Annotated in this window: 58 protein-coding genes (2 of these 58 cut by a window edge); 31 read left to right on the top strand and 27 right to left on the bottom strand. The window is 69.5% G+C overall.

Going from position 1 to position 54266, the window contains the following annotated elements:
* From ABZ803_RS26060 to ABZ803_RS26050, 3 genes are all read right to left on the bottom strand, one after another.
* Window positions 1–1697, bottom strand: the 5' portion of a protein-coding gene (locus tag ABZ803_RS26060) for an alpha-1,4-glucan--maltose-1-phosphate maltosyltransferase (RefSeq protein WP_357043103.1). Its footprint begins 307 nt before the window's first position; 1697 of the gene's 2004 nt are visible here — the first part of the coding sequence; its start codon is at window positions 1695–1697; the stop codon falls past the left edge of the window.
* A gap of 222 nt (window positions 1698–1919) precedes the next feature.
* A complete protein-coding gene (locus ABZ803_RS26055; RefSeq protein ID WP_357043101.1) occupies window positions 1920–2561 on the bottom strand; it encodes a LysE family translocator in 642 nt (213 codons plus the stop codon).
* Window positions 2562–2711: 150 nt separating this feature from the next.
* Entirely contained in the window at window positions 2712–3155 is a 444-nt protein-coding gene (locus tag ABZ803_RS26050; RefSeq protein ID WP_357043099.1) for a hypothetical protein, read from the bottom strand.
* Window positions 3156–3448: 293 nt separating this feature from the next.
* Here ABZ803_RS26050 and glgP point away from each other — a divergent pair, with 293 nt between their 5' ends.
* The 4 genes from glgP (at window position 3449) to ABZ803_RS26030 (ending at window position 8711) form a co-directional block, all read left to right on the top strand.
* A complete protein-coding gene (glgP, locus tag ABZ803_RS26045; protein ID WP_357043097.1) occupies window positions 3449–6022 on the top strand; it encodes an alpha-glucan family phosphorylase in 2574 nt (857 codons plus the stop codon).
* A gap of 109 nt (window positions 6023–6131) precedes the next feature.
* A complete protein-coding gene (locus ABZ803_RS26040) occupies window positions 6132–7493 on the top strand; it encodes an NCS2 family permease (protein ID WP_357043095.1) in 1362 nt (453 codons plus the stop codon).
* A gap of 160 nt (window positions 7494–7653) precedes the next feature.
* A complete protein-coding gene (locus ABZ803_RS26035; RefSeq protein ID WP_357043093.1) occupies window positions 7654–8187 on the top strand; it encodes a DoxX family protein in 534 nt (177 codons plus the stop codon).
* Window positions 8188–8318: 131 nt separating this feature from the next.
* Window positions 8319–8711, top strand: coding sequence for a Rid family hydrolase (locus ABZ803_RS26030; protein ID WP_357043091.1), 393 nt, complete (start codon window positions 8319–8321; stop codon window positions 8709–8711).
* A 62-nt stretch (window positions 8712–8773) separates the two neighbouring features.
* Here ABZ803_RS26030 and ABZ803_RS26025 read toward each other — a convergent pair whose 3' ends face one another.
* The 3 genes from ABZ803_RS26025 to ABZ803_RS26015 form a co-directional block, all read right to left on the bottom strand.
* A complete protein-coding gene (locus ABZ803_RS26025) occupies window positions 8774–10822 on the bottom strand; it encodes an ATP-dependent DNA helicase (RefSeq protein ID WP_357043089.1) in 2049 nt (682 codons plus the stop codon).
* 57 nt (window positions 10823–10879) lie between these two features.
* Window positions 10880–11446 (bottom strand): nicotinamidase, encoded by a 567-nt coding sequence (locus tag ABZ803_RS26020; protein WP_357043087.1) that lies wholly within the window; start codon window positions 11444–11446, stop codon window positions 10880–10882.
* A 129-nt stretch (window positions 11447–11575) separates the two neighbouring features.
* Window positions 11576–12886 carry a nicotinate phosphoribosyltransferase gene (locus tag ABZ803_RS26015; protein WP_357043085.1) on the bottom strand — a complete coding sequence of 437 codons (1311 nt, stop codon included), beginning with the start codon at window positions 12884–12886 and terminating at the stop codon, window positions 11576–11578.
* A gap of 123 nt (window positions 12887–13009) precedes the next feature.
* On the opposite strand from ABZ803_RS26015, the gene clpS reads away from it, so the two are divergent.
* The 10 genes from clpS to ABZ803_RS25965 all read left to right on the top strand — a co-directional run bounded on the left by clpS (window position 13010) and on the right by ABZ803_RS25965 (window position 20492).
* Window positions 13010–13360 (top strand): ATP-dependent Clp protease adapter ClpS, encoded by a 351-nt coding sequence (clpS, locus tag ABZ803_RS26010; protein ID WP_039796380.1) that lies wholly within the window; start codon window positions 13010–13012, stop codon window positions 13358–13360.
* A 22-nt stretch (window positions 13361–13382) separates the two neighbouring features.
* A complete protein-coding gene (locus tag ABZ803_RS26005; RefSeq protein ID WP_062971711.1) occupies window positions 13383–13952 on the top strand; it encodes a DUF2017 domain-containing protein in 570 nt (189 codons plus the stop codon).
* 61 nt (window positions 13953–14013) lie between these two features.
* On the top strand, window positions 14014–15078 hold the full coding sequence (locus ABZ803_RS26000; protein WP_357043083.1) for a P1 family peptidase: 1065 nt from the start codon (window positions 14014–14016) through the stop codon (window positions 15076–15078).
* A gap of 110 nt (window positions 15079–15188) precedes the next feature.
* Window positions 15189–15608, top strand: a complete 420-nt coding sequence (locus ABZ803_RS25995) for a M67 family metallopeptidase (protein ID WP_062971793.1) — start codon at window positions 15189–15191, stop codon at window positions 15606–15608.
* Between the two features lie 33 nt (window positions 15609–15641).
* Window positions 15642–15914: a MoaD/ThiS family protein gene (locus tag ABZ803_RS25990; protein WP_357043081.1), complete on the top strand. Its 273-nt coding sequence runs from the start codon at window positions 15642–15644 to the stop codon at window positions 15912–15914.
* A gap of 8 nt (window positions 15915–15922) precedes the next feature.
* A complete protein-coding gene (locus ABZ803_RS25985) occupies window positions 15923–16885 on the top strand; it encodes a cysteine synthase (protein ID WP_062971707.1) in 963 nt (320 codons plus the stop codon).
* A 58-nt stretch (window positions 16886–16943) separates the two neighbouring features.
* A complete protein-coding gene (locus ABZ803_RS25980; RefSeq protein ID WP_357043079.1) occupies window positions 16944–17645 on the top strand; it encodes a rhomboid family intramembrane serine protease in 702 nt (233 codons plus the stop codon).
* 69 nt (window positions 17646–17714) lie between these two features.
* A complete protein-coding gene (locus ABZ803_RS25975) occupies window positions 17715–18479 on the top strand; it encodes a cyclic nucleotide-degrading phosphodiesterase (RefSeq protein ID WP_357043077.1) in 765 nt (254 codons plus the stop codon).
* 631 nt (window positions 18480–19110) lie between these two features.
* Window positions 19111–19881, top strand: a complete 771-nt coding sequence (gene rph, locus ABZ803_RS25970; RefSeq protein WP_357043075.1) for a ribonuclease PH — start codon at window positions 19111–19113, stop codon at window positions 19879–19881.
* On the top strand, window positions 19881–20492 hold the full coding sequence (locus ABZ803_RS25965; RefSeq protein WP_357043073.1) for a non-canonical purine NTP pyrophosphatase: 612 nt from the start codon (window positions 19881–19883) through the stop codon (window positions 20490–20492). The genes rph and ABZ803_RS25965 overlap by 1 nt, the downstream gene beginning before the upstream one ends.
* 21 nt (window positions 20493–20513) lie before the next feature.
* On the opposite strand, the gene ABZ803_RS25960 is transcribed toward ABZ803_RS25965, so the two are convergent.
* The 4 genes from ABZ803_RS25960 to ABZ803_RS25945 all read right to left on the bottom strand — a co-directional run bounded on the left by ABZ803_RS25960 (window position 20514) and on the right by ABZ803_RS25945 (window position 23999).
* Window positions 20514–20801: a DUF3817 domain-containing protein gene (locus tag ABZ803_RS25960; RefSeq protein ID WP_247611426.1), complete on the bottom strand. Its 288-nt coding sequence runs from the start codon at window positions 20799–20801 to the stop codon at window positions 20514–20516.
* A 74-nt stretch (window positions 20802–20875) separates the two neighbouring features.
* On the bottom strand, window positions 20876–21343 hold the full coding sequence (locus ABZ803_RS25955; RefSeq protein ID WP_357043071.1) for a transcriptional regulator: 468 nt from the start codon (window positions 21341–21343) through the stop codon (window positions 20876–20878).
* Between the two features lie 253 nt (window positions 21344–21596).
* Complete coding sequence (locus ABZ803_RS25950) at window positions 21597–22472, bottom strand: oxidoreductase (protein ID WP_357043069.1); 876 nt, start codon at window positions 22470–22472, stop codon at window positions 21597–21599.
* 114 nt (window positions 22473–22586) lie between these two features.
* Window positions 22587–23999 (bottom strand): lipase family protein, encoded by a 1413-nt coding sequence (locus ABZ803_RS25945; RefSeq protein WP_357043067.1) that lies wholly within the window; start codon window positions 23997–23999, stop codon window positions 22587–22589.
* 161 nt (window positions 24000–24160) lie between these two features.
* Between ABZ803_RS25945 and ABZ803_RS25940 the strand changes: the two genes are divergently transcribed.
* The 4 genes from ABZ803_RS25940 (at window position 24161) to ABZ803_RS25925 (ending at window position 29000) form a co-directional block, all read left to right on the top strand.
* Window positions 24161–24823 (top strand): TetR/AcrR family transcriptional regulator, encoded by a 663-nt coding sequence (locus tag ABZ803_RS25940; RefSeq protein WP_357043065.1) that lies wholly within the window; start codon window positions 24161–24163, stop codon window positions 24821–24823.
* A gap of 55 nt (window positions 24824–24878) precedes the next feature.
* A complete protein-coding gene (locus tag ABZ803_RS25935; RefSeq protein ID WP_357043063.1) occupies window positions 24879–26912 on the top strand; it encodes an MDR family MFS transporter in 2034 nt (677 codons plus the stop codon).
* Between the two features lie 61 nt (window positions 26913–26973).
* Window positions 26974–27618: a PadR family transcriptional regulator gene (locus ABZ803_RS25930; protein WP_357043061.1), complete on the top strand. Its 645-nt coding sequence runs from the start codon at window positions 26974–26976 to the stop codon at window positions 27616–27618.
* 179 nt (window positions 27619–27797) lie between these two features.
* Window positions 27798–29000 carry an FAD-dependent monooxygenase gene (locus ABZ803_RS25925; protein ID WP_357043059.1) on the top strand — a complete coding sequence of 401 codons (1203 nt, stop codon included), beginning with the start codon at window positions 27798–27800 and terminating at the stop codon, window positions 28998–29000.
* A gap of 168 nt (window positions 29001–29168) precedes the next feature.
* Here the strand turns inward: ABZ803_RS25925 and ABZ803_RS25920 are convergent, their stop codons facing one another.
* Window positions 29169–29960: a helix-turn-helix transcriptional regulator gene (locus ABZ803_RS25920; protein WP_357043057.1), complete on the bottom strand. Its 792-nt coding sequence runs from the start codon at window positions 29958–29960 to the stop codon at window positions 29169–29171.
* Window positions 29961–30046: 86 nt separating this feature from the next.
* Between ABZ803_RS25920 and ABZ803_RS25915 the strand changes: the two genes are divergently transcribed.
* Entirely contained in the window at window positions 30047–30490 is a 444-nt protein-coding gene (locus ABZ803_RS25915) for a hypothetical protein (protein WP_357043055.1), read from the top strand.
* Entirely contained in the window at window positions 30487–31503 is a 1017-nt protein-coding gene (locus ABZ803_RS25910; protein WP_357043053.1) for an NAD(P)-dependent alcohol dehydrogenase, read from the top strand. Before ABZ803_RS25915 ends, ABZ803_RS25910 begins: the two co-directional genes overlap by 4 nt.
* Before the next feature lie 3 nt (window positions 31504–31506).
* On the opposite strand, the gene ABZ803_RS25905 is transcribed toward ABZ803_RS25910, so the two are convergent.
* Window positions 31507–32229 carry an HNH endonuclease family protein gene (locus tag ABZ803_RS25905; RefSeq protein WP_357043051.1) on the bottom strand — a complete coding sequence of 241 codons (723 nt, stop codon included), beginning with the start codon at window positions 32227–32229 and terminating at the stop codon, window positions 31507–31509.
* 683 nt (window positions 32230–32912) lie between these two features.
* Between ABZ803_RS25905 and ABZ803_RS25900 the strand changes: the two genes are divergently transcribed.
* Window positions 32913–33785 carry a haloalkane dehalogenase gene (locus ABZ803_RS25900; protein WP_357043049.1) on the top strand — a complete coding sequence of 291 codons (873 nt, stop codon included), beginning with the start codon at window positions 32913–32915 and terminating at the stop codon, window positions 33783–33785.
* A gap of 64 nt (window positions 33786–33849) precedes the next feature.
* Window positions 33850–34713: an RNA polymerase sigma factor gene (locus ABZ803_RS25895; protein WP_357043047.1), complete on the top strand. Its 864-nt coding sequence runs from the start codon at window positions 33850–33852 to the stop codon at window positions 34711–34713.
* 33 nt (window positions 34714–34746) lie between these two features.
* Here the strand turns inward: ABZ803_RS25895 and mmuM are convergent, their stop codons facing one another.
* Window positions 34747–35691, bottom strand: a complete 945-nt coding sequence (gene mmuM / locus ABZ803_RS25890; protein WP_357043126.1) for a homocysteine S-methyltransferase — start codon at window positions 35689–35691, stop codon at window positions 34747–34749.
* Between the two features lie 24 nt (window positions 35692–35715).
* Window positions 35716–36378 carry a PhoU domain-containing protein gene (locus tag ABZ803_RS25885; RefSeq protein WP_357043045.1) on the bottom strand — a complete coding sequence of 221 codons (663 nt, stop codon included), beginning with the start codon at window positions 36376–36378 and terminating at the stop codon, window positions 35716–35718.
* Window positions 36379–36925: 547 nt separating this feature from the next.
* Between ABZ803_RS25885 and ABZ803_RS25880 the strand changes: the two genes are divergently transcribed.
* Window positions 36926–37321: a nitroreductase/quinone reductase family protein gene (locus ABZ803_RS25880; protein WP_357043043.1), complete on the top strand. Its 396-nt coding sequence runs from the start codon at window positions 36926–36928 to the stop codon at window positions 37319–37321.
* A 70-nt stretch (window positions 37322–37391) separates the two neighbouring features.
* Window positions 37392–38483: an ionic transporter y4hA gene (locus ABZ803_RS25875; RefSeq protein ID WP_357043041.1), complete on the top strand. Its 1092-nt coding sequence runs from the start codon at window positions 37392–37394 to the stop codon at window positions 38481–38483.
* Window positions 38484–38521: 38 nt separating this feature from the next.
* Here ABZ803_RS25875 and ABZ803_RS25870 read toward each other — a convergent pair whose 3' ends face one another.
* A complete protein-coding gene (locus tag ABZ803_RS25870) occupies window positions 38522–38902 on the bottom strand; it encodes a DUF5313 family protein (RefSeq protein WP_357043039.1) in 381 nt (126 codons plus the stop codon).
* Entirely contained in the window at window positions 38902–39390 is a 489-nt protein-coding gene (locus ABZ803_RS25865) for a MarR family transcriptional regulator (RefSeq protein ID WP_357043037.1), read from the bottom strand. The genes ABZ803_RS25870 and ABZ803_RS25865 overlap by 1 nt, the downstream gene beginning before the upstream one ends.
* A gap of 118 nt (window positions 39391–39508) precedes the next feature.
* On the opposite strand from ABZ803_RS25865, the gene ABZ803_RS25860 reads away from it, so the two are divergent.
* A complete protein-coding gene (locus ABZ803_RS25860) occupies window positions 39509–40513 on the top strand; it encodes a DUF418 domain-containing protein (protein ID WP_357043035.1) in 1005 nt (334 codons plus the stop codon).
* Window positions 40514–40554: 41 nt separating this feature from the next.
* Here the strand turns inward: ABZ803_RS25860 and ABZ803_RS25855 are convergent, their stop codons facing one another.
* Window positions 40555–40995: a hypothetical protein gene (locus ABZ803_RS25855; RefSeq protein ID WP_357043033.1), complete on the bottom strand. Its 441-nt coding sequence runs from the start codon at window positions 40993–40995 to the stop codon at window positions 40555–40557.
* Window positions 40996–41721: 726 nt separating this feature from the next.
* Window positions 41722–41916, bottom strand: coding sequence for a heavy-metal-associated domain-containing protein (locus tag ABZ803_RS25850; protein ID WP_062971665.1), 195 nt, complete (start codon window positions 41914–41916; stop codon window positions 41722–41724).
* A gap of 113 nt (window positions 41917–42029) precedes the next feature.
* On the opposite strand from ABZ803_RS25850, the gene ABZ803_RS25845 reads away from it, so the two are divergent.
* Genes ABZ803_RS25845 through ABZ803_RS25835 form a run of 3 tightly spaced genes read left to right on the top strand, consistent with a single transcriptional unit; the run spans window position 42030 to window position 42832 of the window.
* Window positions 42030–42470 (top strand): hypothetical protein, encoded by a 441-nt coding sequence (locus tag ABZ803_RS25845; RefSeq protein ID WP_357043031.1) that lies wholly within the window; start codon window positions 42030–42032, stop codon window positions 42468–42470.
* Between the two features lie 23 nt (window positions 42471–42493).
* Window positions 42494–42649: a DUF6131 family protein gene (locus tag ABZ803_RS25840; protein ID WP_085994835.1), complete on the top strand. Its 156-nt coding sequence runs from the start codon at window positions 42494–42496 to the stop codon at window positions 42647–42649.
* A gap of 9 nt (window positions 42650–42658) precedes the next feature.
* Window positions 42659–42832 carry a CsbD family protein gene (locus tag ABZ803_RS25835; RefSeq protein ID WP_084498963.1) on the top strand — a complete coding sequence of 58 codons (174 nt, stop codon included), beginning with the start codon at window positions 42659–42661 and terminating at the stop codon, window positions 42830–42832.
* 84 nt (window positions 42833–42916) lie between these two features.
* Here the strand turns inward: ABZ803_RS25835 and ABZ803_RS25830 are convergent, their stop codons facing one another.
* The 4 genes from ABZ803_RS25830 to ABZ803_RS25815 all read right to left on the bottom strand — a co-directional run bounded on the left by ABZ803_RS25830 (window position 42917) and on the right by ABZ803_RS25815 (window position 47299).
* Window positions 42917–43645 (bottom strand): VIT family protein, encoded by a 729-nt coding sequence (locus ABZ803_RS25830; RefSeq protein ID WP_357043029.1) that lies wholly within the window; start codon window positions 43643–43645, stop codon window positions 42917–42919.
* Window positions 43646–43702: 57 nt separating this feature from the next.
* Complete coding sequence (locus tag ABZ803_RS25825; protein ID WP_040865226.1) at window positions 43703–44077, bottom strand: hypothetical protein; 375 nt, start codon at window positions 44075–44077, stop codon at window positions 43703–43705.
* Between the two features lie 107 nt (window positions 44078–44184).
* Window positions 44185–46125 carry a UvrD-helicase domain-containing protein gene (locus ABZ803_RS25820; protein ID WP_357043026.1) on the bottom strand — a complete coding sequence of 647 codons (1941 nt, stop codon included), beginning with the start codon at window positions 46123–46125 and terminating at the stop codon, window positions 44185–44187.
* 136 nt (window positions 46126–46261) lie between these two features.
* Window positions 46262–47299 (bottom strand): AraC family transcriptional regulator, encoded by a 1038-nt coding sequence (locus tag ABZ803_RS25815; protein WP_357043024.1) that lies wholly within the window; start codon window positions 47297–47299, stop codon window positions 46262–46264.
* 70 nt (window positions 47300–47369) lie between these two features.
* Between ABZ803_RS25815 and ABZ803_RS25810 the strand changes: the two genes are divergently transcribed.
* Window positions 47370–48875 (top strand): NAD(P)/FAD-dependent oxidoreductase, encoded by a 1506-nt coding sequence (locus ABZ803_RS25810; RefSeq protein ID WP_357043022.1) that lies wholly within the window; start codon window positions 47370–47372, stop codon window positions 48873–48875.
* A gap of 75 nt (window positions 48876–48950) precedes the next feature.
* Here ABZ803_RS25810 and ABZ803_RS25805 read toward each other — a convergent pair whose 3' ends face one another.
* On the bottom strand, window positions 48951–49760 hold the full coding sequence (locus ABZ803_RS25805) for a DUF1460 domain-containing protein (RefSeq protein ID WP_357043020.1): 810 nt from the start codon (window positions 49758–49760) through the stop codon (window positions 48951–48953).
* Window positions 49761–49937: 177 nt separating this feature from the next.
* Between ABZ803_RS25805 and ABZ803_RS25800 the strand changes: the two genes are divergently transcribed.
* Complete coding sequence (locus tag ABZ803_RS25800; RefSeq protein ID WP_357043018.1) at window positions 49938–50315, top strand: hemophore-related protein; 378 nt, start codon at window positions 49938–49940, stop codon at window positions 50313–50315.
* Between the two features lie 89 nt (window positions 50316–50404).
* On the opposite strand, the gene ABZ803_RS25795 is transcribed toward ABZ803_RS25800, so the two are convergent.
* Both ABZ803_RS25795 and ABZ803_RS25790 read right to left on the bottom strand, forming a co-directional pair.
* On the bottom strand, window positions 50405–51568 hold the full coding sequence (locus tag ABZ803_RS25795) for a HAMP domain-containing sensor histidine kinase (protein WP_357043016.1): 1164 nt from the start codon (window positions 51566–51568) through the stop codon (window positions 50405–50407).
* Window positions 51565–52221: a response regulator transcription factor gene (locus tag ABZ803_RS25790; RefSeq protein ID WP_174371785.1), complete on the bottom strand. Its 657-nt coding sequence runs from the start codon at window positions 52219–52221 to the stop codon at window positions 51565–51567. Before ABZ803_RS25790 ends, ABZ803_RS25795 begins: the two co-directional genes overlap by 4 nt.
* Window positions 52222–52334: 113 nt before the next feature.
* On the opposite strand from ABZ803_RS25790, the gene ABZ803_RS25785 reads away from it, so the two are divergent.
* Entirely contained in the window at window positions 52335–52745 is a 411-nt protein-coding gene (locus ABZ803_RS25785) for a nitroreductase family deazaflavin-dependent oxidoreductase (RefSeq protein WP_062971649.1), read from the top strand.
* A gap of 230 nt (window positions 52746–52975) precedes the next feature.
* Here the strand turns inward: ABZ803_RS25785 and ABZ803_RS25780 are convergent, their stop codons facing one another.
* Together ABZ803_RS25780 and ABZ803_RS25775 are read right to left on the bottom strand one after the other, a co-directional pair.
* Window positions 52976–53968: a hypothetical protein gene (locus ABZ803_RS25780; protein WP_357043014.1), complete on the bottom strand. Its 993-nt coding sequence runs from the start codon at window positions 53966–53968 to the stop codon at window positions 52976–52978.
* Window positions 53955–54266 carry the final stretch of a hypothetical protein gene (locus ABZ803_RS25775; protein ID WP_357043012.1) on the bottom strand. The gene runs 1002 nt beyond the window's last position, so the window shows 312 of its 1314 coding nt (coding positions 1003–1314); its start codon lies off the right edge, out of view; its stop codon occupies window positions 53955–53957. Before ABZ803_RS25775 ends, ABZ803_RS25780 begins: the two co-directional genes overlap by 14 nt.

Genomic DNA, 54266 nt, shown 5'->3' with positions numbered 1-54266 from the left:
ACGTGATGGAAATGCAGGCAGCGCAGCTGTTGCAAGGCGGGGTGCGCCCGGCGGATCTCGTTGAGCCGGGTGAGCCACGGCTCCAGCGATTCTCCGCGCGCGAGCGCCTCGGCGAAGGGGCGCGGGCGCAGTTCGTACTTCTCCGAGTCGAGGTACTCCTCGCTGTCGGGGCGCACCGCCTGATGCTCGAACAGTTCGAAGCCGGAGTAGACGCCCCAGGTGGGGGCGAGGGTGGCGGCCAGGACGGCGCGGATGGCGAACATCCCCGGTCCGCCGTGCTGGAGGCTCTCGTGCAGGATGTCCGGAGTGTTGACGAAGAGGTTCGGACGGGCCTCGTCGGCCTTCGCGGCCAATTCGTTGCCGAACTCGGTGAGTTCCCACTTGGCCACCCGCCAGGTGAAATACGTGTAGGACTGGCTGAACCCGCGCCGGGCGAGTCCGTAGAGCCTGGCGGGGCGGGTGAACGCCTCGGACAGGAAGATGACGTCCGGATCGGTGCGCCACACGTTGCCGATCAGCCACTCCCAGAAATCGGCGGGCTTGGTGTGCGGGTTGTCCACGCGGAAGATCTTGACGCCCAGGTCGATCCAGTGCCGGACCACCCGCAGCACCTCGGCGTAGAGGCCGTCGGGATCGTTGTCGAAATTGACCGGGTAGATGTCCTGGTACTTCTTCGGCGGGTTCTCCGCGTAGGCGATGGTTCCGTCGGGCAGCGTGGTGAACCACTCCGGGTGCGCCTGCACCCAGGGATGATCGGGCGCGCACTGCAAGGCGAGGTCGAGCGCCACCTCGAGGCCGAGTTCGCGGGCCGCCGCGACGAATTCGGCGAAATCGTCTTCGGTGCCCAGATCCGGATGCACGGCATCGTGACCGCCGTGCTTCGAGCCGATGGCCCACGGCGAGCCGACGTCACCCGGCTCGGCGGTGAGCGCGTTGTTGCGTCCCTTGCGGTTGATTTCGCCGATGGGGTGGATGGGTGGCAGGTACACCACGTCGAAACCCATGGCCGCGATACGCGGAAGCTCCCTCGCCGCGGTGGCGAAGGTGCCGTGCACGGGTTTGCCGCTGGCATCGCGGCCGCCGGTCGAGCGTGGGAAGAACTCGTACCAGGAGCCATAGAGCGCGCGGTGCCGCTCGACCTGGACGATGTGCTGCGGCCCCCGGGTGACCAGGTCGCGCAGCGGCGTGGCGCGCAGGATCTCGGCGACCTCCTCGGTGAAGGCCGGCGCCACCCGCGCGGGCAGTTGGTCGTCGCCGCGCAGCGCCGCCGCGACCGCGCGTAAGCGCTGGAACTGCTTCTTGGGTACGGCCTGGGCAGCGCGATCGAACAGGCGGGCACCCAATTCGAGGTCGTTGGCCAGATCGGCGGCGCTCTGCCCGACCGCCAGCTTCTCCTCGATCGCCGAGCGCCAGGTCGCGATCGGATCGCTCCAGCCTTCGATCCGGTAGGTCCACACGCCAGGAGTGTTGGGGGTGAAGGTCGCGTTGAAGACGTCGGGCTCGTAGTCCGGCGTCATGCGGATGCGGGAGGGCCGCGAGGCGCCGGGGCCGCGGACGACGAGCGTGGCGGCGACGGCGTCGTGCCCTTCTCGCCACACCACGGTGCGCACCGGGAATACTTCGCCGACCACCGCCTTGGCGGGCCGGCCGCCTGGGATGGACGGTGCAGTGTCATCGATAGCGATGCGGCCGGTCACGGGACCAACCTACCGGTTACCGGCCCTCTGGACGGGATCGGCGAGGTTTCCCGCCCGCCCCCGCCGAGGTCGCGGCTGCTGAATCCGCATCGGCTCGGCGCGCGGCTGTCGAAGCGACCCCGGCGGTCGAGCCGGGAGCGTTGCCTGCCGCAACTCCGCATTCCGGTGGGTTGTGTGCTCGATCCGGCGAGTGCCGTCGGCGCAGCTACTGTGCTGTTCCGGTCAGCGCGCGTCGGCGGCGAGGCCGAGGCCGAGCGCGACCAGGACCGCGCCGAGCGCGCGTTCGACCCGCTGCCGGATCCCGGTGCGGCGCAGCCACGCGCCCGCGCGGTCGGCGGCCAGGACCACGCCGACGCACCACGCGGTGTCGAGCACCAACTGGATCAGCGCCAGGATCACCACGGTCGGCAGCACCGGACCGTCGGACGGAAGGAATTGCGGAAGGATCGTCAATCCGAAGACGGCCGCCTTGGGATTGGCCGCGATCGACACCAGCGAGGCGCGGAAGGCGGCGGCGGGTGTGCGACCAGCGGGGAGCATCTTCGTCATCGCACTGCCGAACTCGTCGCCACCGCGCGCACCCCGCCACGCCTGCACGCCGAGCCAGATCAGCACGAGCGCGCCGACCACGTGCACCGTCGCGTTCACGGCTCGGTTCGCGACCAGCAGGACCGACAGCCCCGCCCCACCCGCCAGCGTCCAGCCGAGCACGCCGATCTCGTTTCCGGCCACCGCCGCCAGGCCCGCGGCGCGACCGTCACGCACCGCGCGCTGGAGGAACAACGCGGTCGCCGGGCCCGGCAGCGCGGCGATGAGCAGGCAGGCCGTCAGGAATTGCGGAAGAACGTCGACCCAGTGCGGCATCAGCCGATGCTGTCACCTCGGCTTCCGTCGGGCCACGTATTTTCCGCGCGTGCGCGTACTGCCGGCAATGCGAGGTGCCCGGGTGGCCGCGGCCGGAGAGCACCGCTCTGGTGGCCACCCGGGCGCTCACCTGACTGCCGGGAGTCGCGCTTACGGCATGACCATGCAGGCGAAGCCGAGGTTCATGCCGTTGCCCACCGTCATCACCGGCGAGGTCCAAGCGGGACCGGTGCCCTGCACCGCGGAGATCGTGTGTTGCCCGGTCGCGTCGGGCATCCAGACGGTGGTCGCCTGGTTGCCGACCACGGGTGCGGGATTCGGGGAGAACGAGCCCGCGGCGTTGTCGGTGAATTGGACGGGCTCGGACGACGGAATGTTGTCCACCGTTGCCGTCACCCGGTACTGGCAGTTGGTCCCGTAGTTCCCGAAACCGAAAGTCATTCCTTGGGCCGGGCTCGCCGTTGCCGTCGTGACCGCCGCCCCGGCGGTGGGCGCGACGAGAACGAATGCCGCCGCGAGAGCTCCGAACCCCGTGAGCGCTGCTCCAGTGCGCGACCAGCGCCGATCGCGGGCGCGATTTGGGTGTGCTGTCATCCACATCTCGATCACTCCCGTACTGATTTCGGTTGGTGCGGCCGGTTGGTCCGCACAGCTTGTGGGTTTGCCCGGCGTTCTCGGGTTCACAAGCGAGCGCGGGTCTCGATCGGGTAGCGGGAGGGGGCGCGCCGGTGCGCGTCGTGTGGCCGTTCTGTGACGGTAGAGCGCGTTACGCACGATCGGGTGGGCTGATCTCGTCCATGCCCGACCGGGAAACATGCTGGTCGAAAGGTTTTCCGGGGCGTGGTCACGCGGCGCGGCCGCTCCGGGCGCCGTGTAGTTTCTACCGAATGAAGGCATTGCGTCGTTTCACCGTCCGTGCCCATCTGCCCGAGCGCCTGGCTGCCCTTGGTGAGCTCGCCACGAATCTGCGCTGGTCGTGGCATCCACCGACGCAGGACCTGTTCGCCGCGCTCGACCCACGGCGCTGGCAGGAGATGGGACACGACCCGGTCCGGATGCTGGGCGAGGTGCCCGCGGCGCGGCTGGACGAGCTGGCCGCCGATGCCGGCTATGTCGCGCGTGTCGACGCCGCGGCGGCGGAGCTGCGCGATTATCTGGCGGCGCCGGGCTGGTTCCAGCGCCGAACGGGGGAGGAGGGGGTGCGGGGCATCGCCTACTTCTCGATGGAGTTCGGCGTCACCGAGGTGCTGCCGAACTACTCGGGCGGCCTCGGCATCCTGGCGGGCGACCATTTGAAGGGCGCCTCCGACCTCGGCCTGCCGCTGATCGGGGTGGGATTGCTGTACCGCTCGGGCTACTTCCGGCAGTCGCTGACGACCGACGGCTGGCAGGCCGAGCACTATCCGGCGCTGGACCCGCAGGGCTTGCCGTTGCGGGCGCTCACCTCCGACGGCTCGCCGGTGCTCATCCACGTGGCGATGCCCGACCGCAGGGTGCTGCGTGCGCGGGTGTGGATCGCCCAGGTGGGCCGGGTTCCGCTGTTGCTGCTGGACTCCGACATCGCCGAGAACGACCCGGAGTTGCGCGCGGTCACCGACCGGCTCTACGGCGGCGATCAGGAGCATCGCATCCGCCAGGAGATCCTCGCGGGCATCGGCGGTGTCCGGGCGGTGCGCGCGTACACCGCGTCCGCGGGCCTGCCCGATCCCGACGTGTTCCACATGAACGAAGGCCACGCCGGTTTCCTCGGTGTGGAGCGCATCCGCGAATTCGTCGCGGCGGGGCAGGATTTCGATTCCGCACTCGCCGCCGTGCGGGCGGGCACGGTGTTCACGACGCATACGCCGGTCCCGGCGGGCATCGATCGGTTCCCTATGCCGATGGTGCGGCGCTACTTCGGCGGTGCGCACGGAGAATCCGAATCCGCCCTGCTGCCCGGTCTTTCGGTGGACCGCATCGTGGCGCTCGGCCGGGAAGCCGACCCCTCCGTCTTCAATATGGCGCACATGGGTCTGCGACTGGCGCAGCGCGCCAACGGTGTCTCGAAGCTGCACGGCGCGGTGAGCCGGTCGATGTTCGCCTCGCTGTGGCCGGGTTTCGACCCGGCGGAGGTGCCGATCGGTTCGGTCACCAACGGCGTGCACGCCACCACGTGGGCCGCGCGCGAATGGGTGGACAAGGCGCGCGAGCACATCGGCGCGGAACTGCTCGAGGAGGGGCGCGGCTGGGAACGGCTGCGCGACGTCGATCTCACCGAGCTGTGGTCCACCCGTAACACCCTGCGCGGCATCCTCGTCGACGAGGTGCGCCGCAGGGTGCGCGCGTCCTGGTTGGAGCGCGGCGCCGCGGAGGCCGAACTCGGCTGGGTGAACGGAGTCTTCGACCCGAATGTGCTCACCGTCGGATTCGCCCGCCGGGTGCCGACCTACAAGCGCCTCACTCTCATGCTGCGCGACCCGCAGCGGCTGCGTGCCCTGCTGCTGGACCCGCGGCGGCCGATGCAGCTGGTCGTCGCGGGCAAGAGTCACCCGGCCGATGACGGCGGCAAGGCGCTCATCCAGCAGGTGGTCCGCTTCGCCGACGATCCCGAGGTGCGGCACCGGATCGTCTTCCTGCCGGACTACGACATGTCGATGGCCCGCTACCTGTACTGGGGTTGCGACGTCTGGCTGAACAACCCGCTGCGCCCGCTGGAGGCGTGCGGCACCTCCGGCATGAAATCCGCGCTGAACGGCGGGCTCAATCTGTCCATCCGGGACGGCTGGTGGGACGAGATGTTCGACGGCGAGAACGGATGGTCCATTCCGACCGCGGAGGGCGTCCGGGACGAGCACCGCCGCGACGATCTGGAGGCCGCCGCGCTCTACGACCTGTTCGAGCGGGCGGTGGCGCCGCGCTTCTACGAGCGCGACGCGTCCGGGATGCCGGTGCGCTGGGTCGAGATGGTTCGCCACACCTTGCAGACCTTGGGACCGAAGGTCCTGGCTTCCCGGATGGTGCGCGACTACGCCGTGGAGTACTACGCTCCCGCCGCCGCGGCTCATCAGCGGGCGACGGCCGACGATTTCGCCGTCGCGCGGGCCGTCGCCGAGTACCGGCAACGGGTCGAGTCGGCCTGGCCCTCGGTCAAGGTGATCCAGGTCGACAGCGCGGGGCTGCCGGACACGCCGGTCATCGGGGCGCGGCTGTCGCTGACCGCGCGGGTCGAGCTCGGCGGATTGAGCGTGCCCGACGTGGTGGTGCAGGCGGTGCTCGGCCGGGTGTCGGCCACCGACGACCTCTCCGACACCACGACGGTCCCGATGACGCACACGGGGTCCGACGCCGGCGCCGAGCTGTTCACCGTCGACACTCCGCTGCCGCTGTCCGGCGCGGTCGGCTACACCGTGCGCGTGCTGCCGCACAACGAACTGCTGGCCTCCGACGCCGAACTCGGGTTGGTCTCCGCGCCGAGCGCCTAGTCCCGGTGGCGCCGGTCACGATGGCGCCACCGCGGGTTGCCCCAGGTAGTGAACCGTCGGTTACCGTGCCCTTGGCATGCCCCGATTCGTTCCTCGACTGGAGTCACCCATGGTCACCGACGTTCTGCACCGGACGCGAGGACGCCTCGACGGCTACTTCGGCGTCCGCTCGAACGGCTCGACCGTCAAGCGCGAACTCATGGCGGGCACGGTCACGTTCCTGGCCATGTCGTATGTCCTCGCGGTGAATCCAGCGGTGCTCGGCGACCAGGGCGCGCTGGGCGACAAGGGCATCCCGATGCAGGCGGTGTTCACCGCCACCGCCGTCGCGGCGGTGTTCGGCACGGTGGTCATGGGGCTGTGGGCCCGGTATCCGATCGCGCTCGCACCGGGTATGGGACTCAACGCGTTCTTCGCGTACACGGTGGTGCTCGAGATGGGGATCCCGTGGCAGGTGGCGCTGTCGGGAACATTCCTGTCCGGCGTCATCTTCTTCGTCCTCGCCGTGACCAAGGTGCGCGAACGCATCCTCAACGCGATCCCGATGCAGCTGAAGCTGGCCGTCGGCGCCGGTATCGGGTTGTTCGTGGCCTTCCTCGGCCTGAAGAACGCCGGGATCGTGGTGAACAGCGAGGCGACGCTGGTCACGCTGGGCGACTTCACCAAAGGCACCACGCTGCTCGCGCTGTTCGGACTGCTGGTGACCGTGGTGTTCCTGGTGCGCGGGTGGCACGGCGCTGTGCTCTACGGCATCGTGCTGACCACCATCGTCGGCATCGTGAGCGGCTTGGTCGATCTGCCCAAGGGCGTGTTCGCCGCGCCACAGGGCCTCGAGCACACCTTCGGTCAGGCGATCGTCCATCTGCCCGACGCGTTCACCGGTCAGATGGCCGTGGTGGTGCTGACCATGCTGTTCGTCGACTTCTTCGACGCCTCGGGCACCCTGATCGGCGTCGCGAACCAGGCCGGCCTGCTGGACGAGAAGGGCAAGCTGCCGCGTGCCGCTAGCGCGCTGGCGGCGGACTCGGTGGGCACCATGGCGGGCGCGGTCATCGGCACCTCGACCACGACCGCCTATGTGGAATCGACCGCGGGCGTCTCGGCGGGCGGCCGGACCGGGCTGACCGCCGTCACCACCGCGGGTTGGTTCCTCGTCGCGATGTTCTGCTATCCGATCTTCGCGGTGGTCGCGGGCTCGGGTGAGGTGACCGCGCCCGCGCTCATCGTGGTCGGCATCCTGATGGCCCGGGCGCTGGGCCAGATCGACTGGAACCGTCTCGAGTACTCGGTGCCCGCGTTCGTCACCGTCGTGATGATGCCGCTGACGTACTCCATCGCCAACGGCCTTGCCATGGGCATGCTGCTGTATCCGGTGGTCATGGCGGCCAAGGGCCGGATCAAGGACGTGCACCCGGCGATGTGGGCGTTGATGCTGGTGTTCCTCGGCTACTTCTTCTTCCTCGCGGAGTAACCCTCCGCTCGCTTGCGCGCTGAACCGTCCTTCCCACCCGAACGTGGAATACACCGAAAGGTCGGTCGGTTGGCTCCTTCGTGCGAGAATCGGACCGTAGTCCGTTTATTCGCAGGGCTAACGATCGTGCCCGAACGACAGCACAGGGATGAGGACCAGCATGACCATGAGATCCGTACTCGACAGAACCGGCACCGGCACCGAGCTGGATGGCGTCGCCACCGACATCGGCCTGCTGATCGTGCGGGTCGTCTTCGGCGGCTTGCTCGCGGCACACGGCGCGCAGAAACTCTTCGGCTGGTGGGGCGGCCCGGGCCTGCAGGCCAATGCCGACGGCTTCGAGCAGATGGGATACAACCCGGGCAAGGTGTTCGGCACCCTGGCGGGCCTGTCCGAAATCGGTGGTGGCCTGCTCCTGCTGCTCGGTCTGCTGACGCCGCTGGCCGGTGCGATCGTGGTGGGCACGATGATCAACGCGATCAACGCCACCTGGGCCGGTGGTCTGCTGGGCGGTTACGAAATGGGCCTGCTGTTCGCGGTGGTCGGTGCCGCGCTGCCCTTCACCGGGCCCGGTAAGTTCTCGTTGGACGCCGGGCGTCCGTGGGGACGCCACGGATTCGTGTGGGGAGTCGGCGCGCTGATTCTCGCGGTCGTGACGGGCGCGCTCACGCTGATCCTGAAGTGGGCTCTCTGAATCTCCGGCACAGCCGGATCAGCGGCGCGGTGACCTCGGTCGCCGCGCCGCGGCGTTTGTCGTGTCACACCGCGGACGGCCGGATCGTCGTTGTGTTGTCGCAGCACTTGTCGACCGAGCGAGGAGAAACGATGGCCGTGGAAATCAGCAACCCCGGTGAACTGCACGATCCGACCGGATTCGGCTACAGCCATGTGGCGGTGGCGCGCGGAGAGCTGGTGTTCATCGCCGGGCAGTACGACTCGGACGCCGAAGGGCACACCACGAGCACCGATTTCGCGGTTCAGGTGGACAACGCGTTCGCCAACCTCGGAATCGCCTTGCGCTCCGCGGGAGTGGACTACGCCGACGTCGCGCAGTTGCGGACGCACATCGTCGGCCACGACCTGGAGAAGCTGGCGGTGCTGGGCGAGAAGATCACCGCGATCTGGGGTGATCGCCCGCCCGCGCAGACGCTGACCGGAGTCGCGGCGCTCGCGTTGCCGGGCATGCTGTTCGAGGTCGACGCGGTGGCCGTGCGCTGAAACGCCGCTGCCGGAACGGGATTCGGTGATGTCCCCGCGCCGCGTGCAGAGACCGGCCGATATCACACCGTCGCCGCGGCGGCCAGCCGGCGCAAGGCCTTGACCACGACCTCCGGGTCGGCCGTCTCCCAGTACGGCGGCAGCGACGCGCGCAGGTAGCCGCCATAGCGGGCGGTGGCGAGGCGGGAATCGAGGATGGCGACCACGCCGCGATCGTCGACGCTGCGCAGCAGGCGTCCGGTGCCCTGCGCGAGCAGCAGAGCCGCGTGGCTGGCGGCTACCGTCATGAACCCGTTTCCGCCCCGCATCTCCACGGCGCGCTGCCGGGCCGCCAGCAGCGGATCGTCCGGCCGGGGGAAGGGGATGCGGTCGAGGATCACCAGGCTCAGCGACGGTCCGGGCACGTCGACGCCCTGCCACAGCGACAGCGTGCCGAACAGCGAAGTCTCCGGGTCGTCGGCGAATTTGCGGACCAACGCACCCGTCGAGTCGTCGCCCTGGCACAACACCGGGGTCTGCAACCGCGGGCGCAGCGCGTCGGTGGCCGCGCGGGCGGCGCGCATCGAGGAGAACAAGCCGAGGGTGCGCCCGCCCGCCGCGGTGATGAGCCGCTCGATCTCGTCCAGGTAGGCCGGTGCGAGCCCGTCGCGGCCCGGCGCGGGCAGGTGCTTGGCGACGTAGAGGATGCCGGACTTGGCGTGGTCGAACGGTGAGCCGACATCGAGCGAGCTCCAGCGCACGGTCTCGGCATCCGATGGCGGCTGGGCCCCGTTGGCGGTGGCCGGATCGGCGCGATTGCCCGACTGCGCGGGCAGGCCCCAGGTCACCGCCAGGCCGTCGAAGGAACCGCCGATCTGCAATGTGGCGGAGGTCAGCACGACGGTCGCGGTGCCGAACAGCCTGCTGCGCAGCAGCCCGCCCACCGACAGCGGCGCCATCCGCAGCGAACGGCGCACCACGCCGCGGATCTCGTCGGCGGCCAGCCAGATGACGTCCCGGCGCGCGGCGGGATCGGGCTCGTCGAACGCCGTCAGCGCGCGGACCGCGCTGTCGTGCACCTCGTCCAGCGCGGCCACTGCCATGGTGCGGGCCGCGGAGGTCTCCGGATCGCCCTGCGCGGTGGTGCTGCCCGGTGGCGCGAGCGCGGTGCGCGCGTTCCAGGCGGCATCGCGGATCAGGGCCAGCACCGGGGCGACGCCGTCGGGCAGGGTGTCCCACCGGGCGGCGGGCAGCTCGTCCAGCACGGTGTGCCAGGCCTCTGCGGCGCCCTCCAGGCGGTCCACCTCCTGCTCATCGATGAGCTTGGCGCAGCGCCGGGCCGCCGCGCTGATCGCGGCGGAGGCCAGTTCGGCGGTGGCCACGCCGGTGACCCGGTCGACCAGCTCGTGCGCCTCGTCGATGACCACCACGTCGTGCTCGGGCAGCACCTGGATGCCGCTGATCGCGTCGATGGCCAGCAGCGCGTGGTTGGTCACCACCACATCGGCCTGCGCCGATTCGGTCCTGGCCCGCTCGGCGAAGCAATCCTGGCCGAAGGAGCAGCGCGACTTGCCGAGGCATTCCCGCGACGACACGCTGACCTGCCGCCAGGCGCGATCGCTCACCCCGGGGGCGAGTTCGTCGCGGTCACCGGTCTCCGTGTCGGAGGTCCACTCGTTGAGCCTTTGCACTTCGCGGCCGAGGCGGGAGATCGCGAACGCGTCGAACAGCTCCGCCTCGGCGGGCTCGTCGGGGATCGCGCTGTTGATCTTGTTCAAGCACAGATAGTTGTTGCGCCCCTTGAGGATCGCGAACTTCGGCGTGCGCCCCAGCGGCGCGCTCAGCGCGTCGGCCAGCCGGGGGAGATCGCGGTCGACCAGCTGCCGTTGCAGCGCGATCGTCGCGGTGGAGACCACCACGGTGCGGCCGGTGCGCACGGCGTGGCGCAGGCTCGGCACCAGATACGCCAGCGACTTGCCGGTGCCCGTCCCGGCCTGCACCGCGAGGTGTTCCTTGGTGTCGATCGCGTGGTCGACCGCGGCGGCCATCGTCGTCTGCCCGGCGCGCTCCTTGCCGCCGAGCGCCTGCACTGCGGTGGCCAAAAGATCGGAAACGGGCGGGAGTTCGGGCACGCGAGCAGCCTACTCGTCGCCTCCGACAGGGCAGGACGGTCGCCGAGACCGGGCGGTCTACCGGTTGACGCTCCCCTCCAGGTCGACGCCCGCCCCGCGCATGCGGTCCAGCGCGGCGGCGACCGTATCGGGGGCGACACCCGCGGTGAGGTCGAGCAGGACCCGGGTGTCGAAACCCTCGATGCGCGCGTCCAGCGCGGTGGCGCGCACGCAGTGGTCGGTCGCGATGCCGACCACGTCGACCGCGTCGACGCCGCGCTCGCGCAGCCAGTCGGCCAGCCCGGTGCCGTCCTCGGTCGTTCCCTCGAACCCGGAGTAGGCCGCCGAGTACTCGCCCTTGGAGAAGATCGCCTGGACGTCCTCGGTGGCCAGCGCCGGGTGGAAATCGGCGCCCGGTGTGCCGACCAGGCAGTGCGGCGGCCAGGTGTCGATGTAGTCGGGCGCGTCGGAGAAGTGCGCGCCGGGATCGACGTGATAGTCCCGGGTCGCGACGATCGCGCCGTACTTCGCCGCCGTGAGGTACTCGCTGATCCGGGCCGCCACGGCGGCTCCGCCGGTGACCGCGAGGGAACCGCCCTCGCAGAAATCGTTCTGGACGTCGACGATGATCAGTGCCCGGGTCATGGTGACCTCCCGCGGTGTGCTGAATGACTGTTTCAGATTCTGCCGCTCGGTCGCACGCTCGTTCGCCCGACTCGCGGGAATTCTTGCTCTCTTCCGGTCTCCCGCGTCGACCCGCGCGGGCGCACGGCCTCAGGCGAAGGTGGTCACCACGGCGGGCTCACCCGCCGAGAGCTTGAGGCCCTCCCACGGCAGGCTGATCAGGCCCCGCGCGACCAGATCCCGGCTCTCGGCGAGGGTGGGCAGGCTCTCGAGCTGCTCACCGCCGCGCACCAGCGGGACGAGCGGCTGCCTGGCTTCGAAGCCGTTCGCGGGCGGCACCGGTCCGGCCGCCGGGTAGACGATCTCCTCGACGATCGTTCCGGTGTCGCGGGCCAGGCGGATCACGTTCTTGGTGCCACCGCGGGATTGTTTGTGACTGCTGCGCTTGGCGACCGGCACCCCTTCGACCTCGACCAGCTTGTAGACCATGCCCGCGGTCGGCGCGCCGGAGCCGGTGACCAGCGCGGTGCCGACGCCGTAGACGTCGACCGGCTCGGCGCGCAGCGCGGCGATGGCGTACTCGTCGAGGTCGCCGGAGACCACGATGCGGGTCTTGCTGGCACCGAGCGCGTCCAGCTGGTCGCGCACCTGCCTGGCCAGGACGCCGAGATCGCCGGAGTCGATCCGCACGCCGCCCAGTTCGGTGCCCGCGACCTCGATGGCGGTCGCGACGCCCCGTGTGATGTCGAAGGTGTCCACCAGCAGCGTCGTCCCGACCCCGAGCGTCCGCACCTGGCTGCGGAACGCTTCGGCCTCGTGCGCCCCGTCGGGGCCGCTGTGCAGCAGGACGAACGCGTGCGCGCTGGTGCCCGCGCCCGGAATCCCGTAGCGACGCACCGCCTCCAGGTTGGAGGTGGCGTCGAAACCGGCCAGATACGCGGCGCGTGCGCAGTCCGGGGCGGCCAGCTCGTGGGCGCGCCGCGAACCCATTTCGATCATCCTGCGGCCGCCCGCGGCGCTGACCATCCGCGCGCCCGCGGCCGCGATCGCGCTGTCGTGATTGAGAATCGCCAGGATCAGCGTCTCCAGGACGACGCATTCGGCGAAGCTGCCGCGCACCGACAGGATCGGGGAGCCGGGGAAGTACAGCTCGCCCTCGGCGTAGCCGTCGATATCGCCGGTGAACCGGTAGTCGCGCAGCCAGTCGAGCGTGCGCCGGTCGGAGAACGAGGCGGCCACGGCCAGCTCCGCCTCGCCGAAGCGGAACTGCCGCAGCGCGTCGAGCACCCGGCCGGTACCCCCGACGACGCCGTAGCGACGACCGTTTGGCAAACGTCTAGCAAACACCTCGAAGGTGCACTGCCGATGCGCTGAACCATCGGCGAGCGCCGCGGCGAGCATGGTCAGTTCGTACTGGTCGGTCAGCAGCGCCGTGCTGGCGACGCCGTCACGCAGGTCCACGCTGTCACTGTAGACAGAACGGTCGGCTCACGGTGTCCGGCATCGGCTCGGTGAACCGGTGGAAACGCGAATCGGGGCTGCGTGGGTGTTGTTTATCCGGGGTCGAGTCGTACCCTTGACCGTATGGCCTTGTGCAACACCGTCCGGGGTGACGTCGTTGTGGACGCCGCGAACGCGACATTGTCGGCGGCACAGGCGACACCCGAAGCGGTCGAATACACCGAGATCCTGGAGGCGGAGGACCGCCCCTGGGTGACCGTCGTCTGGGACGACCCGGTCAATCTCATGCACTATGTGACCTACATCTTCCAGAAGCTGTTCGGCTACAGCAAAGCGAAGGCGACCGAACTGATGCTGAAGGTCCACAACGAGGGCAAGGCGGTGGTCTCGTCCGGTTCGCGGGACAAGATGGAGCACGATGTCCAGCGGCTGCACGCCGCGGGGCTCTGGGCCACCATGCAACGGGATGACTGAGCTGGACGACTACCCTGACGCCGTGCGCAAGTGGAGCAGGAAGAACTCGCTGAGCGGTCTCAAACTGCGATCCGAGATGGACGCACGTGAGGCCGATGTGCTTCGGTCGCTGGTCGGTGCGGTCTCCGGGCTGCTGAACGAGCGCGCCGAGTCCGCGCCCGACGACGACTTGGCCGCCCTCACCGGACTGCGATCCGGCAACACCATCCCGCCGGAGGATCCGCGGCTGCGCAGACTCCTCCCCGACTTCCATCGCAGCGAGCCCGGCTCGCCGGATGCCGAACGCGCTGATCTCAACAGCGCTCTGCGCGGATTGCACGAGCCCGACATCATCGACGCCAAGCTGGCGGCCGGGTCGGTCGTGCTCGACACCGTGCCGAGCGCGGGCGGCAAGATCGTCCTCACCCCCGAGCAGGCCGACGCGTGGTTGACCGCGCTCACCGACGTCCGGCTGGCGCTCGGCACGGTGCTGGACATCGACGCCGACACGCCCGACCATCTCGACCCCGACGATCCGCGCGCTCCGCACCTGGACGTGTACCACTGGCTGACCTGGATGCAGGACTCGCTGCTGCAAGCGCTGGCTCCCTGACCGGCTGTGCTGCGAAGATCGGCGCGAGGCGACCGGAAGTCCCGCGCCGTGAGGAGTAGAGATGGGCAACGCCGCACCGGGAGAACGTAATTCGATCACCGACGTGCCCGGAGTGCTGGTCGGGCACCACCACGTCCTCGACCGGGACGCGACGCTCGGCTCCGGCGCGGCGACGGGCTGCACGGTCGTGCGGGTGCCGGGCGGTGCGGTGGCGGCGGTCGACGTGCGCGGCGGCGGCCCGGGTACCCGCGAGACCGATCTGCTCGATCCGATGAACACCGTTCGCCAGATCGACGCGATCCTGCTCACCGGCGGCAGCGCTTTCGGCCTCGCCGCGGCCGACGGGGTGATGCGCTGGCTGGAGGAGAACGGCGCGGGCATCGTGATGGACCCGAGCGACCCGAGCCGGGTGGTGCCGATCGTCCCCGGCGCGGTGATCTTCGATCTTCCGGTCGGCGCGTGGGACATTCGCCCGACCGCGGAATTCGGCTATCGGGCCGCGGCGGCGGCGGACATCGACTTCGCCCGGGGTTCGGTCGGCGCGGGCGTCGGGGCGCGCGCGGGATCGATCAAAGGCGGGGTGGGCACCGCGAGTGTCGCGCTGGGCGAAGGCGCCGCCGCGGGAATCACCGTCGCCGCGCTGATCGTGGCGAATCCCGTCGGCTCGGTGTTCGACCCGCGTACCGGGTTGCCGTGGGGGTGCGGCACCGACGGGCCCGACTTCTTCCAACTGCGGCCACCGAGCGCGGAGCAATTGGCGGCGGCAAACGCGCTGCCGGTGAAAGGAACCGTGCTCAACACCACGATCGGCGTCGTGGCCACGGACGCCCCGCTCGATCCGGCGGGCTGCAAGCGGGTCGCGGCCACCGCGCACGACGGGCTGGCCAGGGCGATCCGTCCGGCGCACTCGCCGCTGGACGGCGACACCCTCTTCGCGATCGCCACCGGGACCGCGGAGGAAAGTACGGATCTGCCGCTGCCGCCCGCTTTCCCCGCCGATCTGCTCGTCCTGGACGAGATCTGCACGGCCGCCGCGGTCTGCGTCGAACGCGCCGTCGTCGACGCGATCCGCTCGGCGCGTTCGGTGGCGGGCATTCCGGCCTACCGTGACCTGTTAGGGGTCTGAACAGGCGATGCCTCGAACCGGGGACCGGGCGACGTCGCCGGGGGAATACCCGAATATCCTGGCTCGTTGTCGACTGCGATGGGTCGGCGTTGTGGAAAGGTGTGCGACTCGTGCTGGTGATCAGGGCCGACCTCGTGGAGGCGATGGTGGCGCACGCGCGCGCCGATCACCCGGATGAGGCCTGCGGGGTGATCGCGGGGCCGGAGGGTTCGGATCGTCCCGAGCGCTTCATCGCCATGGTCAACGCCGAGCGTTCGCCCACGTTCTACCGCTTCGACTCCGGCGAGCAGTTGAAGGTGTGGCGCGCGATGGACGACGCCGACGAGACGCCGGTGGTCATCTACCACTCGCACACCGCCACCGAGGCCTATCCGAGCCGGACCGACGTGTCCTACGCCTCCGAGCCGTTCGCGCACTACGTGCTGATCTCCACCCGCGACCCCGAGCGGCACGAGCTGCGCAGTTACCGGATCGTCGACGGCGAGGTCACCGAGGAACCGGTGCGGATCGTCGACGCGTACGAGAACTAGACCGATGACTGTTCGCGAAACCGAGGAGTACCCATGCCGGTAACCGTGTCCATTCCGACCATCATGCGCGGCCTCACCGGAGGTGAGAAGCGCGTGCGGGCCGAGGGCGCCACGCTGTCGGCGCTCATCGACGATCTCGAGGCCAACCACCCCGGGCTCGCCGAGCGCCTGCTCAAGGACGGCAAGCTCAACCGCTACGTCAACATCTACGTCGACGACGAGGACGTGCGCTTCGCCGGTGGCCTCGCGGCCGAGGTGCCGCAGGACGCCAGCGTCACGATCCTGCCCGCCGTGGCCGGAGGCTGACCCGTCCCGTGGCGCGTTACGAATCGCTGATCGCGACCCTCGGCAACACGCCGCTGGTCGGCCTGCGCACACTGTCTCCCCGATGGGACGGTGACAACCACGTGCGGCTGTGGGCCAAGCTGGAGGATCGCAACCCCACCGGCTCGATCAAGGATCGGCCCGCTCTGCGGATGATCGAGCAGGCCGAGGCCGACGGCCTGCTGCGGCCCGGGTGCACGATTCTGGAGCCCACCAGCGGCAACACCGGCATTTCGCTGGCCATGGCCGCGAAGCTCAAGGGCTACCAGCTGATCTGTGTGATGCCGGAGAACACCTCGGTGGAGCGGCGCCAGCTGCTCACCATGTTCGGGGCGCGGATCATCGATTCCCCCGCGGCGGGCGGCTCCAACCAGGCCGTGGCACTGGCCAAGCAGATCGCGGCGGAGAACCCGGACTGGGTGATGCTCTACCAGTACGGCAATCCGGCCAACGCCTCGGCGCACTACGAGACGACCGGCCCGGAGATCCTGGCCGATCTGCCCGAGATCACCCACTTCGTCGCGGGTCTCGGCACCACGGGCACGCTGATGGGGACCGGCCGTTTCCTGCGAGAAAAGGTGCCCGGCATCGAGATCGTGGCCGCCGAGCCGCGTTACGGCGAACTGGTCTACGGCCTGCGCAACATCGATGAGGGGTTCATTCCGGAGTTGTACGACGAGAGCGTGCTGACCAGCCGTTTCTCGGTCGGCCCGTACGACGCGGTGAAACGCACCCGCGAGTTGGTGCTCGAAGAAGGCATCTTCGCCGGGATCTCCACCGGCGCCATCCTGCACGCCGCGCTCGGCGTCGCCCGTAAGGCGGCGAAGGCGGGGGCCCGCGCCGACATCGCGTTCGTGGTCGCCGACGGCGGGTGGAAGTACCTGTCGACCGGGGCGTACGACGGCACGCTCGAAGAGGCGGAAGAGCGGCTCGACGGCCAGCTCTGGGCCTGATTCCCCCGGTACCCTCGATGTGGCGGGGCCACGTCCCCGCCACGGCGAGGAGGTGGCCATGGCCGGCGCGGGACTCGGGGCGTCGTTCGACCCGGATCGGATCGCGGCGATCCGCGCGCGACCGGGTGAGCCCGTGCCGCCGACCGGCGGCATCGGCGCGATCAAGCAGTTGTGGCTGCGGGCCGGGGTGCTGATCGCGGGATTCGTGGGGGTCCTCTACGGGATCGAGGGCGTCGATACCGCCCTCGGTGGGCGGCTCGACTCCGCGGGTATCGAGCCGCGCCGTGCCGACGGGCTGACCGGCGTCCTGTTCGCCCCGTTGCTGCACCATGGCTGGGCGCACCTGATCGGCAACACGCTTCCGGTGCTGGTGCTCGGCTTCCTCGTGTTGCTGGCGGGCCTCGGGCGCGGGCTGGCCGCGACAGCGATCATCTGGCTGGTGGCGGGCATGGGCGTCTGGCTCACCGGAGCCACCGGCAGTGTGCATCTCGGCGCGTCCTCGCTGGTATTCGGCTGGTTGACCTTCCTCATCTCCCGCGGCTGGTTCGCCCGCAACGTAGGGCAGATCGTGCTCGGTCTCGTTGTGCTCGTCCTCTACGGGTCGCTGCTGTGGGGTGTGCTGCCCGGACAGCCCGGAATCTCTTGGCAGGGGCATCTATTCGGCGCGTTGAGTGGATTGCTGGCCGGCTGGGTACTCTCTGGAGATGCACGACGAAGCCGCCGCGGAGCCCGAGCCGGAATCGGCGCGGCGCCGCGGTGAGCGCGCGGCCCGCCGGAGAATGTGGGGGATCCTTTCTTGAGTGAGAAATCCGCGTGGCAGCATGGGGGAATGCGCCTTACCGTCCTCGGGTGCTCGGGCAGTGTGTCCGGCCCGGACTCTCCTGCGTCGGGTTACCTGCTGACCGGCCCGGACATGCGGCCGACGGTCATCGATTTCGGCCCGGGAGTGCTCGGCGCGTTGCAGCGTCACGCCGATCCCGGTGAGGTCGACATCTTCCTGACCCATCTGCACGCCGACCACTGCCTGGACCTGCCCGGTTTGCTGGTGTGGCGTCGTTACCACCCCACTCCGCCGGAGGGGAAGGCGATCGTGCGCGGCCCGTCGGACACCTCGGTGCGCATCGGCAACGCCTCCGCCGAGGTCGGCGGAGAATGCGACGACTGGTCCGACGTGATCGACATGCGGCCCTGGAAGGAAGGCGAGCCGATCACGTTCGGCCCCGGCCACACCGTGACCGCGCGCCGGATGTTCCACCCTCCGGAGTCCTACGGCCTGCGGATCGTCACCGCGAGCGGACGCACCTTCGTCTACACCGGCGACACCGCACTGTGCCCCCAGGTCCACGAACTCGCGCAGGGCGCCGACGTCCTGATGGCGGAGGCCTCCTGGACCCACGACCCGGCGAATCGTCCCCCCGGCATTCACCTTTCGGGCACCGAGGCGGGCCAGATCGCCGCAGCGGCGGGCGTGAAGGAACTCCTGCTCACCCACATCCCCCCGTGGACCTCCCGCGAGGACGTGATCGCCGAGGCGAAAGCCCAGTTCACCGGCCCCGTACACGCGGTGGCCCCGGGCGAAACCTTCGATATCTGACCGAACCCGAGTCAGACCAGTAGGTCTCCTCGAGGCACATAACTGCCGCTGAAGACTGTAGCGAGACCGGGCATGCGAACACCCGATGCCGCAGGCCGCTGGAAAAAGCCAACACCGCCCGGCTCGCGTTTACGTCGGCCGCCATATCCGTCACTGATCACCAGTCGACAGAACGACCCCCGACCCCTGCCAGCCGCGTGCACGATATGCACACCTCGCCCCCTACGTGCCCGGCGCACCCCAACTCCCGGTTTCGAGCGAAGCGAGACCGGGCATCCGCCATCCGCGGCCCGGCTCACGTCCGCCGCGTCCGCGACCGATCACCGGTCGAAAGGACAACCACCCCCCCACAACGAACCGCGTGCACGAGGTCCAAACCTCGCGCACCGACGTGCCCGGCGCACCCGAACTCCTGGTTTCGAGCGAAGCGAGACCGAGCATGTTCCGTTCGCGGCCCGGCTCGCGTGTGCGCGGCCGTCGCGTAGGCGACGAAGGAGCAAGCGGCGGTCGCGCAGACGCGAGCCAACACAGGGCCGCGAACACCCAGCGCCGCAGGCGCTGGAAAAACCAACACAGGCCGCGAACACGCAGCGCCGAAGGCGCTGCAAATCAGACACAGTAGGCTGTGGCCGTGTCGAGACGAGCCGATGGCAGGGCGGACGATGAGCTCCGCGAGGTCCGGATCACCCGTGGTTTCACTACGCACCCAGCTGGTTCGGTGCTGGTGGAGTTCGGGCAGACGCGGGTGATGTGCACCGCGAGCGTCACCGAGGGGGTGCCGCCGTGGCGACGCGACTCCGGATTGGGGTGGCTCACCGCCGAATACGCGATGCTGCCCGCCGCGACGCACACCCGCAGTGGGCGGGAATCGGTGAAGGGCCGCATCGGCGGACGGACTCAGGAGATCAGCCGCTTGATCGGCCGGTCGCTGCGCGCCTGCATCGACCTCGCCGCGATCGGCGAGAACACCATCGCGATCGACTGCGATGTGCTCCAGGCCGACGGCGGTACCAGGACGGCCGCCATCACCGGCGCCTATGTGGCGCTGTCTGATGCCGTGACCTATCTCGGTGCGGCGGGCGCGCTGGCCGACCCGCAGCCGATCTCGTGCGCGATCGCCGCGGTGAGCGTCGGCGTGGTCGACGGCCGGGTGCGTCTGGATCTGCCGTACGAGGAGGATTCGCGCGCCGAGGTGGACATGAACGTCGTGGCCACCGACACCGGAACGCTGGTGGAGATCCAAGGCACCGGCGAGGGCGCCACTTTCCCACGCTCGACGCTGGACAAGCTGCTGGACGCCGCGCTGGCGGGCTGCGAGCAGTTGTTCGTCGTGCAGAAGGAGGCGCTGGCGCTGCCGTATCCCGGCGTGCTGCCGGAGCCCGCCGAGACGAAGAAGAAGTGATGACCCGCCGTCTGCTGGTGGCCAGCCGCAACGCCAAGAAGCTGAACGAACTGCGCCGCATCCTCGACGAGGCGGGTATCGCCGGGATCGAGATCCTCGGATTGGACGACGTTCCCCCGTACGACGAGGCGCCCGAGACCGGCGCGACATTCGAGGAGAACGCGCTGGCCAAGGCCCGCGACGGCGCCGCCGCCACCGGGTTGGCCTGTGTCGCCGACGATTCCGGCATCGAGGTGGACGCGTTGAACGGGATGCCCGGTGTGCTGTCGGCGCGCTGGTCCGGCAGGCACGGTGACGACGCGGCCAACAACGCGCTGTTGCTGGCGCAACTGTCGGACGTGCCGGACGAGCGTCGCGGCGGCCGGTTCGTATCGACCTGCGCGCTGGTGGTGCCCGGCGGCGTGGAGACTGTGGTGCGCGGCGAGTGGCCCGGCTCGATCGGGCGCAAGCCGGTCGGCGACGGTGGTTTCGGCTATGACCCGCTGTTCATCCCGGCGGGCGGCGATGTCACGGCCGCTCAGTTGACTCCCGCCCAGAAGGACGCGGTGTCGCATCGCGGGCGGGCGCTGGCTCGGTTGACGCCCGCCTTGGCGGCGCTCGCCGAAGGCTGACGCGAGCGGCGATCGGTCGGTTCAGACGCCGAAGTCCTGCTTGACCTGCTTGGCGTTGACGTGCTCGACGAAGAACGACAGCAGCGGAATGGTGCCGGCGAGCAGGGTGCCGACGGTGCGCAGGGCCGGCCAGCGGACCTTGACCGCGAGGTCGGCGGTGACCAGCAGGTAGACGAAGTACACCCAGCCGTGCACGACGGCGATCCAACTGGGGGTGTGCACGTCGAAGCCGTACTTGGCGATCATCTCGCCGGTGAGCAGCAGCAGCCAGAGACCGGTGATCCAGGCCAGCGCCCGGTAGCGCAGCAGCGCCGGACGGACCTTGGCGGCGTTGCCTGCCGGGGCCGGGACGGCGGTGGTCTCGGTGGAATTCTCGCTGGTGGTCAACCGGGGCTCCTCTCGCTGGTGTGCAGGCCTGCCGCGCGGACCTGGTCATCGATGTCGTGGGCGTGCAGCGCGGCCAGGTACCGGTTGTACTCGGCGAGCACGGGGTCCTCGTCCCGGACGGCCTTCGGGCGCTCTGGTAGCAGACCGGCAGGCAGCTCCGTGGGCGCGACCCGTTTCGCGGCGCGCCCGGCTGCGGTGGAAGCGCGCGGCGCAGCCGCGGTGGACTCGTTCTCCTCCGCGCCTGCCTCGCGCTCGAGCCGGACGAACCGGAAGTACGCGAAGACGGCGAACCCCGCGAACAGGGGCCATTGCAGCGCGTATCCGAGGTTCTGGGCGGTGCCGCTCGCGGACTCGTACCGCTCCCACTGCCACCAGGCCAGCGCCAGGCAGCCCAGCGCGGCGACGATCACCAGCGCGATGAGGGCCGGGCGGTTGTGTGCCGAGCGGCGGGGGGAGGCGGACACGGCTTCCACGGTACCCGTTCTACTACGCGGGCCGTAGAGCCAGGTACGCCGTCCTGCGCAGGCTGGGACTGTGCTCCGGTCCAACGCTGGGGCGGCTGTCGACCGGGTGCGGGCCGCTCGACCCGAGCGGTCGGCTCTTGGGCATGCACGGACCGCTCGCCTCGGATGAGCCGTTGCGAGCGAGCGGCCCGCCGGTGCCTCCCGCGATGAGCCGCCCGCCTCGCGGGTCACCGATACCGGGACTGTGCCCGGCTCAGAACGGGTAGATGACGCCGGTCTTGCGCTCGGACTCGGCCCATAGCCGCTGCCACAGCTCCCGGTTCTGCGACAAACGGGTGGACGAGGAAGGCCGGACCGGTCCCTGGCTTCCGAAGAGCCGGGTCGGCCCCCAGTAGATCTCGGGATCGGCGTCGGGCATGGTCGCGGCGAACAGAGTCGAGTGCGCGGCCTTGGCGGGCGAGTGGCCGATCAGACGGATGAACGGCTTCGAGACGTAATCGAGCGGCGTCTCGGTGTGGGCGAAGAGGTCGGTGGCCGAGACACCGGGGTGCACACCGTAGGAGCGCTTGTCCGAGCCGGATTCCCGCAGCCTGCGCTGCAATTCGCGGGCGAACATCAGATTGCACAACTTGGATTGCGCGTAGGCGAGGTTGCGCTGGTAGCGACGGTTCTCATAGTCGAGGTCGTCGATCCACAACTTCGGGGTCTGCTTGTGCGCGATGCTGGAGAGGGTGACCACCCGGTCCTTGATCCGGTCCAGCAGCAGGCCGGTGAGCGCGAAGTGTCCGAGGTGGTTGACGCCCCACTGGGTTTCGAACCCGTCCTTGGTCCGCGAGAACGGGATGTTCATCAGGCCCGCGTTGTTGACCAGGACATCGAACTCGCCGGCGGCGTCGGCGAACTTGCGCACCGAGGCCAGATCGGCGAGGTCGAGTTCGGCCACGCGGACGTCGCCGTCGATGCCGCCGGCGACCTCTTTCGCCTTGGCCGCGTTGCGGCAGGCCATGATCACGGTCGCGCCCTTGGCCGCCAAGACCCTCGTGGCGACGGCCCCGAGACCGCCGTTCGCGCCGGTGATGACAAAGGTGCGCCCCGTCTGGTCCGGGATCTCAGTTGGTTTCCACGCCATGCGTCAACCTTACTTTGGAGTAAGTTCCGGGGGAAGGGTTTCGAATCGATCGTCTCAGACGCGGATGCTCGTGTCGCGGAACATACCCGCGACACGAGCTCTCACCAGATTTTCTCAGCGGCCACTGCCGATGGGTTGTTGGAAGGCGGCCGCGAGTACGGCGCCCACCGTATCGCCCCACACCTGCCAGGTGGCGGGATCCAGCGTCATCGAGCCCACATCGGTGATCGTGACCCCCTCGGCCACCGGCGCACCCGCGAACCGGTCCTTCAGCCACAGCAGCGCGCGCGGCGCCGCGATCGGGTCGAGGGTGAGGTGCTCACTGAAATGGTCGCGGATGTACTCGACCCGTGCGCCCGGGTCCTGGGCGTAGGTCCCGACCAGTTCGTTGACCGGCCCGACCGGGATCAGCCAGTCGGCGTTGGCTTGGTACATCAGCATCGGCATGTCCGGCACGGCTCGGCCCAGCTTCGTCTTGTTCAGCACCTCGACGACGGCGGGGTCGGTGAACGGGTTCTTCGCCAGCATCCCCAGGTTGTCCGCGAAGGGGAACAGCGCGGCCTGGTAGCTCGCGCAGAGTTGCTCCTTGCCCGCGATCATGAGTCTGCCCAGGCCGTTCGCGTTGTCGTCGAGGAATTTCCGCAGCTCCGGATACTCGCGCGAGACGCCGAGCGCGCCCGCGAAGATCAGCCCCGCGGAGAGATTGCCGTTGGCCATCCGCAGCGCGGCCGACAGGTCGGCGGGGATGCCGCCCTCGGCGGCGCCCACCACGTTCAGCTCGGGCGCGTAGTCGCGCTTCAGCTCGGCGGCCCAGCCGGTGGCGATCGCGCCGCCGGAGTAGCCCATCATCCCGACCCTGGTCCGGGTCCCGGATAGTTGCATCGGCGCGAAGTTCTCCGCTGCGCGGATACCGTCGAGAGTGATGCGGCCGGCCAAAGGCCCTGCGGCGTATGCCGAGTCCGGTCCCTGGTGATCCGGGATCACCGCGGCCCAGCCCTGGGCCAGCGCCGCCTGCACCTCGAGGAACTGCGCGGCCACCAGGGTGGATCCGGTCAAGGTCGCGGGGATGCTGCCCATCTGGAGCTGATACGACGGCATGCAGTAATTGCCGGTCGAGTCCTCGGCGATCTGGTAGGAGAACAGCGGCCGGTCGGCGACGTAGCCGCGCGGCTTGATCACCGTGGCCACGGCGGGGATGGCCTCGCCGCGGGAGTTGGTGGAGCGGTAGGACAGCTGCCAGGCGTCCACGTTCAGCGGGATCAGCGACAGGTTGGCCAGATTGACCTGGCGTGCGGCGATGATCCGGCCGGGAGCCAGATCGGCGTAGGTCTCCACGGGCGGCCGATAGAACGCCGGGTCGAACCCCGGCGGTAGCGGCGGAACCGGGAACGGCGGCGCGGGCTGGATCACCTGGTCGCCGGGCGGCGGCTCCGCGGCCGCGGGCCCGGCCGTGAGGAAGGGCAGCCCCACGGCCACCGCGGCGAGTGCCGCGAGCAGCTTCGGTGCGTGCTTACGGGAAAGGGCCATGCGAGAACCTCTTCGTTCGGCGAGCCACATATGTGAGCCCCATCGGTTTCAGACTGCGCTCGAGTATGCGGTGTGATGGCGTGGATCACAAGAACGGATATCTCCGGCCCCGGTGATAAGGCATGGTTCGCGGTCGCCGCGATTTCGCTACGGTGAGAGATGTGACGGCGACAGTGGGCAGGCAATACGGCGGGCGTGCCGTCGTTGAGCGGAAAGCCGAGCGGCGTCAGCGGTTCCTGGACGCGGCCACCCGGATCTTCGCCGAGCGCGGTTATGCCGATTGTTCGCTGGCCGACGTGTGCGCTGCCGCGGGCTTGTCCAAGCGGCAGTTCTACGAGGAGTTCCAGGCCCGAGAGGACGTGCTGGTCGCCGCCTATGACCGGATCCAGGACGAGGCCGCCGCCGCCGTGCTGGGGCGGCTGGGTGATCTCGACCCCCGCTTCGACCTGCCCGCCGCGATGACCGCCGTCGTGACGGCCTACCTGGCCTCGATCGGCTCCGATCCCTACCGCGCGAAGGTCGCGTTCATCGAAGTGGTCGGGGTGAGCGACCGGATGGAGCGGCACCGTCGCGAACGACGACACGAGTGGGCGTCCATGCTGGAGTCGCACGTGGTGCCGGTGGTCGCTCCGGGTTCGCGGGTGCGTGGCGCGCCGGGGTGGGGTGCGAGCGCCTTGATCGGCGCGATCAACGGGCTGGCGCACGAGTGGGTGCTCGCCGACCCGCGTCCGACGGTGGCCGAGCTCGTCGATCTGCTGGTCCCCATCGCGATGTCGCTGATCGAGCGGGCGGACGAGACGGCGTCCGAGGACCTGCCCGGCTGATTCGCTGTCGTGTCGCTGGATATCCATCCAAGCGGCGAAGTCCCATACTGGGCTGATGGCCGGTTCGGTTGCTGTCGCCGCGGACCCCGGTGCCCCGATGGGCAGGGCCAAGACCAATATCGTGTTCGGCACCATCGTGCTCGGCATGCTGATGGCGGCGCTGGACCAGACCATCGTGTCCACCGCGCTGCCCACCATCGTCGCGGACCTCGGCGGGGCGGGGCACATGGCGTGGGTGGTCACCTCGTACCTGCTCGCCGAGGCGGTGGCGACGGCGCTTGCGGGCAAACTCGGCGACCTGTTCGGCCGCAAGCTGGTGTTCCAGGTCAGTGCGGTGATCTTCATCGTGGGCTCGATGGTGGCGGGCCTGGCGAACGGCATGCTGCTGCTGGTGCTCGCCCGCGGCATCCAAGGCTTCGGCGCGGGTGGACTGATGGTCACCTCGATGGCGCTGATCGCCGACATCATCCCGCTGCGGCAGCGTGGCAAGTACCAGGGTGCGCTGGGAGCGGTGTTCGGCGTGACCACGGTGATCGGTCCGACGCTGGGCGGCCTGTTCACCGACCATGCCGGCTGGCGCTGGTGCTTCTACGTGAACGTGCCGGTCGCCGTGGTGATGATCGCGTTGGCGGCGCGGACGATCCCGCGGGTGCGGGCCGCGGCCGAGCCGATCATCGACTACGCCGGAATCGGCCTGGTGGCGCTGGGCGTCTCCTGCCTGATTCTCGGCCTGGAATGGGGCGGGCAGCAATACGCGTGGGGGTCGCCGACGATCATCGGCCTGTTCGCCGGGGCGGTGCTGCTGCTCGCGGCGTTCGTCGCGGTGGAGTCGCGAGCCGCGGAACCGATGCTGCCGATGGGGCTGTTCCGCAGCCGGGTGTTCACGGTGTGCTCGATCCTCAGTTTCATCGTCGGTTTCGCGATGCTCGGCTCGATGACCTATCTACCCGCGTATCTGCAATACGTGGACGGGGTCTCGGCGACCATGTCGGGCGTGCGCACCCTGCCGCTGGTGGCAGGCCTGTTCACCACCTCGATCCTGTCCGGGCAGGTGGTCGGCAAGACCGGGCGCTATCGGTACTTCCCGATCGCGGGCACGCTGGTCATGGCGCTCGGCCTGTACCTGATGTCGACGATGGGCCGGACCACCGGCACGTGGCTGGAGTCGCTGTACATGCTGATCCTCGGCCTCGGCATCGGACTGGCCATGCAGGTGCTCACCATCGTCGTGCAGAACACCGTGCCCTACGCGCAGCTGGGTACGGCGACCTCAGGCGTCACCTTCTTCCGCACGCTGGGCAGCGCCTTCGGCACGGCGATCTTCGGCACCCTCTACAGCAACGAGATCGGCCCCGACCTCGCCGCAGCGCTGGTTCGCGTGGGTGTGGTGACACCGGCTGTGGCGGCCAACCCGCAATCGCTGCGCGCGCTGCCCGCCGAACAGTCGGCGCCCATCATCGACGCGTACGCGGACTCCATCGACCACGTGTTCTTCTGGGTCGTGCCGGTCGCGCTGGCCGGATTCGTGATCGCGTGGTTGCTGCCAGAGGTGCCGCTGCGCGACAGCGCGCGGGCGGGCGCGGGCGATGTCGGCGAGGGGTTCTCCGTACCCGACTCACCCGATCGGCTGGTGCAACTGGAAAGAGCCATCGCGGGCACCATGCGCGGGGCCCGGGAGGGGGATCCGATCGGCCCTCGCATCCTCGCCGACGCGGACAGCGACCTCACCCACGGGGAAGCATGGGCCCTCGGGCAGGTGTATCTGCGCGACCGGCTGCGGGGCCACGCCACGCTGGCCGAGATAGCGCGCGAGCACCGACTGCCGGAGGAGGTGATCGAGCCGATCTACGACCAGGTGGGCGCGGAGGGGTACCTGATGCGGGAGGGGCAACGGTTGCGGCTCACCGACTCCGGCACCGCCGAGCTGGACCGGATCAAGGCGGCCTGGCGGCGCTGGCTCGACGGCAGGCTCGACGACTGGAACGAAGCCGATCCCGCCGATCGCGCGCTGCTGGACCAGGCGTTGACCAACATCGCCACGAAGTTGCTCGAAGAGCAGGCGCGGGAGCAGCAGACGGTGCCCGCCTGAACCGCTTGCGGCTTATTACTCGTAGACGTATATTCGTACACGAGTATAAGGAGGTGCCGCGATGAAGAAGCGCAAGGTCGACAACCTGCTGGCGCTCGCGGTGCTGTCCGTGATTATCGAACGCCCGATGCACCGGTACGAGATCGCGCAGACCCTGCGCGACCGGGGCAAAGACCACGACATGGCGATCAAGTGGGGTTCGCTCTACACGGTCGTGCAGAACATGGCCAAGGTCGGCTTCCTCGAGGTGGTCGGCAGCGAGCGGGCGGGCGCGCGACCGGAGCGGGTGATCTACCGGATCACCGACGCGGGCCGGGCCGAGATGGCCGATTGGACCAGGGAGCTGCTGTCGACTCCGGAACCGGAACATCACCGGTTCGTCGCGGGTCTGTCCATTCTCGCGGTGCTTCCGCCCGCCGAGGTGGTCGAACTGCTCGGTACCCGCCTCGAAGCGCTGGAGCGGACCATCGGGACGGTTCGCCGCGAACTCGGCGAACTCGCGGGCGCGCTGCCGCGGCTGTTCGTCATCGAGTCCGAGTTCGGGCTGGCGATGCTGGAAGCCGAGGCGGCGTGGACACGTTCGCTGCGTGACGAGCTGGCCGAGGGCACCTTCCCCGGACTGGCGCAATGGCGTGAGTGGCACGAGCGCGGCGCGCTGCCGTCGGAGGTCACCGAGCTGGTGGAGAGGGGGATGACCGAGAACTAGCCGAAACCGGACCCGGCGTGGTGCGGCAACACCGCCGCCGGGCCCGATCGAACAGTCTCGAACCGCGCCCGCGAACGCGCACCCGGCTACAAGGCTGGCAACCACAGGATAACCGGGTGGGTGGCGCGTGGGTCGGTCCGGGAACCGAACCCCGTATCGCACGAATCCTGGAGACACCCATGTCCACAACACGTACCGCCCTGGTGATCGGTGGCGGCATCGCCGGCCCCGTCGTCGCGACGGCCCTGCGCAAGGCGGGCATCGACGCCCGCGTCTACGAGGCCTACCCCGGCCCTTCCTACGGCATCGGCAGCGGACTCGCGCTGGCGCCCAACGGCATCGCCGCCCTCGACATCATCGGAGCGGGCGATCCGGTCCGCGAGATCGCGCTGCCGGTCACGAAGATGAACATGGCTGTCGGAGACAAGGTGCTGGCACTGCCGGGCCTCTCCGATGTGCCGCCGCTGCAACTGGTCGACCGCAGTGAGTTGCATCGAGCGCTGCACCGGCACGCGACCGCGGCGGGGGTGCCGTTCGAGTACGACAAGCGCCTGGTCGACGTGCACGAGGACGAATCCGGCAGCACCGCCCGGTTCGCCGACGGCAGCACCGCCACCGCCGACGTGCTGATCGGCGCGGACGGCATCCGCTCGCGGGTGCGCACGCTGATCGACCCGAACGCCCCCGGTCCCGGCTACACCGGCATGCTCGGCTTCGGCGCGACCACCGAGTGCGACGCCGAGATCCCCGCCGACACCATGACCTTCGCGTTCGGCAAGCGGGCGTACTACCTGTACTGGCCGCTCGGCGACGGGCGGGTGGCCTGGGGTGCGAACCTGCCGCACAAGGAGTATCTGTCGCTCACCGCGGCGCGGGCGGTACCGAACGCGCACTGGTTGAAGATCCTGCGCGAGACCTACCGCGACGACAGCCCCGGCGGCGAACTCGCTCGCCGCACCACCGAGGACCAGCTGGAGGTGGTGGGTGCGCTGCACATCATGCCGCCGGTGCCGCGCTGGCATCGTGGACGCATGGTGCTGGTCGGCGATGCCGTGCACGCCCCGTCCAACAGTTCCGGCCAGGGCGCGTCGCTGGCGATCGAGAGCGGTGTGCAGCTGGCCAGGTGCCTGCGCGATCTGCCCGCTCCTGAGGCGTTCGCGGTCTACGAGCGGCTGCGGCGCGAGCGCGTGGAAGGCGTCGCGGCCCGCGCGGCGAAGATCAACCACAGCAAGACGCCGGGGCCGGTGGGACGCAAGTTCATGCAGCTGCTCATGCCGCTGATGGCCAAGACCGTGATGAAACCGGAGAAGACCATGGGACCCGAGCAGCGCTACCGGATCGATTGGGAGGCACCGGCCGAGCGCGAACTCGCGGCGGTGTGAGTCGAGGGTGAAGTCCCGCAGGGCCGACCTGCGGGACCGATCCTCGGGTGAGCGGCGATTCGGCGGCGGCAATCGGACCGCCGGATCGACACGGTTCCTGGGCGCCGCCCGGCCCGCATGTCGAGCCGGTCCAGCATCGGATGGTCGTGGCGGGCGAGAGAGCCCCGATCAGCGTCGTGCCGCGCGTTCGCGCAGAATTCGCGTGGTCTGCTCGTCGGCGGGCAGAAACGCCTCCAGTTGCAGCTCGGCGAGTGTGACGTCCACCGCGGTGGCGAACGAGGTGAGCGTGGTGATCAAACGCAATTCCCCTTCGGCGCAGCGCAGGTGCAATGGCACCGCGAAACCCAGATGCCCCGGCCCCGGCTCGGTGGACGGCAGATAGGTCTCCAGCTCGTCGATCAGCCCGTCCAGGACGGGGTCGGGGCTGCGGGCCATCCGGTTGCGCAGCGCTTCGGTGACGTGCCTTCCCCATTCGGGCAGGTTGACCACGCGGGCGGCCAAGCCGTCCGGATGCAACGCGAGCCGCAGCACGTTGACCGGTGGTTCCAGCAGCCACGGCGCGGCGCCCTCGGTGAGCACGTCGAAGGCGGCGTTGGCGGCGAGCAGGATGCCGTAGGGCCGCACGACCAGGGCCGGGTAGGGCAGATGACCGTCCAGAATGGCGCGTAACGCCTCCAGCACCGGCGCCAGTTCCACGGTGTCGAGTTCCGATTCGGGGAAGATCGGCGCGTATCCCGCGGCCAGCAGCAGTCCGTTGCGTTCACGCAGGGACAGCTCCAGTGATTCGGCCAGCCGCACCACCATGGTGCGGCCGGGGCGCGAGCGGCCCTGCTCCAGGAAGCTCAGATGGCGTTGCGTGGTGTCGGCGCGGATCGCGAGGTCGAGCTGGCTGACCCGGCGCAGCGTCCGCCAATGTTTGAGCTGCCGGGCGAACCCGGTGGACTCGATCGCCGTTGTCATAGCAGCAGTATCGGTGGGCGGGCAGCGGGCTCGCCATACCCTGCGGGGAATCGCACAGACTTCGAACGGCGGCAAAACTCTGCCGCATGAACAACAAATTCGATGAGCAGGAACTCTCCCGATTCGCCGAACGGTACATCGCGTTGTGGAATGAACCCGACGCCGAAGCCAGGCGCAAGCGGATCAGGCGGCTGTGGTCCGAGGACGGCGCCCAGGTCCTGGTGGATCCGCCGCAGGGCATGCGGGAAGCGTTGGCCGCGCTGGCCTTTCCGATCCCGACCGTGGAGATCCGTGGCTATGAAGCGCTCGACCGCCGCGTCGACCGGGCGTACGACGAGTTCGTCGCTCCCGGCGAGCACGTGTTCGTGGCCGAGGGGCAGGCGGTACGCCTCTCGGTGAACCTGATCGGCCTGACCTGGCACATGGTGACGAAGGCCGACGGCGCCGTCGTGGGCGGCGGATACGAGGTCATCGCGCTCGACGACGACGGCCGGATCCGGTGGGATCACCAGTACATCGGCGTCGCATGAGGCCCGTCGCCTACCATCTCGACCCTTCGCGCGGCGCGGGCGCGCTGACCGCCGCGCCGCAGGAGATGCCGGTGCCCGGCGCACGGCAGGTGGTGATCCGGGTGCGGGCGGCGTCCCTGAATCGTCGCGATCTGATGCTGGTGGACGGTACGTACCCCCTGCCCGCCACCCCCGGCGTCGTCCCGCTCAGCGACGGTGTCGGCGAGGTGATCGCCGTGGGTGACGACGTGACCCGCGCCGCGGTGGGCGACCGGGTGACCGCCACCTACTTCGTCCGCTGGGTCGACGGTCCGCAGCGTCGGTCGCACGTCGTCGAGCAGTACGGCGCCACCCATCCCGGCATGCTCGCCACTTATGCCGTGCTGGAGGAGGATTCGGTGGTGCACGTGCCCGGTCACCTCACCGACCCGGAAGCCGCGACGCTGACCTGCGCCGGGGTGGTGGCGTGGGCCGCGCTGAGCACGCCGTCGCCGGTGCGGCCGGGCGAGACCGTCTTGACCGTCGGCAGCGGATCGGTAGCGCTTTTCGGCGTACAGCACGCGAAAATGCACGGCGCCAGGATCATCTCGATCACCTCGAACGATCGCAAGGCCGAGCGGTTACGCGCGCTCGGAGCCGACGAGGTGATCGATCGCAGCCGGACCCCGGATTGGGAAAGCGCCGTGCTGGACCGCACCGGCGGTGACGGCGTCCACCACGTCCTCGACGCGGTGGGCATGCCGACACTGGCGAAATCCGTGCGGTCGGGCGCGTACAACGCGCGGATCACGATGATCGGCGCGATGCCCGCCACCGACCCGCCCGCGGGCAATCCATTCGGGGCGTCGTATCTGTCGATTCGCCGCATCGCGGTGGGCAGCCGAACGGATTTCGAGTCGATGAACCGAGCGATCGCCGTCCATCGGATGCGTCCCGTCATCGACCGGGTGTTCGCTTTCGAGGAAGCCGAGGCGGCCTACCGGTATCTGCGCACCGGTGATCCGTTCGGGAAGGTGGTGATCGAGATTCCCTAGGACTCAGGGGCAGGCGGTCAGAATCCGCACCATGGCGTCCTTCTCGGCCGGGGTGACCCAGAGCTGGTAGGCCGCCTTGACCTGGATCTGCCTGGTCAGGTAGGCGCAGTGGTAGCCCTTGCTCGGCGGCAGCCACTCGGCCGCGTCGGAGTCGCTCTTGGACTGGTTGGTCGGGCCGTCGACGGCCTGCAGGTTCAGCGGGTCGTTGGCCAGGTCGCGGCGGCGTTCGGCGGAAAGCTGCTGTGCGCCTTTCTGCCAGGCGTCCGACAGCGCGACGACGTGATCGATCTGCACGTCGTCGGAGGACTTCGTGCCGCGCTTGAAGGCGATGGTCTTGCCGGTGTACGGGTCGGCGAGCGTCCCGGTGGCGACGATGCACTTGCCCGACTTGAACGTCACGTCGGTCATATCGCGCTGGAGGATGTCGTTACGGGTGTCGCAGCCGTTGCCGCCGCCGGGCACCGAGACGTTGTCGGTCCAGGGCGGCCCGAATTCGTCCCGGCTGTAGCCGGTTTTGGGCGCGCGCTCGGCCACGCGCAGGGAGTTGAGCAGGGCGAGAGCGTCGCGGCCGGGAATCGGGGCGGCGGCATCGGCGCACGCCTTGCCACCGGAACCGCATCCCGCCGCCGTCGACTGGCTGGGGTGAACCGAGGAGCAGGAGATCAGTCCGATGGAAGTCGCCACCATGATGCCGATCAGAGCCAGCCGCCGCGTTGTGGACTTCATCGAACTTCCTAACGCCGAACCCACTTGAAACTGTAACCGGCGACAAGGTATCCAGTGGCAGGGTTCGCGCAACCCAACGGCGCGTATGAGATTCGGCACAGCCCGGCCGTTAACGGGCGATGCGCCAGAGCGATCGGGCAGGAGTGGGCCCGCCCCCGAATCGCCGTGCCGGCGCCGATTCGGGGGCGGTCTATCACGAGGAGGCCTGGGGAGCCGCGCGGTTGTGCGGATGGTTGTCCACTCCGAAAACCGCACTGGTACGACACCACGGGGCTGATGAGGGGGAGGTCCCGAGGTGTCGAGCCGCGCCTGCTCCGGACTCACTCGTGACGATCATGGTGATCGGGATCAGGGGGGGGTGACCAGGGAAAGTCCCTACCGGGTAGGGCGCCAGCACGCATCCGCTCCATCTCGATCTCACTTGGTCCTACGTATCAAGACAGTAGATAGGACGCGTGGCGATTGGCAAGTTCGTTCTGGAGGATCGAAAAATTTCTCAGCCGATCTTCAGTTTGGGCCATACATCTACTGCATGAGTACGGATGTGTACGTGAGATGACAGTGCGGTGCGGGTCGCCGTCCGGCTGGCCTTTATGTGACGATGATCACTTCGTGTCACAGGCAGGTAAATCGTGTGTCGAAACGGGTGTGGGCAAGCGAGCCCGACCTGAAAGGACCACATCATGCCGACCGTCGACGTTCTCGACTCCTTCATGAACTACCGCGACACCGGGGTGGGGGACACCCCGGTGGTGTTCCTGCACGGCAATCCGACCTCGTCCTACCTGTGGCGCAACGTGATCCCGCACGTCGCCGATCGCACCAGGGCGCTGGCGCCGGATCTGATCGGGATGGGGGATTCCGGCAAGCCGGACAGTGGCTACCGCTTCACCGACCACGCCGCCTACCTGGACGCCTGGTTCGACGCGCTCGGCCTGGACCGGGTGGTGCTGGTCGGGCACGACTGGGGCGGCGCGCTGGGCATGGACTGGGCCGCGCGGCATCCGGGCCGGGTGTGCGGCATCGCGCTGATCGAGACCTTCTTGCGGCCGATGCGCTGGGACGAACTGCCCGCGCTCGGTGCCGAGTTGTTCCGCAAGTTCCGCTCTCCGGAAGGCGAGCGGATGATTCTGGAGGAGAACACTTTCATCGAGTTCAACCTGCCCAGGGGCATCGCCGACCTGGCCGCCGAGGATCACGACGTGTACCGGGCGCCGTACCCCACCCCGGCCACGCGCAAGCCGCTGCTGGTGTGGCCGCGTGAGTTCCCGCTGGACGGCGAGCCCGCCGACGTGGTGGCGCTGGTGCGGAACTACGGCGAGTGGGCGGCCGCCACACCCGAGGTGCCGAAATTGCTGATGGCGCTGGAGAACGGCGTCGGATTGGGTGCGGCGGAGGCGATCGACTGGGCCGCGAGCACCTTCGCGAGCGCCGAGGTCGCGCCGATCGGCCCGGCGGGCCACCACGCGCCGGAGGACCGGCCGGACGAGATCGGCCGGGCGGTCGCGCAGTGGATCGACCGGCACGCCCTGGTCGGTGCGGCCGCTCGCTCGTGACCTCGTGCCCGGTGTGACCGGGCCGTGCTTGCGCCGACCGCGACGCGAGCCGAATGATGGCCGGATGAGCACCGAGCACGACCGGGTCGCAGCGGAAGAAGAAAAGGCCATGGTCGCCCGCGCGGTCGCGGGCGACCGGGAGGCCGTCGCCCAGGTGGTGCGCCTGCTGCAGGACCCGCTGTATCGGCTGGCCCTGCGCATGGTCTGGCGGCCCGCGGAGGCCGAGGACGCGACGCAGGAGATCATGGTGCGCGTCCTCGACCATCTGCACAGCTGGCGCGCCGAGGCGAAACTGCTCACCTGGGCCTATCGCATCGGCGTCAATCACCTGCTGAATCTGCGGCGGCAATCCCCGCAGGAGGCCGCGCAACTGAGCTTGGACTCGTTCCGGGACGGGCTGGCCGACGGATTGTCGGAGGCGGATCACCGCGGGCCGGAAGCGGTGCTGCTGACCGCCGAGGTGCGGCTCACCTGTAGCCAGGGCATGTTGCAATGCCTAGCCCGCGACGAACGGATCGCCTTCGTGCTCGGTGAGGTGTTCGAACTGAGTTCCGCCGAGGCCGCCTGGATCCTCGAGGTCACCCCGGCCGCCTATCGAAAGCGGTTGCAGCGAGCCAAGCAGCGGCTCGGGAACTTCTTGAACGCGACCTGCGGCCTGGTCGATCCCGCGGCGTTCTGCCGCTGCTCGCGCCGGGTGGACCGAGCGCTCGCCTCGGGACGGGTCGACCCGCGCCGCCCGGTGTACGCGCGCCATCCGGTCAGCGCGGGCGGTCGTACCGCGGCCGAGGCCGAACGGCAGATGATCCGGTTGCACGACGCGGCGTCGGTGCTGCGTGCTCATCCGGACTACGCCGCGCCGCAAGCGAAAATGGACGCGATCGCGGGGCTGCTCGGTTCCGGTCGTTTTCCCATGCTCGAGCAGACATGACCCGAACGGCGGCTCGCGTCGCGGCCGAATCGCTCAGCCGGGCGTCCCGGGGCCGGACGAGCCGGTGGCAGTCCGGGTGGCGAAGGGAGAAGCTCCTCGTAGTTCCCTTGCGAGATGGGCGATGTGGGCGGGGCCGACGCGGCAGCATCCGCCGATGATCCGCGCGCCCCGCGCGTACCAGTCGCGGGCTTGTCCCGGCGTGAACTGTGGGGGACCGGTCCAGCGCCGGCGCGCCGCATCCCAGCCTTCGCCGCTGTTGGGGTAGGCGACCACGGGTTTGCCGGTGCGGGCGGCGAGTTCCACCGCGGCCGGGACATCGGCGGGCGCGCAACAGTTCACGCCGATCGCGACGATCGAGGTCGAGTCCGCGGCCACCGCGAAGGCGTCGCCGAGCGGTTGACCGGCACGCGTGCGGTCGCCGTCGATGGTGTAGCTGAGCCATGCGGGCACCCCGAGCTCGTTCACCAAGTCCACCAGTGCCTCGGCCTCATCGATATCGGGAACGGTCTCCACGGCCAGCAGGTCCGCGCCCGCCTCGGCGAGCACCTCCATACGCGGCCGATGCCATGCTCGCAGTTCGGCCACGGTGCGGCCGTAGCGGCCGCGATATTCCGATCCGTCGGCGCGTGCGGCGCCGTACGGGCCGACCGAGGCGGCGACCCATCGGCGCCGCCCATCGCGGGCGCGGGCATCGCGCGCCGCGCGGGCCAGCGCCACGCCGCGCTGCCACAGCCGCACCGATTCCGTCCCGGTCAGCCCGCGCGCGGCGAAACCATCGAGGGAAGCCTGATAGGTCGCGGTGGTCGCGATGTCGGCGCCCGCGCGGAAATAGGCGGCGTGCACCGCCTCGATCGCGGCGGGTTCGTCCACGAGCAGGCGCGCCGACCACAACGCGCCGGACAGGTCGTGGCCGCGCGCCTCCAGCTCGGTCGCCAATCCACCGTCCGAGATCAGTGCCCCCGCCGCGGAGTCGAACAGCACGGTTCCACTGTAGGACGCCGTTTATTCGTCGTCGCTGGGCTGGGCGGTCGGTGGCACGCCGGTGTCGAGGAAGCGGATGAGCCGCTCGATGCGTGCCGTGTGGTCGACGCAGCGTTCCAGGTGATGCCCCAGCAAGGCGATATCGATCGCTACCTCGGTGGACGGCTGGGTCGCCGGGTCGCGCAGCGCGGAATGCAGCCGCTGGTGCAGCGTTTCCATCGGGCGAGCGGCGGGCGTCTCCTCCTCCGGCAGCGGGTGGCGGCCCGCGACCGCTTGCCCGGCCAGCGCCGTGCGCTCGGCCGCCAGCTTGCCCATCGTGGCGAGGATGTCCAGGATCGGTTGCTCCGCCGCGTGTCCGGGATGACTCTGGTACACCTTGTCGGCGACCCGGCTGGCGAGCCGGCCGATCTGTGACAGTTCACCGGCGATCTGGATCGCCGTCACCACGTGCCGCAGGTCGCGGGCCACCGGCGCCTGTAGTGCCAGCAGCACCACGGTGCGCGCCTCGCACGCGCCGTACATCTTCTGCAACTGCTCGTCGAGCGCGAAGACCTCGTAGGTCGCGGTGAGATCGGCGTCGACGAGCGCGTCGGTGACACGCTCGACGGCGTCGTGGGCGAGCGTGCACATCAGCGTCAGATCATTCGTCAACGCGATGAGCTCGGCAGTGAACTGGGTGCGCACCGCCAAATTCTCACCCATGGAGGGGCGCGGGGTCGATTCCTTGCCGGATGTTCTTCGGTAACGGCATCGCCACGGCCGACCGGCCGACCGGCCTCGCGGAGGGAGACGCCGGAGCTCGGCCGCTCGCGAAGCCGTGAGCGCGGCTGAAAGCCGCAGTTCCAGCGCCTTTTCGAAGCTGCACCGCGCTGCGGCGAAACCGGCGCGCGAGATCGGGAGACCGGGGGCCGATCTCCCGGCGAACGAGCTGCTGGTCGACGGGAACTCAGCGGATTCGCGGAGAGATATTGCGAGGCGGCTAATTTGTGGCCCGCATCACAGAAAGCTATTGGTGCGCAAAGGTCCTCGCTTGATTGCTCCCCGCATGCCCCATGCGGTCCGGTGCGGCGGCACGACCGATCAGCACTGTGCGACGCGAGGTACGGCCGTTTGCGCCCCGATGCCTGACAGTGCCATAGCGCACCGCATGCGGACTCCTGCCCTGTTCGACGCCCGAAACGCGGCCGTGGCGCGGCCTGCCGACGGGTGTGACCGGTGCTACGGTCGCGGCATGCCGAACTTGCGCGACATCCAGCATCGGGTGGTGACAGCGTTCCAGCGCCGGGTGGGCAATCCGCTGCTCAGCACGCTGCCCGGGCAGACAATCCTGGAGACCACCGGCCGGGTCAGTGGGCAGCCGCGGAGCACCCCGATCGGCGGGCGGCGGGTCGGGCGGGAGTTCTGGCTGGTCTCGGAGTTCGGCGAGCGTTCGCAGTATGTCCGGAACATCAAGGCCGACAACCGGGTTCGGCTGCGGTTGCACGGGCGCTGGCACACCGGCACCGCCCATCTGCTGCCCGAGGACGACCCGCGTGCCCGCCTGGCCGCCCTGCCGCGCGCCAACAGCGCGGCCGTGCGGCTCGTCGGGACCGATCTGCTCACCGTGCGCATCGATCTGGACGACTGAGCTCGCGCCCGGGGCGCGGATACCGATCACCCGACCGGGACGCGAATAGTTTGCTGGGACGATGGTGGGCATGATCCGTGTATTGCTCGCCCGCTGGACCGTAGTGGTACCGCTGCTGGCCGTCCTCGCCCTCGCGGCCACCTGGGGCCGCGGTCTGCCCGGTGTCGCGGTGACGATCGTGGCGGTGGCCTTGATCGGGGCGGTGCTCGCGGCGGTGCACCACGCGGAAGTGGTCGCGCGCCGCGTCGGTGAACCGTTCGGCTCGCTGGTGCTGGCCGTCGCGGTGACCGTGATCGAAGTCGCGCTCATCCTCACCCTGATGGGCCACGGCGGTGACAAGACCGCGACTCTGGCCCGCGACACGGTCTTCGCCGCGGCGATGATCACCTGCAACGGGATCTTCGGGCTCTGCCTGCTGGTTGGCGCGTTGCGGCGGCGGGTGGCGGTATTCAACGCGGAAGGCACCGGTGCGGCGCTGGCCACCGTGGCGACGCTGGCCACGCTCAGTCTCGTGCTGCCGACCTTCACCACGAGCAAGCCGGGTCCGGAGTTCTCACCCGCGCAGCTGGCTTTCGCCGCGGTGGCCTCACTCGCGTTGTACGGCTTGTTCGTGCTCGTGCAGACGGTGCGTCATCCGGGCGACTTCCTGCCGGTCGAGGTGGGCGGCACCGTCGCCGACGGCGACGAGCACATCGAGTCGCCCAGCGCGCGTACCGCTCTTACCGCCCTGGCTCTGCTGCTGGTCGCCCTCATCTGCGTGGTGGGGCTGGCGAAGGTGGTCTCGCCCGCCGTCGAGTCGGCGGTGGAGTCGGCGGGACTGCCGCAGTCGGCGGTCGGCGTGGTGATCGCGTTGCTGGTGCTACTGCCCGAGACGCTCGCCGCGGTCCGGGCCGCGCGCCGCGACCAGGTGCAGATCGGTCTCAATCTGGCCCTGGGTTCGGCCATGGCGAGCATCGGCCTGACCATCCCGGCGATCGCGGTGGCGAGCATCTGGCTGGACGGCCCCTTGGTGCTCGGTCTCGGCGCGACCCAGATGGTGCTGCTGGCCCTGACCGTCGTCGTCGGCGGCCTGACGATCGTGCCCGGACGCGCGACACTCCTCCAAGGGGGCGTCCACCTGGCGGTGTTCGCGGCTTTCGTCGGCCTGGCCGCCAGCCCCTAGCATCGGTTTCTCGCGGCCCGCGCACTCGGCCGCAGCGGTCAGTGCGGGTGCTGCGCGGCGTATCTGGCGCGTTCCCGCGCTTCCCGCTGGGTTTGTCGCGGGTTCTTCAGATCGGCGGGCAATCCGTGCTTCGCGAGCCGGTGCGCGCGGTTCATCGGCATGAAGGCGACGGTGTAGAACAGCGCGAGCAGCAGCGCCAGCAGGACCATCGCCCCGCGCAGCCACAGTTCGCCGGGAAACAGCAGGAACGCCGCGAACAGCGGTGTGAACGGCACCAGCCCGCGCAGGACATGCCGGGTGGCGGCGAACCTGCCGGTCAGGTCGTCGCGCACCCACTCGCGCATCGAATCGGGCAGGCGGCGTCCGAAGGCGTAGCCGATCCACTGGATCGGGTGGGGCCGCCGTCGTTCTCGTGTCATCACCGGGCTCCTCGGTTGGGGGATGGGGCGTCGGCCTCCGCGAGCACCGATCGGCGGGCCGCCTCGTTCACCCGGGTGAGGGCGTCGCGCAGCTGCTCGAGGTCGGCCATGGTCACGCCGAGGCGCTGCACGACGGCGGGCGGGATCTGCTCGGCCTTCGCGCGCAGCGCGGCTCCGTCCGAGGTCAGATTCACCACCAGGTTCCGCTCGTCCCGGCTGTCCCGTTCGCGACTGATCAGTCCGGCCGCTTCCAGGCGCTTGAGCAGCGGGGACAGCGTCGGAGAGTCGAGCTGGACGGCCTCGGCGATCGCTTTGACCGACATCGGCGCCGCACCCCACAGCGCGAGCAGCACCAGATACTGCGGGTGGGTCAGGCCGAGCGGCTCCAGCAGCGGCCGGTAGACGGCCAGCACGGCACGATTGGCCACCGCCAGCGCGAAGCACACCTGGCGGTCCAGGCGCAGCGGATCGTCGATCTCGGGCTCCATCGGTCCTCCTTGTCCGCGCTCCAAGTTAGCGCATTAATGGTTAGTGCGTTAATCGATGTGGGCGACATCTCGGCGCGAGATACCGGCTCCGAGGCCGCCGCTGGATACCGTGAGATCCATGCACTACGGACGCGGGGCCGATCCGCGCATCCAGGAACTGGACGCGGTTCGTGGCTTCGCGCTGTGCGGCATCCTGGTGGTGGATATCTGGCGGATCGCCGGCATGGCGGCCACGGACGAATCGGGCGTGCTGATGCCGATCCGGCACGTGCTGTCGGTGGTGTTCGAGGCGCGGTTCTTCCCGATCTTCTCGTTCCTGTTCGGAATCGGCTTCGCATTACTGCTGGACAAGGCCGCGGAGCGCGGCGAGCGCCCCCGGTTGGTCCTGATCCGCCGCTTGCTGGCGCTCGGGGTGATCGGCGCGGTCCACCAGCTGTTCCAGCCGGGTGAGGCGCTGCTTCCGTACGCGCTGGCCGGGCTGGTGATCCTGCTGCCCGCCTCGGCGCTGCCGAACTGGGTGGTGCTGGTGGCCGGACTCGCGGGCACGTTCGGCGTGGCGCTGGCCCTGGGCGGCGGGCTGGCCCTGGCGCCCGGGTTGTTCCTGCTGGGCCTGGCCACCGCGCGCGCCGGAATCGTGGACACCCTGGATGAGCGGGTCTGGCAGATCGGCGCCGCGTTCGCCCTCGCCCTGCCCGCCGCGATAGTGGCGGGAATGTGGGAGTACCGCACACCCTATCTGGAGCTGTGGTCCACGCCGGCCACGGCGGTGGCGGGCCTGCTGGGTGCGCTGGCCTACGTCACCGGATTGCTGCTGTTGCTGCGCGTCGAGCCCGGTCAGGTCCTAGCGGAGGTGTTGCGGCCGCTGGGCCGCATGGCGTTGACCAATTACGTGGGCGCCACCGCGCTGATCCTGCTCGCCGCACCGCGTCTGGGTCTGTACGGCTCCGGCGACTACGCGCCGGTGCTGGGGTTGGCGGTCGCGATCATCCTGGTACAGGCGGTGTTCAGCGCGGTGTGGTTGCGGTTGTTCGAATACGGTCCGCTGGAATGGGTGTGGCGCTGTGTCACCTGGTGGTCGGTGGCGCCGATCCGGCGGGTGCGCATGCCGAGCCGTCCGTATTGAACTCGGCCGCCGTCGTCGGGCCTCGGCGCCCTCCGGATTCTTCAGCGTTGCTCGTTCTCGATCCGTCGCAGGACATTCAGCATCGCCAGCACCGACTCGGCGCGGACCGTACCCTGTCGCAGCCCGTCGCGTAGCACCGGTTCCAGTGCCTCGTGCGCGGGGTTTCCCTTGAGCGCGTTGATCAACGCCAGTTCGCTGCCCCGCGTGGCCGCCAGCCGGGGCTCGGTGAACGGATCCAGGCTGGCGAGCCCGAAGTAGCCGCGGAACACCTCCAGCGTCTCGTAGGAGGGGTTCACCGCCTGCCCGGTGCGCAGCTTCCAGAGGTAGTTGGCGGACAGGCGCGCGCCGGTGGCGCGATGGATGTCCGCGGCCAGCGCGCGGTGGGTGATCTGGTGCGGCCGCCCGTCGTTCCCGGTGGGCGGGTGCATTCCGTCGATGAGCGTGTTGAGCGCCCGCGTGAACGGGTGTAAGTCCTCCCCCATGGCAGCGTTGTCTCCTGTGGTTGACAGGGCATGTGGCGTAGATCATACTCGTGCGTGCTCCGCCTGCGCATGCCGTTGTGGTCGCCCCGAAGGGTGAGTGACCGCGAAGGGTTCGGCGCCCGAGAGCGGTAGCAGGTGGGGCGATCATCGTCGCTCGCCCCATCTCCTCGGCGTTTGCGGGGCGGCCCGTGCGAAACCGCAGCGCCAGAAGCGCTCTCGCGCATATGCCGCGAACTGCCTCTCGCTCCGGATGTGGACGGGTTCGAAAGCGGCGCGGATGAGTGACCGGGCGGACCCGCGTGTTGCCCGACCGGGTGCGTGCGCCGCAGACGAGGGCGCCGACGTTCGATGCCCTTGGCGGACCGCGGGTCTCGAGATGGTCGCGCCGGTGATCATCTCGTAGTAACGCGGGCGTGATCGCTCCACCGACGGCGGCACGATCGAATCGTCTGCCCGCGAGGGCCTTCCGGTGCGGGTTCCTCGAGGCCCGCTCGGTGTCGACGGCCTTTCGGGCGTGGCGATGCGTGGCACGGCCTGCGCACGCATGCGCTGGGGCGTCGGCCACCGATTCGGTGGAAACTCGGCGTTCGACCACACCCGTCACCCGCTCGGTGCCGGTGCGGCAACCGGAGGATGTGGGGTCCGCGGCGACGGGCCCGCGGGGTGCCTACCAGGGCTTCGCGCCGGTCGGAGGTCTTGGGCGGCCGCGCGGCGGGCGAACGTCGATCAGGAGGCGGAGGCTCCGGTCTGCCGGATCGCGTCGAGAACCTCGCCGTAGGTCATCGTCGTCGAGTTCACGAGCGCGCGCTCCGACGACACGTCGATGTCGACGGAGTCGATGCCGTTGACGCCGCGCAGCGCCGATTCGATCGCCGACGCGGACTCGCGCGTAACGTTGTGCAGGGTAACTGTGTACGTCATGCGAATCGCATTGACCGATTCGATCCGCTCAAACTTTCCTTTTTGTCGCGTTTGACTGCCGGGGGCCCGGGAATAGCGGAGTTGTCAAACGACTCGACGCAACAGGGATTGCCATGATCATCATTATCGGGCTCATCGCCTTGATCGCGGCCGTGATCGTCGGAGTTGCCGCCGTAGTGGGCAACACCGGCTCCGCTCAGCAACTGACGAGCGATTTCGCGGTATTCGACTATCACTTCCACGGTTCCACCGGAGCACTGTTCGGTTACGGAGTGACCCTCGGTGCGATCGGGATGTTCGGACTGGCCCTCGTGCTGTCCGGCGCCTGGCGGGTGACCCGTCGCGGCGTGGTCGCGCGTCGTGAACTCGCGAAGTCTCGCCGCGAGATGGCGGCGGTGCGGCGTGATCTGACGGCGGACACTTCCGCACCGGCGGCGCGGGCTCCTCAGCAGGAGCCGGCCTGGCGGCGGTGGCTGCACACCCCCCGTTCGGGTACTGCCCGGACCGATCGCGGCGCGACGGTCTCGACTTCGAAACCTGTGACCGCGAAGTAATTGAGAAGAAAAGGAATACGACAATGATCATTCTCGGCCTCATCCTCTTGGTCCTGGGCTGGCTGCTCGGAATTTCGCTGCTCACCACCGCGGGCATCATCGTGCTGATCATCGGGCTCGTGCTGCTGGTGGCCGGCTCGGTGGGCCGTCCGGTGGGTGGCCGCCGCTGGTATTACTAGGGATTGCTCATGAAGTTCGAAGATCGCCTCGCGCACCGAGTGCAAGCGACCAGGGGCAGCGTGAAGAAATTCCTCGGCCGAGCGACCGGCAACCCCCGGCTGGAGGCCGAGGGACGGCGTGAGCAGGGCCGCGGCAACGTCAAGCGCGCCGCGGACAAACTGCGGGACGCTTTCAAGCGCTGACCGCGCACCGCCCGCCCGTGCCGGGCGAAGGCCATCGGCCTTCGCCCGGCATCGGCGTGTTCCGAGCGGTGCCCTGCGTTCGAGTCAGAGGCCGGCGACGTCGGTGAGCTGGCCGATGCCGTAGGTGACGGCCATGGCCAGCGCGCCGCCGAGTACCACCCGGATCATCGCCCGGCCACGGGAGCTACCACCCAGCCGGGCGCTGACCGACCCGGTGAGCGCGAGCGCGGCGAGCACGGCCCCGAACGTCACCGGGATGCGGGCGGTGACCGGCGGTAACAAGATGGCCAGTAGCGGCAGCAGCGCGCCGAGCGTGAAGGCCACCGCCGAGGAGAACGCCGCCTGCCACGGATTGGTCAGTTCGGCGGGATTCAACCCCAGTTCGGCCTCCGCGTGCGCGGTGAACGCGTCGTGCGCGGTGAGTTCTTCGGCGACCTTGCGCGCCGTTTCGGGCGTCAGGCCCTTGGCCCGGTAGATCCCGGTGAGTTCGGCCAGCTCGTAGTCCGGTTCGTCGCGCAATTCCCTGCGTTCTTTCGCCAGCAGAGCCCGCTCCGAATCGCGCTGGGTGCTGACCGAGACGTATTCGCCCACCGCCATCGAGATCGCCCCCGCCGAAAGACCCGCGATGCCCGCGGTGAACAGGGCCTGGGTGTCGGTGGTCGCCGCCGCGACGCCGACGACCAGTCCCGCTGTGGACACGATGCCGTCGTTCGCGCCGAGCACTCCCGCGCGCAGCCAGTTGAGCTTGGATGCGAAGCCGTTGGCGTGCGGTTCGTGCGGATGTGCGCCGGAGGCGCCGGTCGTGCGGTCCATGAAGACGCACCTTAATCACCCCGCGACGCGCGGGCGGGAACCACGACGCTGGCGCGGCTATGTGCGGGGCGGGCGGGGAACCGCGAGCGGATGCGGAAGCATCGTGCGGTGGATGACCTGGAGGATCAGCAGGAACAGGACCGAAAGCCCCGCGGTGGCGAAATCCCCCGCCAGCACCGCGAGTACGGCGAACGCGCCGAAAACGGGGAACTCCAGCACCGCGCACCAGCGCAGGATCCGCAGCCGCCTGGCGTTGGCGCTCAGCCGCTGCACACCGTCGTCGATGATGGTCAGCGCCGTCTCGTAGCGCACCATGCCGTCGCCGACCTGGACGAACATGTGCACCGCCTGGTCGCGGCTGAGTTCGCCGAGCCAGGCCCGGTCGATCAGCCGCTTGCCCTCCTCGGCGACCTCCTTGATAACCGCGTCCATGCGGCCCCCTTCCCAGTCGATCGGAGAGTCTAGCGGCCGAATCGCGCCTTCCCAGGGGCGATTCGAGCGGGCGACGCCGCGCGGGCCGCTGCCGCGCCCTCGGATGACTACGAGGGCCGCTCGATCTCCGAACGGTCGTCACGAATGCCGAGCCACGCGAAGTCCCGTGCCCTGGTGATCGCGACCAGTTTCTGGCGCTCGGCCAGCCGGGCTCGTTCGCGGCTCGCGCCCGTTCGGGGCCCCGCGCCACCGGACCAACTCGGATGGAAGACCGCCGCGAAGTCGAGCCCCTTGGCGCGGTGCACCGTGCCGACCTTGACCGCGGGGTGCGGCGTCCCGTCGTAGTCCTCCAACGGCAGCGTCGCGATGCCGACGGCGTCGAGCGCCCCGGCGAGCCGGGCGGCCTCCTGCCGCGTCCGGGTGAGTACCGCGATGTCGGACAACGGTTTCCCGCATTCGCGTATGCCGTCGACCAGCGCCGGCTCCAGGTAGTGATCCGGTCCGCGCCAGATCCGCACCACGCCGTCGGGCAGGGTGACGTCGGCGTCGCGCAGCAGCACGCCGGGCGCGTCGTCGAAATCGCCGAGCTCGTTCACCGCATCGATCCCGGCGGCGTTCTCCCAGACGCGACGGCGGTTGCGGTAGTTGACCCGCAGGACCTCGCCGCGGCCGCGCAGGTCGATGCCCGCGTCGGCCATGCGCCAGCCCCCGGCGTACACCTGCTGCTGGCCGTCGCCGAGCAGCAACAGCGGGCTGGACCCGTTGCCGCCCGCGATGGCGTGGGCCAGCCGCAGCCCGGCCAGCGTCATGTCCTGCACTTCGTCGACGACGACCGCGTCGTAGGGTTCGGGCAGCGGCTCGTTGCGGATCTCGGCCAGGGCGATGGCGATGACGTCGCTGTAATCGGAGATCCCTCGTTCGCGCATCTCGCTCACGTACGGGACGTAGAGTTCGTGCCACACCTCGGCACGCCGGTCGTCGTCGAGACGAATGCCGTTGCGTCCGTGACGCTCCGCGCGCTGATAGACGTCGAGATCGTCGATCTCACGACCCTTGATGACCCGATCGATCTCCTCGCGCCAATAGCTTCGGTGCGGCTCGATGTCCTCGAAGACGGCTCTCGCCTGCTCCCAGACCCGGCCGAACACCTGGTCGGCTCCCCGCGGGTCGAGCTTCGGCGCCGCGATCCGCTGCTCGAGGAAAGCCATGGCCCAGGAATGCAGGCCGGCGAACTGGACGCGCCCCTCGGTCCCCGGCGCGAGTCGCCGGAAATAGGTCTCCTGGCAGTTCGCGAGCGTCTTGACGAACGTCGTGTACAGCTGACGTCCGGTGGACCGCTTCGCCTGCCTGGCCATGCGGTGCAGCGCGACCACCGTCTTGCCGGTGCCGGCGGGACCTGCGATCCGGGCGGGGCCGGTGTAGGTGCGCGAGACCAGCACCTCCTGTTCGGGATCCAGGAAGGTCATCCAGTGCTGGAACGGCATCTCCAGGGCCGCATCGCGCTGCGGCGACAGCACTTCCGACCGATCGAGCAGGGCCGGATCCGGCGCGTCCGGCGTCACGTCCTCGATCTCGAGCAGGTCGTACTCCCTGGCCGACTGGTGGGCGACGGTGTTCGCGATGGCCTGTACCCGGGTGGGCCGCAACTGCCGGGGGCGTGCGCGGATGACCCGATCGAGTTCACCCGGCCCGGCGACGGCGAACCGGCCGTCCCCGCGCCGCCGGATCTCGCCCGGTACGAGCAGAACGATCTGCGCGTCATGGGCGACGATCTTCTCGCGCCCGAACTGCAATTTGCCGAACGTCGCTTCGGCATGGCGGCGGAGGCCGTCGAGTTCGGCGGGGACGTCCTCGGCGAAGCGAAACGCGAAAAGCCCTGTGCGGCAGATCAGCAGCGCGTGGGCATGGTCGGCGGGCACCGGATCCCGGTGGACGAGAAGGTACCGTCCCGGCTCGGCCAGCGCCTCGGCGAAGAACGTCCGCTGCTGCGATGTGTAGCCGGGACTGCGGGTCAACGCATCGGTGACAAGCGAAAGCCAGGTGTTCATGGAGTCCCCCTTCCGGTGCACACCTACCCCGTCTTCGACGGTAAAGACACGGCGTCGAGGAGGGAATGGGTCGAGCGCTTTCGGGGGCAACCGTTATCGAAACGGACGGACCGGACGCCGGAATGTTGTCGTCGCGTCACCCGAATGTGTTGTGCGGCCGGGTTCTCGGCTGCGCGCCGGTGCGGCGCACGGCGCTGGGCGTTGCGCCCCACCATCTTCGGGCGCATCGGGTGAACGTCGCCTGCTCGGACAACCCGATCAGCGAGGCCACCTGACTCATCGGCATGTCCGTCGTGGTCAGATACCGTCGCGCCGCGTCCCTGCGGACCTCGTCCAGGATCGTGGCGAACGAGGTGTGCTCGGCGGCGAGACGTCGTTGCAGGGTGCGCGGGTGCACCATGAGAAGCCGTGCCACCGCGCCGATCTCGGGTGCGGCGGTGCCGAGCAATTGCTGCGCCGCGGCGCGTACCTGCGGGGCGATCGCCGCGGCCGCGTCGCCGGACTGCGCGGCCAGGAACGCCATGGCCAGCCGGTGCAGGTTCTCGTCACCGCCGGTGAGCGGCCTGCTCGCCAGGCTGCTCGGCACCCGCAGCGCCGCGAACGGCCGCTCGACGCGCACCGGCGCCCCGAAGAACTTCTCGTAACCGGCGACCGCCGCCGCCGGGCGATAGGGCAGCTCGACCGAGCGCAGCCCGTAGCGGTCGTCCACCAAGCGCTGAATGGTGCGATGCACGAATGCCAGCCCGAGGTCGGTGCCCTGGACGGGTGTGGGAAGTCCGGGCCGCATGCCGTAGCGCAGCGCGATCACGCCGCGATCGCCATAGGGGTCGGGCTCCAGCGTCAAGCTGAGCGACCGCGCGTGCAGGAACAGGTATCGCGACGAACACTCGAGCACGTCGGCCAGCGACGCCGAATTGCGGATGGCCAGCGCCAGCGGGCCGAGCATGTCCAGGTCCTGCCGATGGGAGATCCGTAAGCCCAGGTCGGGACAGCGCAGCTGGTGCGCGGCCAGTTCCAGCACCGCCGCGACTGACTCGTCGGGCACGAGCAGGTCGCCGGTGTCCAGGGCGGCCACCGGCAGGCCGCATGCCGTGGCCAGCGCCTCGGCGTCGCCACCCAGCTCGGCGACCGTCGCGCGAAATCCGCGCAACCCCGCGGAGCGAATCACCGACATGTCGTCGAGGATCAAATACTTGTCGCGCAAAGTCAAGAAAGCGGCCGCGCTCGGCTCGCACACTGGAGACATGACCGAAGCCGCCGCAGCACCGGACCACCTCGATGTCGTGATCGTCGGCGCCGGACTATCCGGCATCGGCGCGGCCTACCGGCTGCAGACCGAGTGCCGGGGCAAGACCTACGCCATCCTGGAGGCTCGCGACACCCTGGGCGGCACCTGGGACCTGTTCAAGTACCCGGGCATCCGATCGGACTCGGACATGTTCACCCTCGGCTACCCGTTCAAGCCGTGGCGTGACGCCAAGTCGATCGCCGACGGCCCATCGATCCTGCGCTACATCACCGAGACCGCGACCGAGCACGGCATCGACCGGCACATCCGTTACCGCACCAAGGTGATCGCCGCCGATTGGGACAGCGGCGCCGCGCGCTGGACGCTGACCCTCGAGCAGCGCGACGAGTCGGGCGCCACCGAGACGCGCACGCTCACCTGTGGCTTCCTCTACACCTGCGCCGGGTACTACGACTACGACCGGCCCTACGCGCCGGAGTTCCCCGGTATCTCGTCGTTCGCGGGTGAAGTGGTGCACCCGCAGTTCTGGCCCGAGGACTTCGACTATCGCGGCAAGCGCGTCGTGGTGATCGGCAGCGGCGCCACCGCGGTCACGCTGGTCCCGGCCATGGCGGAGCAAGCGCAACTGGTGACGATGCTGCAACGGTCGCCGACCTGGATCAGCGCCGTTCCGGGCCGGGACAAGGTGGCCGACAAGATTCGCGAGCTGCTGCCGCCGCGGCCTGCGCACCGCCTGATCCGAACCAAGAACATCCTGTTCGGCATCGGCTTCTACCAGTACTGCCGGCGCCGTCCGGAAGCGGCGCGCAAGCTGCTCACCGGTCTCACCACCCGCATCCTGAAGGACGACCGGGCCGTCGCCGAGCACTTCACACCCAGCTACAACCCCTGGGACCAGCGGCTGTGCGCCGTCCCGGACGCGGACTTCTTCAAGGCGATGAAGAAGGGCAAGGCCGAGGTCGTCACCGACCACATCGACACGTTCGTGCCGGAGGGCATCCGGCTGAAGTCCGGCAGGGTGCTCGAGGCGGACGTCGTGATCACCGCTACCGGGCTGCAACTGCTGGCCTTCGGCGGCATCACGCCCAGCGTCGACGGCGCGCGGGTCGAGTTGTCCGACCAGTTCGTCTGGCAGGGGACCATGCTCACCGGCGTCCCCAACTTCGCCGTGTGCATCGGATACACCAACGCCTCGTGGACCCTGCGCGCCGATCTCACCTCGCGGTTGATCTGCAAAGTGCTCAATCACATGGACCGCAAGGGCTACGCCGCCGTGGTGCCCGAGCCGCGGGGCGAACTCGGCGAACACCCGCTGCTGGACCTGGCCTCCGGCTACATCCAGCGCTCCATCGGCGACTTCCCCCGCCAGGGCGACCGTCATCCATGGAAGGTGCGGCAGAACTACCTGCTCGACTCGGCGACCACCCTGCGCACGGACTTGGACAAGACGCTCACCGGCATGCCGAAATCGGCGGTCCGGCCGCCGGTGCCCGTTTCCTAGCCCGGCGGAGGCGACCTATTCCGCGCCGGGGCGACCTATTCCGCGCCGAGGCGACCTATTCCGCGCCGAGGCGACCTATAGCGCGCGGAGGACGACGATGCCCTGGGTGGACCGCACGTACTCGGTGAAGGGCGAGTCCACCACTTTGTCGTTGCCCGCGAGCGAGGACGCGTTGCGGAAGACCGGCCCCGCGTCGGTCATGACGAAGATGCCGACGTGGGTGACGTCCAGGCCCGGCTGGTCGGTGTAGGCGCCGATGTAGTCGCCGGTGCGCAGCCCGTTGACGACGCTCTGGTCGACGGCCGCGCCGGGAATGTAGGTGATCGCGCGATCGACCACTGGGAGCCCTGGAAGGTAGTTGCCGCCGTCGGCTTTCGCGTTGAGGTGCTTGGTGACGGTCACCGCCGCGGGGCTCACCGCCGCTGTGACGTCGGTGGCCGCGACTCCGGTGGTGTGCGCCCAGTCGGTGAAGAAGTGTTTGCGCTGCCGGAAATCGACTCGGCCATCGGCGTAACGCGTCTCGATCAGGTTCCTGGTGAACTGGTCGCGGTCGGCGGATCTGCTGAGCGCCTCGACGTAATCGAGGTAGGTGAAGCAGTCCACCCTGCGGAAGTCGATGACCAGCTGTTCGGGCTGGGTCGCCGACCCGACCAGCATGTTCGCGCCGTAGGGCGTGCCGAGGAACGGACGCGACAGCAGCTCGATCAACTCCGCCTTGCTCGCCGAAGCGGGCGCCTGAGCGCGCAACGACAGCACTTCGTCGAGCTTGCGTGCGGTGAACTCGTCGAGCCGCGCGGCGTCCGGGGCGGCGAGCGCGGGCGGTGTCGACACCCCGGCGCAGACGAGGGCCGCGAGAACGAGCAGTACACGAGCGATGGTGCGCAAGACGCCTCCAGCAGCGGTGATCAGCCGATCGGGACACAACAGCGACCCCCACGGTAGCCCGGCGGCGGTCGCGCAGGGGGCGTCATCGCCTAGCGCCGTCCAAACACCCTTCCTGATGGACTGAACGCCGGGCCGCGTCGCAGCGACCCGAACGTCCAACCGAAAGGGATATCCGACATGACGAGAATCGTTCGAGCCACCCTCGCTCTCGGCGGTCTGCTCGCCGCAGGTGCGCTGCTGGTTCCGGCGACCGCCTCCGCGCAGCCGGGGCCGGGTGGACTGCTCGAAACAACATGCAGCTTCGCCCAGCTCGACGCCGCCGTCCACGCCCAGTTCCCCGATCTCGCCGCCCGGCTCGACGCGCATCCCGACCGCAAGGCGAAGTTGCAGGAGTTCCTGAGTCTCCCGGTCGAGCAGCGCAAGCAGCGTGCCCACGAGTTCCTGGACAAGCACCCGGAGGCCAAGGGCAGGCTCGAGGAGCGCCGCGACTCGCCGCAGGCGCAGGAGCACCGCGACAAGATGCGCGTCCTCGCCGAGACCTGCCACAACTACTGAGCCCCGACGGGCGAGGTGTCGGACTCGCCCGTACCCTCGGGCAGCCGCGCCGCGGTCGCGTCGACGTCGACGCGACCCCGGGCGGTGCGTCATCCCTGGGCGCGCGGGAATTCGACGGTGACCGCGAGACCGCCGTCCGCACGCGCCGCCGCACGGACCGTGCCCCCGTGGGCCTGTGCGACGGAGCGCACGATCGACAGGCCGAGCCCGGCGCCGCGTGCGCCGGAATCGGCCAAGCGTTCGGTGGTGGAGAGTCGGCGGAACGGTTCGAAGAGACTCTCGACCTCGAAAGCGGGGACCGGCGCACCGCTGTTCTCCACGGTGAGCACGGCGCGGTCGCCGATCGCTCGGGACCGGATGGCCACCCAGCCGTGCTCGGGGAGGTTGTAGCGCAGTGCGTTGTCCAGCAGATTGAGCACGAGGCGTTCCAGCAGCAGCGGATCTCCGAGCACAGTCGCGGATTCGAGATCGGCGGAGATCTCGGCCGCCGGCCGCGCGGCGCAGGTTCCGACCGCGTCGGCGGCGATCTCGGCGACATCGATGCGACGGTGTTCGGTCAGCCGCTGTTCGCTGGTGGCCAGCACCAGAAGGCCATCGATGAGCCGTTCGTGCCTGCGGTTGACCTCCAGGAGCGTGGCGCCGAGCCGGCGGGTGGACTCGGGAACGCCGGGGTCTTCCAACGCCACCTCGATCAGCGTCCGGTTGATGGTCAGCGGTGTGCGCAGCTCGTGGGAGGCGTTCGCCACGAACCGGCGCTGTCCGTCGAAGGCCCGGTCCAGGCGCTCGAGCATCGCGTCGAACGTGTCGGCCAGATCCTTGATCTCGTCCTGCGGACCGTCCAGGGCGATGCGCTCGTGCAGGCTGGTGTCGGCGACTCGCCGCGCGGTCGCGGTGATGCGTTGCAAGGGATGCAGGGCGCGTCCGGCCAGCAACCAGCCGAATCCGCCCGCGGCGATCCCCACCGCGCCGAGCGATACCAGCGACCAGACCAGCATGGCGCGCAAGGTGTCCCGCCGATTCCGCTGGGCCTGCTCGGTCAGCGCTTCGAACAACTCCGTGGAGCCCGGCGCCCGGTTCCGCTCGGCCCGTTCGAGCAGATACTGCCGCACCACCTGCTGCGCGCCGCCACCGGGCCGTCGCTCCAGCGACTGATTCAGGTAGAAGTACATCAACGCGATGAGTACCGCACCGGCCAGGAAGAACGCCGTCGCGTACAGCAGGGTGAGCCGCAGCCGGATCGTGCGCCCGCTCATCGGATCCGGTACCCCACGCCGGGCTCGGTCTCGATCACCCGCGGCTCGCCCAGCTTCCGCCGCACGTTCATGATCGTGTACCGCACGACGCCGGTGAACGGGTCGATGTGCTCGTCCCAGGCCTTCTCCAGCAGCTGCTCGGCCGAGACCACGCCGCCGTCCGCGCGCAGCAGTTCGGCTAGCACCGCGAACTCCTTGCGCGACAGCGTGACCGGTTCGCCGTTCCTGGTGACGGAGAACCGGTGCGGGTCGAGCCGGATGCCGGAGCGTTCCAGTACCGGGGGAGCGGCGCTGCGCGCCCGGCGCCCGAGCGCCTGGATACGGGCGACCAGCTCGGCGAACGCGAACGGTTTCGTCAGGTAGTCGTCGGCGCCCAGTCCCAGACCCGCTACCCGTTCGGCCACGGCGCTCGCCGCTGTGAGCATCAGGATCCGGGCCGAGCCGCCGGACGCGGTGAGCGTGCCGCACACCGCGTCACCGGAGACGCCGGGTAGATCCCGATCGAGGACCACCACGTCGTAGTCGTTGACGCCGGTACGCTCCAGCGCCGCCGCGCCGTCGTACACCACGTCGACCGCCATGGCATGTCGGCGCAGCCCATCGGCGATCGCGTCGGCCAGCAATGTCTCGTCCTCGACAACAAGCACCCGCACCCCGTCATCGTGCCCCCTGCCGCTGTTGGTTGGCCGTTAGTTCGGCCCGGGGCCGCCGTCCTGGGTAGGCTCGCGACGACCCGGCGCATCCGACTCCGCAGGAGAGACAAGTCATGGCAGGCGACTGGAACACCCAGATCATCGAAGAATTCCGCGCCAACCAGGGCAAGGTCGGCGGCCCCTTCGAGGGCCGCGAGCTGCTGCTGCTCACCAGCATCGGCGCCAAATCCGGTCTTCCGCGCACCAATCCGCTCGCGTTCATCCGCGACGGCGACGACATCGTGGTCATCGCCTCCAAAGCGGGCGCTCCGACCAATCCGGACTGGTTTCACAACGTGCGCGTCAATCCGACGGTCACCCTCGAGATCGGCACCGAAACCCTCGAGGCGACGGCGACCCCGATCACCGAAGGGCCGGAGCGCGATCGCCTCTACGCCGCGATGGTCGAGGTGATGCCCGGCTTCGCCGAGTACCAGGAGAAGACCGACCGGGTGATTCCGGTCGTCAAGCTGACGCCGCGCTGAGCAAAGCCGGTGCGCGGTTCGATCGTTGGGGACCTCGCCCCAGACCCGTTCCCAGTCGGCGCCGCATCCACCGCCGGGCTTGTCCGGTTCGCCGGGGCCCGGAGTCGTGCAGCGGATCGACGTTGCCACTGAGGAAGCGGCCGAGGCGAACCAGCCCCGATGCGCGGCGGCGAATTTCATGGCGCCGAGGCCAGGCGCCGCGGCTCGCCGGTGCACGCCGCGCGGAGAGGTCAGCCTGCCGTGATCCCGGTGATCAGCGTTTGATCGGTTCCGGTACGGGTGGTGATGAACTGGGTGAAGGTGTTCGGCGCTTCGTCCGGGAACTGCTGTGTCAACCGGACTTGCCACCGCGCTTGGCCGTCCGGGCCGTCCCCGGCCCGGGAGATCTCGACACAGTAGCGGGTGCCCGCAGGCACCTGGTTGATGCCGCGCTGGATCTGATCGGCGGGCGAGACCGCCGCGTCGGGGGCCACCACCGCGCGGGCCCGGTAGCCGGACCGTTCGGCGTAATAGGCGTACTCGAAGGCGAAGATCGCGTCGGGGCCGTTGCCGGTGCCGCCCGGATCGGTGCCGGAAACGACGTCGGCGGTGCGCTTCTGCTCACATCCCAGCGTGGCGATCGCCCACGGGGGCTTGACGCGTGAGGTGGATACCGAGGTCGTGGGGGCGGACCCGGCCGTACGCGGTGGCTGCGTCGCCGCCACTTTGCGCGAATTCGCGTCGGAACCGTAGATCATGGCCAGGCCGATGGAGACGGTGGCGACCACGATGCCGAGCACGATCAAGACCGTCAGTGAGCGGTTGCCGCGCTGTTGATCGGTGCGCCGAGGATGGCGCACGGGGGTGCCGGGATGGATACCGGAGCGATTGACGATCCCGGGCGTCGTGACGGGGCCGTCCTCGGACTCGACCGGCTCCGGCTCCGCGGGCGCGGGGCGCTGCTGCGCGGCCACCGGTTGCGGCACTCGCGCGGCCGGTGGCGCGGGTTCGAGCCATTGCTCCCACTCGCCGAGGCGCGGACGGACACTCTGTTGTTCCCGCGGGCGCGGCGGTTCCGCGGCCTCGTACTCCGGCTCCCGTCGACGAATCTGCTTGCGGCGTCCGGGTGAACGCCGTCGCTTCGACGGCTTGCTCGCGGGAATGCGCAGCATCGGCAGACCCGTGTCGAACGGATTGGCCTGGCCCGCGTCCTGACCGGGATGTTCCCGGTCAGGGGGTGTCATCGTCGAATTCGCCAAGCACCGGTACGACCGCTGTCACAGCGGACGGGATGGTCACGCCGAGCTGTCCGTCGCGCGGCTTGTGCTCGTGGTCCTCGCCGCCCGGTGGCGGAGCGGGCGGCAGCACCATGCCGCCGGTCGGGCCGGGATGAACGGGGCGGTCCGGGCTGCCCGCGGGCGTCGGCGGCGTCGCGTCACCGGGCGGTGCGACGGCGGGCGCCGGCTTGCTCTCCGGCTTCGGCACGTCCGCCCGCGCGGCGGGCGCGGAGTTGCCGGGCGGGATCACCGAACCGGGCCCGGT

Origin of the sequence: Nocardia sp. NPDC047648 (genome assembly GCF_040642815.1) — a bacterium.
Taxonomy (GTDB): domain Bacteria; phylum Actinomycetota; class Actinomycetes; order Mycobacteriales; family Mycobacteriaceae; genus Nocardia; species Nocardia gamkensis.
Note: the sequence above shows the minus strand (reverse complement) of the source record. Positions and strands in the feature narration are given on the sequence as shown.

What these genes read in the sequence shown, in the direction of transcription:
- ABZ803_RS26055 (WP_357043101.1), bottom strand. Translation starts at nt 2,561, where the DNA reads ATGCCGCACTGGGTCGACGTTCTTCCGCAATTCCTGACGGCCTGCCTG.
- ABZ803_RS26050 (WP_357043099.1), bottom strand. Translation starts at nt 3,155, where the DNA reads ATGACAGCACACCCAAATCGCGCCCGCGATCGGCGCTGGTCGCGCACT.
- glgP (WP_357043097.1), top strand. Translation starts at nt 3,449, where the DNA reads ATGAAGGCATTGCGTCGTTTCACCGTCCGTGCCCATCTGCCCGAGCGC.
- ABZ803_RS26040 (WP_357043095.1), top strand. Translation starts at nt 6,132, where the DNA reads ATGGTCACCGACGTTCTGCACCGGACGCGAGGACGCCTCGACGGCTAC.
- ABZ803_RS26035 (WP_357043093.1), top strand. Translation starts at nt 7,654, where the DNA reads ATGACCATGAGATCCGTACTCGACAGAACCGGCACCGGCACCGAGCTG.
- ABZ803_RS26030 (WP_357043091.1), top strand. Translation starts at nt 8,319, where the DNA reads ATGGCCGTGGAAATCAGCAACCCCGGTGAACTGCACGATCCGACCGGA.
- ABZ803_RS26020 (WP_357043087.1), bottom strand. Translation starts at nt 11,446, where the DNA reads ATGACCCGGGCACTGATCATCGTCGACGTCCAGAACGATTTCTGCGAG.
- clpS (WP_039796380.1), top strand. Translation starts at nt 13,010, where the DNA reads ATGGCCTTGTGCAACACCGTCCGGGGTGACGTCGTTGTGGACGCCGCG.
- ABZ803_RS26000 (WP_357043083.1), top strand. Translation starts at nt 14,014, where the DNA reads ATGGGCAACGCCGCACCGGGAGAACGTAATTCGATCACCGACGTGCCC.
- ABZ803_RS25990 (WP_357043081.1), top strand. Translation starts at nt 15,642, where the DNA reads ATGCCGGTAACCGTGTCCATTCCGACCATCATGCGCGGCCTCACCGGA.
- ABZ803_RS25980 (WP_357043079.1), top strand. Translation starts at nt 16,944, where the DNA reads ATGGCCGGCGCGGGACTCGGGGCGTCGTTCGACCCGGATCGGATCGCG.
- ABZ803_RS25975 (WP_357043077.1), top strand. Translation starts at nt 17,715, where the DNA reads ATGCGCCTTACCGTCCTCGGGTGCTCGGGCAGTGTGTCCGGCCCGGAC.
- ABZ803_RS25965 (WP_357043073.1), top strand. Translation starts at nt 19,881, where the DNA reads ATGACCCGCCGTCTGCTGGTGGCCAGCCGCAACGCCAAGAAGCTGAAC.
- ABZ803_RS25950 (WP_357043069.1), bottom strand. Translation starts at nt 22,472, where the DNA reads ATGGCGTGGAAACCAACTGAGATCCCGGACCAGACGGGGCGCACCTTT.
- ABZ803_RS25945 (WP_357043067.1), bottom strand. Translation starts at nt 23,999, where the DNA reads ATGGCCCTTTCCCGTAAGCACGCACCGAAGCTGCTCGCGGCACTCGCC.
- ABZ803_RS25935 (WP_357043063.1), top strand. Translation starts at nt 24,879, where the DNA reads ATGGCCGGTTCGGTTGCTGTCGCCGCGGACCCCGGTGCCCCGATGGGC.
- ABZ803_RS25930 (WP_357043061.1), top strand. Translation starts at nt 26,974, where the DNA reads ATGAAGAAGCGCAAGGTCGACAACCTGCTGGCGCTCGCGGTGCTGTCC.
- ABZ803_RS25925 (WP_357043059.1), top strand. Translation starts at nt 27,798, where the DNA reads ATGTCCACAACACGTACCGCCCTGGTGATCGGTGGCGGCATCGCCGGC.
- ABZ803_RS25920 (WP_357043057.1), bottom strand. Translation starts at nt 29,960, where the DNA reads ATGACAACGGCGATCGAGTCCACCGGGTTCGCCCGGCAGCTCAAACAT.
- ABZ803_RS25915 (WP_357043055.1), top strand. Translation starts at nt 30,047, where the DNA reads ATGAACAACAAATTCGATGAGCAGGAACTCTCCCGATTCGCCGAACGG.
- ABZ803_RS25910 (WP_357043053.1), top strand. Translation starts at nt 30,487, where the DNA reads ATGAGGCCCGTCGCCTACCATCTCGACCCTTCGCGCGGCGCGGGCGCG.
- ABZ803_RS25905 (WP_357043051.1), bottom strand. Translation starts at nt 32,229, where the DNA reads ATGAAGTCCACAACGCGGCGGCTGGCTCTGATCGGCATCATGGTGGCG.
- ABZ803_RS25900 (WP_357043049.1), top strand. Translation starts at nt 32,913, where the DNA reads ATGCCGACCGTCGACGTTCTCGACTCCTTCATGAACTACCGCGACACC.
- ABZ803_RS25895 (WP_357043047.1), top strand. Translation starts at nt 33,850, where the DNA reads ATGAGCACCGAGCACGACCGGGTCGCAGCGGAAGAAGAAAAGGCCATG.
- ABZ803_RS25880 (WP_357043043.1), top strand. Translation starts at nt 36,926, where the DNA reads ATGCCGAACTTGCGCGACATCCAGCATCGGGTGGTGACAGCGTTCCAG.
- ABZ803_RS25875 (WP_357043041.1), top strand. Translation starts at nt 37,392, where the DNA reads ATGATCCGTGTATTGCTCGCCCGCTGGACCGTAGTGGTACCGCTGCTG.
- ABZ803_RS25870 (WP_357043039.1), bottom strand. Translation starts at nt 38,902, where the DNA reads ATGACACGAGAACGACGGCGGCCCCACCCGATCCAGTGGATCGGCTAC.
- ABZ803_RS25865 (WP_357043037.1), bottom strand. Translation starts at nt 39,390, where the DNA reads ATGGAGCCCGAGATCGACGATCCGCTGCGCCTGGACCGCCAGGTGTGC.
- ABZ803_RS25860 (WP_357043035.1), top strand. Translation starts at nt 39,509, where the DNA reads ATGCACTACGGACGCGGGGCCGATCCGCGCATCCAGGAACTGGACGCG.
- ABZ803_RS25855 (WP_357043033.1), bottom strand. Translation starts at nt 40,995, where the DNA reads ATGGGGGAGGACTTACACCCGTTCACGCGGGCGCTCAACACGCTCATC.
- ABZ803_RS25850 (WP_062971665.1), bottom strand. Translation starts at nt 41,916, where the DNA reads ATGACGTACACAGTTACCCTGCACAACGTTACGCGCGAGTCCGCGTCG.
- ABZ803_RS25845 (WP_357043031.1), top strand. Translation starts at nt 42,030, where the DNA reads ATGATCATCATTATCGGGCTCATCGCCTTGATCGCGGCCGTGATCGTC.
- ABZ803_RS25840 (WP_085994835.1), top strand. Translation starts at nt 42,494, where the DNA reads ATGATCATTCTCGGCCTCATCCTCTTGGTCCTGGGCTGGCTGCTCGGA.
- ABZ803_RS25835 (WP_084498963.1), top strand. Translation starts at nt 42,659, where the DNA reads ATGAAGTTCGAAGATCGCCTCGCGCACCGAGTGCAAGCGACCAGGGGC.
- ABZ803_RS25830 (WP_357043029.1), bottom strand. Translation starts at nt 43,645, where the DNA reads ATGGACCGCACGACCGGCGCCTCCGGCGCACATCCGCACGAACCGCAC.
- ABZ803_RS25825 (WP_040865226.1), bottom strand. Translation starts at nt 44,077, where the DNA reads ATGGACGCGGTTATCAAGGAGGTCGCCGAGGAGGGCAAGCGGCTGATC.
- ABZ803_RS25820 (WP_357043026.1), bottom strand. Translation starts at nt 46,125, where the DNA reads ATGAACACCTGGCTTTCGCTTGTCACCGATGCGTTGACCCGCAGTCCC.
- ABZ803_RS25815 (WP_357043024.1), bottom strand. Translation starts at nt 47,299, where the DNA reads ATGTCGGTGATTCGCTCCGCGGGGTTGCGCGGATTTCGCGCGACGGTC.
- ABZ803_RS25810 (WP_357043022.1), top strand. Translation starts at nt 47,370, where the DNA reads ATGACCGAAGCCGCCGCAGCACCGGACCACCTCGATGTCGTGATCGTC.
- ABZ803_RS25800 (WP_357043018.1), top strand. Translation starts at nt 49,938, where the DNA reads ATGACGAGAATCGTTCGAGCCACCCTCGCTCTCGGCGGTCTGCTCGCC.
- ABZ803_RS25795 (WP_357043016.1), bottom strand. Translation starts at nt 51,568, where the DNA reads ATGAGCGGGCGCACGATCCGGCTGCGGCTCACCCTGCTGTACGCGACG.
- ABZ803_RS25785 (WP_062971649.1), top strand. Translation starts at nt 52,335, where the DNA reads ATGGCAGGCGACTGGAACACCCAGATCATCGAAGAATTCCGCGCCAAC.
- ABZ803_RS25780 (WP_357043014.1), bottom strand. Translation starts at nt 53,968, where the DNA reads ATGACACCCCCTGACCGGGAACATCCCGGTCAGGACGCGGGCCAGGCC.